The following is a 54081-nucleotide window of genomic DNA, read 5'->3' on the forward strand; positions in this document are numbered from 1 at the left end:
CCGGTGGAGCTGGCGGCCGGGGCGCACGGCGACTACACCGTCTCGCTGAAGTACGGCGGCAAGGTGCTCGCCGAGCAGCCCTGGGGCGTGGGCCGGCCGTGGGGCGTGACCCTGTTCTGGGTCCTGGTGTGCCTGGTCGTACCGGCCGCGGTGTTCCGCATCGGGATGGCCGTGGTGGACCGGGTCCGCCCACCCCGGCCGGGCGGCGCCCGCCACCGGGGCCTGCGACTGCCCGAACTCACCTTGCGCCTGCCGCGGTTGACCTCGCGCGAGCAGGCGCCCGCATCGACTTCGACCCTGCCGTGGTTCACCCCGGACGCCGATCCGGGCACGGCCGGTCGGCTCTCCGCACCGCACGACGACAGCCCGACGAGTCCTACGACTCCCTCCAGGAAGGGAACGACGTGAGCGAAAGAAGGAGAGTCACACCGATCGGCCGACGTGGTCGTCCTCGCGGAAGCAGAACGTCAGCGGCGGGCGTCGCCCTGATGCTGGGCGGCGCGGGTGTCCTGCTCGGCGTGGCCGCCGGGCCCGCGCAGGCCGCGGAGGTGTCGTACGCGACCGAGTGCATCCCGCCCTCGATCTCCGGGCTGCCGCCGGTCCAGGGGACGACGAAGGTGGAGATCACCGCCCCCGCGGAGGCGAAGGTCGGGGACGAGGTGGAGATCGTCTGGAAGTTCGTCCAAGCGGCGTCCAAGAACCCTGACATCCTCGACCTGGAGAAGGACACGGTCCAGCCGACCGGCACGCTGAAGGCGGCCGGGGCGCAGACGGCCGATGTCGCCATGGAGGGGCCCCGGCAGAATCCGCCGATCCCCAAGAACAGCGACATGAAGCTGTCCGACATGAAGGGCAAGCTGAAGCTGACGGCGCCGGGCGAGGTGACGCTGACCCCGGACGCGTACAACATCAACGTCAACAAACCGATCTCGACGGACACCAAGTGCACGCCCAAGGAGACGGTGAAGCCGGCGGCGACCATCAAGGTGACGGACGGGGGAGGGACTTCGGGCGGTACGACGGGAGGCCTGCCGACGGTCGTCCCGACGCTGCCGACGAGCGTGCCGACCGGTCTGCCGACGGGGTCTTCGAATCCGACTCCGACGCCGAGTGAGAGCGAGACGGACGGGGACGCGGGCGGCGGCGGTTCGTCGAGCACGGGCGGCGGAGACAGCGGCGGCCAGACGGACTTCACGGGCAAGGAGGTCCAGGTCCCGTACGAGTGCAAGACACCCATCGGCGACAAGAACGCGACCTCGCCGGTCCAGATCAACGCCAAGAAGAACGGCGGCAGCTTCGACCTGACGGTCCAGTTCAAGAAGTCCGTGATGGACAGCCCCGCCGACATCCCCAAAGACTCGGTCAAGCCGTCGATGGAGGTCGTCCTGGGCGGCGCAGACAAGGGCACGGTCCATGTCGAAGGCCCGACCAACTCCGAGGACATCAAGGCGGGCGACCCGATCGAGATCCCCGATCTCAAGGGCACGTACAAGCCGGGGGCGAGCGGCGAGTCGACACTCTCACCGGGCGTCCTGACGGTGAAGGCCCTGGGCACGACGACGACCTGCACGCCGACGAAGACAGAGGTGTCCCTGACGCTGGACACGACGGAGCAGGCGAGCGGGGCGTCGGGCGGCGGTTCGGCCGGCGGCTCTGTGGGCGGTTCGTCGACGGACGGCGGCCTGGCGGCGACGGGCGCGGATGACCACGGGTCGCTGAAGGCGCTGGGGCTGGTGGCAGGAACGGCACTCCTGCTGGGCGGAGCGGTCTTCACGTTCATGCCGGGACGCAGGCTGCGTTAGCCAACCTCCTGGGAGCGCGGGGAACTGCGCGACCAGCCACATACGACCTGTAGCCGCCGATGCACACTGGCCCTACGGCGAATAGGCGAACCGCAACGGCGGAGGCCGTTGCACCCACGTGGGTGCAACGGCCTCCGCCGGTTCGAGCAGCGCGCTAGCGCACGTCGCCCATCAGCGCGCGGATCTTGCGGCCCGCCATCATGAAGGCCAGTCCGGCCGCGACGGCGATGACGGCCCACATCGTGTAGTAGACCGCGTCGCCCAGCGGCGCGTTGAGCTTGGTGGTCCAGCCGTTGAGGGCGTTGCCCGTCGCGGTGGCCAGGAACCACAGACCCATGATCTGGCCCACGAACTGCTTCGGCGCCAGCTTCGTCGACAGGGACAGGCCCACCGGCGACAGGCACATCTCGCCGAGGGTCTGCACCAGGTAGACGCTCAGCAGCCAGAAGACGGTGACCTTGCCCGTGTCGCTGTTCGCGGCGGCGGCGCCGGCCAGGCCCATGATGCCGAACGAGCCACCGATGAGGAGCATCGCCAGGGCGAACTTCATGGGCGTGCTGGGCTCACGGTTGCGCCGGGCCAGCTTCACCCACAGCCCGGCGAAGACCGGAGCGAGCACGATGACCATGGCCGGGTTCACCGACTGGTACCAGGACGCCGGGAACTCCCAGCCGCCGATCATGCGGTCGGTCTTGCCGTCCGCGAAGATCGTCAGCAGCGAACCGGACTGGTCGTAGATCATCCAGAACAGCACGGCGGTGGCGAAGAACCAGGCGAAGGCCTGGATCTTGGGCTTGTCCTCGCGGGTCAGGGCCGGGTTCCGGTACATCGTCACGAAGTAGACGATCGGGATCACAATGCCGAGGACCGCGAGCACGTTGACAATGTGCTCGATGTCGTACGTACCCAGCGCGATGTCCAGGACCAGCGCGGCGACGGCGATGCCGCCCCACAGCGCGACCTTGCGCAGCACGGCGCGCTTCTCCTCCGGGGAGGCCGGGGTACCGGGCTGCTTGCCGATGTCGCCGAGGTGGCGGCCGCCCAGGACGTACTGGATGACGGCGAGGGTCATACCGACACCGGCGACACCGAAGCCGAGGTGCCAGTTGACGTTCTCGCCGAGGTAGCCGACGAGCAGCGGGGCGACCATGCCACCGATGTTGATCGCCATGTAGAAGAGCGTGAAGCCGGCGTCGCGGCGGGCGCCGGGCTGGCCCTCGTAGAGGCCACCGACCATCGCGGAGATGTTCGGCTTCAGCAGCCCGGTGCCGATCGCGATCAGGCCGAGACCGCAGAAGAAGGCGACGTCCGCGGGGATCGCCAGCGTGAAGTGGCCGGCGGCGATGACGATGCCGCCGACGAGCACGGCCTTGCGGGCACCCCAGAGGCGGTCCGCGACCCAGCCACCGGGCATGGCGGCCATGTACACGACCGCGTTGTACACGCCGTAGATCGAGGCGGCCAGGGCCTCCCGGCCCGCCATGGGGCCGTCGAGGACACCCGCGATCAAGTAGAGGACGAGGATGGCGCGCATTCCGTACCAGGAGAAGCGCTCCCACATCTCCGTCATGAAAAGCGTGGCCATACCGCGGGGGTGGCCGAAGAAGGTCTTCTCGGAGCCGGGGTTGCCCGGGGAGACCGAGTCCTTCGTCAGGCTGGACGCCATGGTCGATCCTTGCTGGTCGGGACGCGCTCGAAGAGCGATGCGCGCCCGGTGGGGGGCGGCCGGCACCGGCGGGGGCGCCCGTCCGCCCCACGCCCACGGGGAGTCCGCTCCGGATCACGGAGCGGTGGACGGCGCCCACCGGGATCCACGCCCCGCGCGTGGTGCGCGCAAGGGCCCGGCCGCAGGTCATTCCTCACACAAAACAGACCCTCAGCGTCACTTCGCCGAAGGTCCCGGGTGTTACAGGCGTTCCATCACCATACGTCATGACACTGCCGGACATGGAAGGACTTGAGGCGCGAATCACAGGTGTCGGCGGAACCGCAGGCACCATTCGAAGGTCCTTTCCAGGATCGCACCCTTCAGTCATAGGTTCGTACCAGTACGCCCGAAGGTAAGAATCCGGGCCCTGCGATCGGCCTCCGGCACTTGTCAGGCGCGGACTACCATCTCCTCATGACCCGAGTACTGCTCGCCGAGGACGACGCTGCCATCTCGGAACCGCTGGCTCGCGCGCTGCGCCGGGAGGGCTACGAGGTCGAGGTGCGTGAGGACGGACCCACCGCGCTCGACGCAGGGCTCCAGGGCGGCGTCGACCTGGTCGTGCTGGACCTCGGCCTGCCCGGCATGGACGGTCTCGAGGTGGCCCGCCGACTGCGTGCCGAAGGCCACACCGTGCCGATCCTGATCCTGACCGCACGCGCCGACGAGGTCGACACCGTCGTCGGGCTCGACGCGGGCGCCGACGACTACGTCACCAAGCCGTTCCGGCTCGCCGAGCTGCTCGCCCGGGTTCGGGCCCTGCTGCGGCGCGGTGCCGCCGAGCCCCAGCAGCCGCCCGCCACGCACGGCGTGCGCATCGACGTCGAGTCGCACCGCGCCTGGATGGGCGAGGAAGAGCTCCAGCTCACCGCCAAGGAGTTCGACCTGCTGCGGGTCCTGGTTCGGGACGCCGGGCGGGTGGTCACCCGCGACCAGCTGATGCGCGAGGTCTGGGACACCACCTGGTGGTCGTCCACCAAGACCCTCGACATGCACATCTCCTGGCTGCGCAAGAAGCTGGGCGACGACGCGGCCAACCCCCGGTACATCGCGACCGTGCGCGGTGTGGGCTTCCGTTTCGAGAAGAGCTGAGCCACGGCTTCCCCATGAGGCCGAGCTACAGCTTTCCCTACAAGTAAGTAAGAAAAATGCGCCGTCGACTGATCCAGTCCACGCTCGCCGTGGTCCTCGTGGTGATCGCCGTCTTCGGCGTCTCCCTCGTCGTGGTCGAGACCAGGACGATCAGCACCACTGCCCAGGAGCGCGTGGAGTCCGAGGCCGTGCAGCTGGCCAGCATCGTGGACAGCCGGATCCTCGGCGCCGAGCAGATCACCTCGGAGATACTCGCCGACCAGGTCGGCGACGAACGGTACGCGGTCGTCCGTATCCCCGGCCAGAAGCCGATCGAGGTCGGCGAGAAGCCCTCGGGCGACGTCATCGAGGCGACGCGCACCGGCGAGGAGGGCGAGACGGTCACCGTCCAGGAGCCGCGCTCGGCGGTGACCCGGGAGGTCGGCCGGACGCTGTTGATCATCGGGGCGGTGGCGCTGCTGGCCGTGATCGCCGCGGTACTGCTCGCCCTGCGCCAGGCCGACCGTCTCGCCTCACCGCTCACCGACCTCGCCGAAACCGCCGAACGCCTCGGCTCCGGCGACCCCCGGCCCCGCCGCAAGCGGTACGGCGTCCCCGAGCTGGACCGCGTCGCCGACGTTCTCGACGCCTCCGCCGAGCGCATCGCCCGCATGCTCACGGCGGAGCGCCGACTGGCCGCCGACGCCTCCCACCAGCTGCGCACCCCGCTCACCGCGCTGTCCATGCGGCTGGAGGAGATCACCCTCACCGACGACCCGGACACCGTGAAGGAGGAGGCGACCATCGCGCTCACGCAGGTGGAACGCCTCACGGACGTCGTCGAGCGGCTGCTGACCAACTCCCGCGACCCGCGCACCGGCTCCGCCGTCACCTTCGACCTCGACGAGGTCATCCAGCAGCAGCTCGCCGAGTGGCGCCCGGCCTACCGCAGCGCCGGCCGCGCGATCGTCAGCTCCGGCAAACGGCACCTGAAGGCCGTGGGCACGCCGGGCGCGGTCGCCCAGGTGCTGGCGGCGCTGATCGAGAACTCCCTCATGCACGGCGGCGGCACGGTGGCGCTGCGCACCCGTGTCACCGGGAACCAGGCGGTCATCGAAGTCACCGACGAGGGTCCCGGCGTCCCGGCCGACCTGGGCGCCCGGATCTTCGAGCGGACGATCAGCGGCCGCAACTCCACGGGCATCGGCCTGGCCGTGGCCCGCGACCTGGCGGAGGCGGACGGCGGCCGCCTGGAAATGCTGCAGGCCAAGCCTGCGGTGTTCGGACTGTTCCTGTCACGGACACCGGTGAAGAAGAAGGGCGAGGGGGACCGGACGGTTCGCTGAGTCCGTCAGACGCGGGCGCGTTGCGGGGGCCGCGTCCGTTCCGCCTCCAGGAACGATTCCGCGTCGACGATCGCCTCGCGGGCCGGGAGCGCGCGGAACACCCAGGTGCGGTAGGACCAGAAGCGGAACAGCGTCGCGATGCCGATGCCGAGGAACTTGAAGATGTTGCTCTGCAGCGGGCTGTCCCAGTCGAAGCCGTACGTCGCCGTGTACAGCACGCCGTTCTCGATCACCAGGCCGACCGCGCTGAACAGCCCGAACAGCGACATCTCCTTCGTACGGCCGCTCTTGTCGCGGTCGCGGTACGTGAAGTAGCGGAAGCCGACGTAGTTGAAGGCGATCGCCACGACCGTCGCGATCACGCTGGCGCGCACCACCTGGAGGTCGGTCACATGCCGTACCAGGTTGAACACGAGGAGATTGACGAGCAGTCCCGCCCCACCCACGGCGCCGAACTTGGCGACCTCACGCACGAGCCGTTCGAGGCGCTGCCGCAGCGCGCTGGGGGGCGTCGGTCGGAGCCCCGAGGAACCACGTCCCATGGTCGTGCAGGCCCCCACTCGTCGGTTTCGTCAACCCAGCCATGCTAACCACCGCCATTCTGTGATCGCTTGTGGATGAGCTCACCGTGACGAAAGAGGCCGGGAACCGGTGCGGAAAGAGGCGGAATCCGGCCGACCTGGCGCGGCCGATACCCTGGGGGCGTGACGTTCCCGGTAGTCGGCATGGTCGGCGGGGGTCAGCTCGCTCGTATGACACACGAGGCGGGCATCCCGTTGGGCATCAGGTTCAAGCTCCTCAGTGACACCCCTCAGGATTCCGCGGCGCAGGTCGTGAGCGATGTCGTCATCGGCGACTATCGCGACCTCGACACGCTGCGCGCCTTCGCACGCGGTTGTGACGTGATCACCTTCGATCACGAGCACGTACCCACCGAGCACCTACGGGCCCTGGAGGCGGACGGAATCCCCGTGCGCCCCGGCCCCGACGCGCTCCAGCACGCCCAGGACAAGGGTGTGATGCGCGCCAAGCTCGACGCGATCGGCGTGCCCTGCCCGCGGCACCGCATCGTGAGCGACCCGCAGGACGTCGCTTCGTTCGCGGCGGAGGGCGACGGCTTTCCCGTCGTCCTCAAGACCGTCCGCGGCGGCTACGACGGCAAGGGCGTGTGGGTGGTCGACTCCGTCGAGGAGGCCGAGGCCCCCTTCAAGGCGGGTGTGCCCGTGCTCGCCGAGGAGAAGGTCGACTTCGTGCGGGAACTCGCGGCGAACGTCGTCCGCTCCCCGCACGGCCAGGCGGTCGCGTACCCCGTGGTCGAGTCCCGCCAGGTGGACGGCGTCTGCGACACGGTCATCGCCCCGGCCCCCGACCTCGACGAGACCCTCGCCCTGCAGGCCGAGGAGCTCGCCCTGCGCATCGCCAAGGAACTGGACGTCGTCGGCCACCTCGCCGTCGAGCTGTTCCAGACCCGCGACGGCCGCATCCTCGTCAACGAACTGGCGATGCGCCCGCACAACTCGGGCCACTGGACCCAGGACGGCGCGATCACGTCCCAGTTCGCCAACCACGTCCGGGCCGTCCTGGACCTGCCGCTCGGCGACCCGCGCCCGCGCGCCAGGTGGACCGTCATGGTCAACGTCCTCGGCGGCGACTACCCCGACATGTACTCCGCGTACCTGCACTGCATGGCCCGCGACCCCAAACTGAAGATCCACATGTACGGCAAGGACGTGAAGCCCGGCCGCAAGGTCGGCCACGTCAACACCTACGGCGACGACCTCGACGACGTGCTGGAGCGCGCCCGTCACGCTGCCGGCTACCTGAGAGGCACGATCACCGAATGAGCCCAGTCGTTGGCATCGTCATGGGGTCGGACTCCGACTGGCCCGTCATGGAGGCCGCCGCCAAGGCCCTCGACGAGTTCGAGATCGACTACGAGGTCGACGTCGTCTCCGCGCACCGTATGCCGCGCGAGATGGTCGCGTACGGGGAGCAGGCCGCCGACCGCGGACTGAAGGTGATCATCGCGGGCGCGGGCGGCGCCGCCCATCTGCCCGGCATGCTCGCCTCCGTCACCCCGCTGCCGGTCATCGGCGTCCCCGTGCCGCTGAAGTACCTCGACGGCATGGACTCCCTGCTGTCGATCGTGCAGATGCCGGCCGGTGTCCCGGTCGCCACCGTCTCCATCGCCGGCGCCCGCAACGCCGGCCTGCTCGCGGCCCGTATCCTCGCCGCCCACGACGACGAACTCCTCACCCGTATGCGGGAGTTCCAGCAGGACCTGAACGACCAGGCCACCGAGAAGGGCAAGCGTCTGCGCGCCAAGGTCGAGGGCGCAGGCAACGGCTTCGGCTTCGGCAACTGACGGGGAGGGGTACGGCGATGACCGCGCTGGACGAAGCCCGGGAACTGCTGCGCGAGTTCCCGGTGGTCGACGGGCACAACGACCTGCCCTGGGCGCTGCGTGAGCAGGTCCGCTACGACCTCGACGCCCGGGACATCGCCGTCCCCCAGGGCGCCCACCTGCACACCGACATCCCGCGGCTGCGCGCGGGCGGGGTCGGCGCGCAGTACTGGTCGGTGTACGTCCGCTCGGACCTGCCCGACCCGGTGCCCGCGACGCTGGAACAGATCGACTGCGTACGGCAGTTGCTCGCCCGCTACCCGCGCGACCTGGCGCCCGCGCTGACGGCCGCGGACATGGAGGCGGCGCGCGCGGAAGGCCGTATCGCCTCGCTGATGGGCGCGGAGGGCGGCCACTCCATCGCCAACTCCCTCGGCACACTACGGCAGTTGTACGCACTCGGCGTCCGCTACCTGACCCTCACCCACAACGACAACGTGGCGTGGGCGGACTCGGCGACGGACAAGCCGGGCGTCGGCGGCCTGTCGGCCTTCGGCCGGGCAGTGGTGCGGGAGATGAACCGCGAGGGCATGCTCGTCGACCTCTCGCACGTGGCGGCGACGACCATGCGGGACGCGCTGGACGCCACCCTGGCGCCGGTCATCTTCTCCCACTCCTCCTCGCGCGCGGTGTGCGACCACCCGCGCAACATCCCCGACGACGTGCTGGAACGGCTGCCCGGCAACGGCGGCATGGCCATGGTGACCTTCGTACCGAAGTTCGTGCTCCAGGCCGCCGTCGACTGGACGGCCGCGGCGGACGACAACATGCGCGCGCACGGCTTCCACCACCTCGACACCACCGCCGAGGCGATGAAGGTCCACCGCGCCTTCGAGGAACGCCATCCGCGCCCGGTCGCCACGGTGGCGACCGTCGCCGACCACCTGGACCACATGCGCGAGGTCGCCGGCATCGACCACCTCGGCATCGGCGGCGACTACGACGGCACGGCCTTCACCCCCGACGGCCTGAACGACGTCTCCGGCTACCCGAACCTCATCGCCGAGCTCCTCGACCGCGGCTGGTCGAAGTCCGACCTGGCCAAGCTGACCTGGCAGAACGCGGTACGGGTGCTGGGCGCCGCGGAGGACGTGGCACGAGAGCTCAAGGCGAGGCGCTCCCCGTCGAACGCCACACTGGAGGACCTGGACGGATAGGACCAACGGCTCCTACGGGTGCTCGAGCCGGCAGAGGCAGAACGGATGCCCCGCCGGATCGGCGTACACCCGGAAGTCCTTGGTCTCGTAGTCCTCCGCGTCCAGGACGCGGGCGCCCAGCCCCAGCACCCGCTTCTCGACCAGGTCGACCTGCTCCCAGGTGGACCCGGCGTCGAGGTCGAGGTGGAACTGCTGCGCGTTCCGGTCGGCGCGCGGCCACTCCGGCGGGGTGTGGCCCTCCGACCGCTGGAAGGCGAGCCGCGGACCGCCGGAGACCTGGAGCACCACCCAGTCGTGCTCCTCGTCGTCGGGGGTGCCGCCGATGATCTCGGCGTAGAAGCGGGCGAGTGCGCGCGGGTCGGGGCAGTCGAGGACGACGTTACGCAGGCGTGCCACGGGCGCCATGGAACTCACCTCCGGGCTCGGCAGGCGCAGCGACAGAACGGGTGCCCCCGCCTGGCGGGCGTCAACCGTACCCGGGGGAAGCGGGCGTGCGGCTCCCGCGCGTGGTGCAGAATGCGGGAAGACGCCGGTTCGGCCGACTGAGCCTCGGCCGAACCGGCGTCGCCGTGCGCTACGCGGTCGGGCGACCCATCGCCCGGTACGTCCAGCCGGCCCGCCGCCACAGCTCCGGGTCGAGGGCGTTGCGTCCGTCCAGGATCACGCGGGCCTTGACGGCCTCGCCCAGCGCCGCCGGGTCCAGCTCGCGGAACTCCCGCCACTCCGTCAGGTGCAGTACGACGTCCGCGCCGCGCACCGCCTCCTGCGCGGAGTCGGCGTAGCCCAGCGTCGGGAAGATCCGGCGGGCGTTGTCCATGCCCTTCGGGTCGTACACCGTCACCTGCCCGCCCTGCAGATGGATCTGCCCGGCCACATTGAGCGCGGGCGAGTCCCGTACGTCGTCGGAGTCCGGCTTGAACGTCGCACCGAGCACCGCGACCCGCTTGCCCAGGAAAGGACCGCCGCCCAGCGCCTGCCGGGCCAGCTCCACCATCTGGCCACGCTGGCGCATGTTGATCGAGTCGATCTCGCGCAGGAACGTCAGCGCCTGGTCGGCACCCAGCTCACCGGCCCGCGCCATGAACGCCCGGATGTCCTTCGGCAGACAGCCGCCGCCGAAGCCGATCCCGGCCCGCAGGAACTTCTTCCCGATCCGGTCGTCGTACCCGATCGCCTCGGCCAGCTTGGCGACATCACCGCCGGCCGCCTCGCACACCTCCGCCATGGCGTTGATGAACGAGATCTTCGTGGCGAGGAACGAGTTCGCGGAGGTCTTCACCAGCTCGGCGGTCGGGAAATCGGTGACGACGAAGGGCGAACCCTCGGCGACCGGCGTGGCGTACACCTCCCGCAGCAGCTTCTCGGCCCGGTCACTGACCACGCCGACCACGATCCGGTCCGGGTGCAGCGTGTCCTGCACGGCGAAGCCCTCGCGCAGGAACTCCGGGTTCCAGGCCAGCTCGGCGTCCGCACCGGCCGGTGCGTGCTCGGCGAGGTAGGCGGCGAGGCGGTCGGCGGAGCCCACGGGCACGGTCGACTTGCCGACGACCAGGGCCGGACCGGTCAGGTGCGGGGCCAGGGAGGCGAACGCGGAGTCGACGTACGACATGTCGCAGGCGTACTCGCCGTGCTTCTGCGGAGTGTTCACACACACGAAGTGCACATCGCCGAACGCGGCGACCTCCGCGTAGTCCGTGGTGAACCGCAGCCGCCCGCTGGACCCCTCGATCCCGGCGACGTGCCTGCGCAGCAGCTCCTCAAGACCCGGCTCGTACATCGGGACCTCACCGCGCCGGAGCATCTCGATCTTCTCGGGCACGACGTCCAGGCCGAGCACCTCGAAGCCGAGTTCGGCCATGGCCGCGGCATGCGTGGCGCCGAGATAACCGGTACCGATCACGGTGATCTTGAGGGCCATGGGTGCTCCAGGGGTCAACGGCAGGGCAGTGCGCGCCCGAGCATAGCCGGGGCATGGGAACGCGCTTCACCGGGCAACTTTTCCGCTGTCGCCAAGCTCACGTATCACTCGAGTGGGCGACCCCATAAAATTTGGGTTACTTAACGGTAGTTAGCGCCACCATCGCAGCGTTTTGGAGCGTGAGAAACCTTGGCCGGATCGGCTGACTTCGACCTGTACCGCCCGTCCGAGGAGCACGACATGCTCCGTGACGCCGTCCGCTCGCTGGCCGAGGCGAAGATCGCGCCGTTCGCCGCCGCGGTGGACGAGGAGGCCCGCTTCCCGCAGGAGGCGCTGGACGCCCTGGTCGCGAACGACCTGCACGCCGTGCACGTACCCGAGGAGTACGGCGGCGCGGGCGCCGACGCGCTGGCCACGGTGATAGTCATCGAGGAGGTGGCCCGCGTCTGCGCGAGCTCCTCCCTCATCCCCGCCGTGAACAAGCTCGGCTCCATGCCCGTGATCCTCTCCGGCTCCGAGGAGCTGAAGAAGCAGTACATGACCCCGCTCGCCAAGGGCGACGCGATGTTCTCGTACTGCCTCTCGGAGCCGGACGCCGGCTCCGACGCCGCCGGCATGAAGACGAAGGCGGTCCGCGACGGCGACCACTACGTCCTCAACGGCGTGAAGCGCTGGATCACCAACGCGGGCGTGAGCGAGTACTACACCGTCATGGCGGTCACGGACCCGTCCAAGCGCTCCAAGGGCATCTCGGCGTTCGTCGTCGAGAAGTCCGACGAGGGCGTCTCCTTCGGCGCCCCCGAGAAGAAGCTCGGCATCAAGGGCTCCCCGACCCGCGAGGTCTACCTCGACAACGTCCGCATCCCCGCGGACCGCATGATCGGCGAGGAGGGCACCGGCTTCGCCACGGCGATGAAGACCCTCGACCACACCCGCATCACTATTGCCGCCCAGGCCCTCGGCATCGCCCAGGGCGCCCTCGACTACGCCAAGGGCTATGTCCAGGAGCGCAAGCAGTTCGGCAAGCCGATCGCGGACTTCCAGGGCATCCAGTTCATGCTCGCCGACATGGCGATGAAGGTCTCGGCCGCCCGCGCCCTGACCTACCAGGCCGCCGCCGCCTCCGAGCGCGGCGACGCCGACCTCACCTACCAGGGTGCCGCCGCCAAGTGCTTCGCCTCCGACGTGGCGATGGAGGTCACGACGGACGCGGTCCAGCTGCTCGGCGGCTACGGGTACACGCGTGACTATCCGGTGGAGCGCATGATGCGCGACGCGAAGATCACGCAGATATACGAGGGTACGAACCAGGTGCAGCGGATTGTGATGGCGCGGAACCTGCCGTAGCCATTCGGCATCTCGGCGTACGTCGACAAGCCCCCGGAGCGGATCCGGGGGCTTTTGCCGCTTTGGCGGCGTGGCATTCGTGGTGGATTGTGGGCGTCCGCCGGATGGCGCGGCGCGGCGGCAAGGCGTACCACGGAAGGGCGCGGGGTCCGACCCCGGACTCCACTCACCCCAGGAGGAGCCATGACCGGAACCATGCCCGCGATGAGTAAGCAGATGCAGGACTGCGTCGACGCGTGCATGTCCAGCCACAGCATCTGCGAGGAGACCATGAACTCCGTCATGCAGATGGGCGGCCAGGCTCAGATGCAGGTCATGCGGGCGCTCATGGACTGCGCCGAGACGACCCGTATGTGTGCGGACATGATGATGCGCCGCTCGCCGATGTCGGCCGACATGTGCGCCATGTGTGCCAAGGCGTGCGACATGTGTGCCGAGGCGTGTATGTCCATGCCGGACGACCCGCAGATGATGCGGTGCGCCGAGGCGTGTCGCCGCAGTGCCGAGACGTGCCGCGCGATGGCGGGCGCCACGATGTGAAACCCGGCCGCCGTCAAGGGTCCCGTGGCCCTTGGCGGCGGGCCTCAGAACAGCGGCGCGAGCGCCCGTTCCAGGTCGGCCGGTGCGCGGAAGTGGACCGTCTGCAGGCCCAGCGCTGCCGCGGCCGTCACGTTCTCCAGCGTGTCGTCCACGAAGAGGCACCGGTCGAGCGGGGCGCCCGCCCGCTCGGCCGCCAGCCGGTAGATGCGCGGGTCCGGTTTGGCGAGGCCGACGCGGGCACTGCTGACGATGTCGTCGGCGAGGCCGGACAGACCGAGGGAGGCGAGATCGGCCTCCAGGGTCACCGAGGCGTTGCTGAGCAGGACGAGCGGGACGTGCTCCCGCGCCCTGCGCAGCAGGGCCACCACCGTCTCGTCGGCGTGGAACGGCGCGTCCGCAAGGGCGTTGCCCAGCTCGTAGGCGACGGGCTCGGGCACCAGCCCGGCGAGGCCCGCGACGATCGAGTGGACCCACTCCTGCGGGGTGATCCGCCCCAGCATCAGCGGCAGATCGGTCTCGGGCGCGAACGCCACCTTCATCGTGGTGCCCTCGGCCAGCCCTGCCGCCCGCTCCAGAGCGGTCAGCCGGGAGGGGTCGTAGAACCGGATCACGTTGTCGACGTCACAGAGCACCACGTCGAAGGGCCGTCGGCCCCCGGCGTCAGTCACCCGACACCGTGACCTTCTCGTCGTTGTTCAGCTGCTCGACGAGCGTCTTGACCTTGGCCTCGTCCCAGACGAGGTTGCCGTTCGCGGAGCCGGAGATCGGCATGTTCATGGACGTGCCGTCGCCACCGCTGACGCCCTTCATCGCCCAGAACATGTCGGCCAGGTCGAACAGGCCCATGTCCTTGTCGACGATGAGGGAGTCCAGGCCCGCGCCCATGGTCGGGTAGAGCTTGAAGGGGTTGAGGACCGTGCCCGGGGTGGCCACCTGGTTGGCGAGGGCCGAGAGGAACTTCTGCTGGTTCTTCGTCCGGTCCAGGTCGGAACCGGCCAGCGCGTACCGGGTGCGGACGAAGGCGAGGGCCTGCTCGCCGTTGAGGGTCTGCTTGCCCGCCTCGAAGTCGGCACCGGACTTCGTGTCCTTCATGCCGCCCTTGGGGATCTCGATCTCCACGCCGCCGACCGCGTCCACGATGTTCGCGAAGCCGGCGAAGCCGATCTCGACGTAGTGGTCGATGTGCAGGCCGGTGTTGGCCTCGACGGTGCGGACCAGCAGTTCCGGCCCGTCCTCGGCATAGGCGGCGTTCAGCTTCACATGCCGGCCCGTGCCCTGGTACGTCTTGCCGGACTCGGAGCCCACGAACGTCGGTATCTCCACGTCCGAGTCGCGCGGCAGCGAGATCAGCGTCGGCCCGTTGTCACCGGTGTGCAGGATCATCATCGAGTCCGTGCGCTTGCCCTCCGAGGACCCGGTGTGCAGCCTCTTCTTGTCCTCGGCGGACATGCCCTCACGGCTGTCGGAGCCGACGATGAGGTAGTTGGTGCCCTCGCCCTTCTCCGGGCGGTCGATGACCTTCGACAGGTCGACGTCGCGGTTGAGCTTGGAGTCGGCCCAGAAGTACGTGCCGACGAGCGTCACGACGAGCACGGTCACCACGGTGATCGACGTCACCTTTATCCGGCGCCGCCAGTTCGGCGCGGGGCGCGGCTCGTACATTCCCGCGCCGTCGCCGGGCCCGCCGGGGCCGCGGCCGCCGGGGGTGCCGTAGACCTGGCCGGTGTTGTAACCGCTGTCGTACGCGTCGTATCCCTGTCCGTCGACGTACGACGGCTGCTGCGGGACGCCGCCGTACGGCGGTGCCGCCTGGCCCCCGCCGGGCGGTGCCGCCTGGCCGCGCCGCACCTGGCGCATCACACGGGCGCCTTCAGGCTGTGCGCCTGTGCTGCCGCGCCCGTACCGGGTGCCGCGGTTGTCGTCGGACCATCCCTGGGGCCAATCATTCATGCGCCCCAGTGTGCAGGTCGCGGCTGTGTGCGTTACAAGGGTCGGCAGAAAATCACAGCGCGGCTGTTGCGAAGCCGACACAAAATCACCGGAAGTCGCTTCGGCATAAGGTGGAGGCCATGACAGACCAGGCCAGCGCCCCGGAGCAGGAGACACCCAGCACTCCGGACATACCGGGTAAGCACACCTCCGCTTCCCGGACCACCCTCAGCCACATCATGACCCACAACGACACCAACCTTTTGGGCACGGTGCACGGCGGGGTGATCATGAAGCTGGTCGACGACGCGGCCGGAGCGGTGGCCGGCCGGCACAGCGGCGGTCCCGCCGTGACGGCCTCCATGGACGAGATGGCGTTTCTGGAGCCGGTCCGTGTGGGCGACCTGGTCCATGTGAAGGCGCAGGTCAACTGGACCGGCCGTACCTCGATGGAGGTGGGGGTACGGGTCCTGGCCGAACGCTGGAACGAGTCCGCCCCGCCCACCCAGGTCGGCTCGGCCTACCTCGTCTTCGCCGCCGTCGACGCCGACGGCAAGCCCCGCCCGGTCCCGCCGGTGATCCCGGAGACGGAAAAGGACAAGCGCCGCTACCAGGAGGCCCAGATCCGCCGCACCCACCGTCTGGCCCGGCGCCGGGCCATCATGGAGCTGCGCGAAAAGCGGGCGGCTGACGGCTTCGAGGACTGACGTACCCAGCTGCGGGCAGTCGTGCCGCTGGGGCGATGGGGGTCCCCCCGCTCGAGCGAAGCCGAGAGTGGGGGAGGGTGGGCGCAGCGGCACCCGGCAGTGCCGGCGAGCGACCCCGTTCGCCGGCACCGGCTCCGCTGCCGCCTCCCCCTACGAGCACCGCACCTCGTCGCCCCGCACCACGCCGACCTCACCCTGCCGCGCGTCGGCAGCCCGCACCTTCCGTACCTCCCGGAAGTCCCCCCCGACGATCACCTTGAGCGTCGCCCCCTGCCCCCTGACCGCCCGCAACTCGCTCCCGGGCAGTGCCGCCGCGAGCGACCGCGCGGAACGGTCCCACCGAGGGTCGTAGGAGATGACGGTTCGCACGACCGACTGATTCCTCGCGTTCTTCGGCTGCCGCGTCGTGAGGAAGCCGGCCCGCGCCAGCGCCGTGTCGACGCGTTGGCCCAGCCCGGCCGTCCTCGTGCCGTTCTCCACCTGGACGCGGATCTGCTGCGGGGCCACGTCCACCTGTACCCGCGTGTCCTTCGGGCGCCCGGCGGCCAGTGGCTTGTCGTCGCGCAGTGCCTGGAAGAGCCGCCGGGACTTGACCGGGTCCCACTTCAGCGTCGAACCGATGCCCTTCACGGCGTACCCCATCTGCCCGATCGGGACGGTCGTGAACTCGGACGACGAGGGGGAGAAGTTGTGCATCGCCCGTCCGAGGTCCAGCAGTTCGTGCGCGCCGAACTCCCTGTCCGCCCGCACCGAGCCCAGCACCGCCCGGGTCACGTCGCGGAACTTCATCGGGTTCAGCAGTACCCCGGAGGAGGTCGCCTGGTCGATCAGCGCGGCCAGGAAGCGCTGTTGCCGTTGCATCCGCCCGAGGTCGGACGCCCCGTCGACATACCGGGCGCGCACGTACTGCAGGGCCTGCCCGCCGGTCAGCGTGTGGTTCCCGGCCCGCAGGTTCAGGCCGGTGTGTGTGTCCTTCAGCGGCCGGGCGGTGCAGATCTTCACGCCGCCGAGCACGTCCACCGTCTTCATGAAGCTGGTGAAGTCGACCTCGAGGTAGTGGTCGATCTTCACCCGGGTCATGTGCTCGACCGTGCGCACGGTCAGCTGCGGCCCGCCCTCCGCGTACGCCGCGTTCAGCTTGACCGGATGCGCCTTGTGCCGCTCACCGGTGGTGCGGTCGGTGTGCGCGGGCACCTCGGCGTAGGAGTCCCGCGGCAGACTCACCACGCTGGCCCGCTCCCGGTCCTCCGAGATGTGCACGATCATGATCGTGTCGGTGCAGTGGCAGGGGGCTCCGCCGAGCCGGTACCGGCGCCGCTCGGCCTCGGAGATCTTGTCCCGGCCGTCGGTGCCGACCACCAGCACGTTCATGCCGTGACCGGCCCGCGGGCGGTTCTTCATGTCCTTGAAGGGATCGACCCGGGCGATGTCCGCGTCCAGGCTCGAGACCACCGCGTGCCCGATCCCGGCCGAGGCGAGGATCACCACGGACAGCGTGGTCACCGCCCGCATGGCCCAACGCGGCTTCCTCCGTCGTACGGGCGGCCGTACGGCGCGGCGCGACTCCGGCCGGCGCTGCGGCCGGACCGGGTACGGACGAGGCGGCGTTGCGGGCATGGGGGCACCTCCGCTGAAGCGGGAGCGGCGTAAATGGGATCATGAGCACCGTAGGCCCATACGATCTGTGGCCCGGTGCACCGACCCGGGCGGGGCGGCTCGCTGTCCCCCGTTCGCGGTAACGTGAGGCCCCTATGAACGCCAATCCCGACGTGCAGCTTCCCGCCGTGTCCGTCATCATGCCCGTCCTCAACGAGGAGCGGCATCTGCGCGGCGCCGTCCACGCGATCCTCGCCCAGGAGTACGCCGGCGAGATGGAGGTCGTGATCGCCCTCGGTCCGTCCACGGACCGCACGGACGAGATCGCCGCCGAGCTGGTCCGTGAGGACCCTCGCGTGCACACGGTCCCCAACCCGACGGGCCGTACGCCCGCGGCCCTCAACGCCGCGATCAAGGCATCCCGGCACCCGATCGTGGTCCGCGTCGACGGCCACGGCATGCTCTCGCCGAACTACATCGCGACCGCAGTACGGCTCCTGGAGGAGACCGGCGCGCAGAATGTCGGCGGCATCATGCACGCCGAGGGCGAGAACGACTGGGAGCACGCGGTCGCGGCGGCCATGACCTCACGGATCGGCGTCGGCAACGCGGCCTTCCACACGGGCGGGGAGGCCGGTCCGGCGGAGACGGTCTACCTCGGCGTCTTCCGGCGCGAGGCGCTGGAGCAGCAGGGGGGATACAACGAGGAGTTCATCCGCGCGCAGGACTGGGAGCTGAACTTCCGCATCCGTGAGGCGGGCGGCCTGATCTGGTTCTCGCCGGAGCTGAAGGTGTCGTACCGGCCGCGGCCGAGCGTGCGGGCGCTGGCCAAGCAGTACAAGGACTACGGCCGTTGGCGGCACGTCGTCGCCCGCTACCACTCCGGCTCCATCAACCTGCGTTACCTCGCCCCGCCGACCGCGGTGTGCGCGATAGCCGCGGGCCTGGTCGCCGGCGCCGCCCTGACCCCGTGGGCCCTGGTGATCCCCGGCAGCTATCTCGCGGCGATCGCCCTGGGCTCCGTCCCGGCCGGCAAGGGCCTGCCTCTGAAGGCCCGCCTCCAGATCCCCGTGGCCCTCGCCACCATGCACATGTCCTGGGGCTTCGGCTTCCTCACCAGCCCCAAGTCGCTGGCGAGGAAGGTCATCGCCTCCCGGCGTCCGGCGGTCCGGGACTCCGCGACGGCGTGACGGCCGAGGGGCGTACCGCCTGCGGCACGCCCCTCACCGGACAGGCCGCTACCAGCGGTACGGCTCGTACACGTCCATGCACTGGCCGCTGTCCGAGCCGTTGATCGCGTCGGCGGACTCGGGAATCTCCCCGGCCTGAGGGGCCGACTTCTTCGGGTAGCTGGTGCCGGTGCGCCAGTCGGCGCCCACGACGAGGGTGACCCCGGAGACGTCGGTCGACCTCTTCACCGAACTCAGCGGAATTCCCAGTGACTTGGCGATCCGCTGGGCGTCGCCCTCGAGTTCCGCACTCGGGTAGCGGATGACGGTCTTCTCCTCGGAGAGGCCGCCCGTCAAGTCCGCCGCCGCCCTTGTGAAGCCCTTCTCCACCAGCAGCCCGGCCAGCTCGCTCGCGCGTCCGTCGACCGCGCCCTCGGCGTCGGACCTGGTGGCGTTCTGGACGAGTACGCCGATCTCGGCGTCGTCCGCCGCGGGGTCGCTGGACGCCTTCTCCGTGCCCGACGTCTTCTTCGAGCCCGTCGCCTTGCCGTTCTTGTCGAAGGCCACGTCGTCGCGGAGCATCGCCCACACTTTCTCGGCGTCGGCGCCGGCCGGCACCACGTGGTTGGCGTCCAGCGGGTCCGGGACGTTCGGCATCGTCGTCATGGTGATGCGGTTCGTCGGCACCGTCTTGAGCTGCATGCCCAGGTCGTACAGCTTCTTGACCGAACCGATCTCCTCGGAGACCGTCAGCGAGTTCGTGGCCGCCTCGGCCAGGTCCATCAGCCGGCCCGTGTCAGTGAAGACGTTCTGATCCTTCAGCGTGCGGATCATCGAGTTCATGTACATGTGCTGGGCCCTGGCCCGCAGGAGGTCACTGCCCCAGGCATGGCGCGTGCGCAGCCACTGGAGCGCCTGCTTGCCCTTGACCTTCTTCGTGCCGGCCTTCATCTTCAGGCCGGAGCCGCCGCGGTCATACACGTTCTGGTTCACACAGACCTCGACCCCGCCGATGGCGTCCGCCATGCTCACGACGCCCGCGAAGTCGATCGTCATCCAGTGGTCGATGTAGACACCGGTGAGGTTCTGCCAGGTGGCCAGCGTGCAACCGGCTCCGCCGCGGGCCAGCGACGTGTTGATGATGTCGTTGGTCGCCGGATAGGTCTTGCCGGTCTCCGGGTCCGTGCACTTGGGGATGTCGACCCGGGTGTCGCGCGGGATGGTCACCACCGCGGCGCTCTTGCGGTCCGCGGACAGGTGGATGAGCATCTGCACGTCGCCCAGCGGGGGGTTGCCGCGGTTGTCCCTGCTGCCACCCAGCGCCACGTTCTCGTCGGAGTTACGGCTGTCGGAGCCGATCAGCAGGATGTTCAGCGGCGTCTGCCCGGCCGCGTTGGGCGCCGTCTTCTGCGCCTTCGAGTCGCCGCTGCTGCGCTGGCCTTTCTCGATGTTGCCGTTCAGGTGCCGGTAGTAGAGATAGCCCGCAGTCGCGGTGCCGAGTATCACCACCGCCAGGACCGTGGCCGACCAGCGCAGCACCCGCCGTCTGCGGGGCGGCCGTCCGGTGCCGCGACGCCTCCCGCCACCGTGCCTTCCGCCGGCCTCGGCCGCGTCCGTACTGCTCCCGGACCGCGGTGCGAGGGACATCGTGTCCTCCACCGCCGGCACGTCCCCGCGCACACCGCTTCGAGCCAACTGCCTGCCCTCCCACCCCTGCACACGAACACGGGTCCGCCCCGCGACAAGTCAGACGCACGACGGACCCGTTGGGTTACCCCCCAATTCACTACTCGGCGCACACGACCTTGTCCGCCGTGGACTTGTCGACGTCCGGCGCCTTCGTCGGAGCGGTGAGGGAGACGCCCGCACCCTTGAAGTCCTTGCCCAGCGTCAGCGTCATCGTGGGCAGGCCCTGGGAGTTGGTCACGCTCTCGCCGGGCTTCATCGCGGACCCCGAAAGACCCATGATGTCGGCCAGCCTGCGCGCCTGGTCCGCCTGGTCGGGCGCGTACTCCAGGGTGGTCTTGCTCAGTTCGGCGTCCGCGTTGCCGGCGTTCTCGGACTTGGTGACGCCCTCCTCGAGCTGCAGCCAGTTGAGGGTGTCCTGGGCGCTGCCGTCGGGGGCACCGGCGTTCAGGATCCGCACCCGCACCTCGGAGGGGTCGGCCTTGGTGCCCTTCAGCCGGGCGGCCACCGCGGCCTTCTCCTTGGCCTTCTGCTGCTTGACCTCGGTGAAGGAGACGTCGTTCTGGATCGCCTCGAAGACCTCGGAGGCCTGCGTCGGATGGGGCACGACCGTCGCCTTGACCGTTTCGGCCGGATTGTCCACCACCGGCACGGTCGTGAACGTCAGGTTCTTGGTGTCGAGCTTGCCCAGCTCCAGACCGAGGTCCTTCAGCTTGCCGATGCTGTCCAGCTGGGAGTCGACGGTCAGCGCCTCGGTGCCCGCCTCGGCCAGCTTCACCATCTTCGAGGGGTTGGTGAGCGTGTCGTTCGACTTCAGCTTGCGCATCAACGCGCTCAGGAACTGCTGCTGCAGGTTGATCCGGCTCAGGTCGCCGCCGGTGCCGACGGAGTGCCGGGTGCGGACGAAGGCGAGCGCCTCCTCGCCCTCGATCTCGTGTTCGCCGACCGGCAGGTTGAGCTTGGAGTCGGGGTCGTTGATGTCCTTGGCCAGGCACACCGTGACGCCGCCGACCGCCGTGGTCAGCGTCTTCACCGCGTTGAAGTCGGCGACCATGAAGTTGTCCGGCGTGATCCCGGTCAGCTCGGTCACCGTACGCATGGTGCAGCTGGGCGTACGGCCGCTCTGGCCGAGGCTGGTGTTGAAGCGGACGCCCTGCGAGCCCGGGATGACCTCCTTGGTGCCGTCCTCCTGCGTCGTCGGGCAGTCCGGAATGTCCACGATCAGGTCGCGGGGGATGCTGAGCGCGGTCGCGTTGGAGCGGTCCTTGGAGACGTGCAGCAGGATCGTGGTGTCCGCGTGTCCGGGGCTGCCCGCGTCGCCGTAGGACTCGTTGCCCGCGCCGGTGCGCTTGTCCGTGCCGATCAGCAGGATGTTGATGGCCTTGTCCTTCTGGAAGCCACCGGTGCTCGCCCCGTCGTCGGCGACGGACGTGATGTTGTCGTTGAGGTGCCGGATGTAGAGGTATCCGGCGCCTGCCGCGGCGACCAGCACGAACGCCATCGCGCCGCCGGTCCACAGCACGACCTTCTTCGCCTTGGACGCCTTCTGCGCCGGCCGCCGCCCGCGCCGTCCCGGCGGTGGCTCGGCGGGCGCGCTGCGGCGCCTGCGCTGCGCCGGGATCTCACGGCTCGGTGCGTCCTGCGGCTGGCGGCCGGGTGTCGCCGTACGGCCGCGCGGTGTGCCGCCGCGGGGGGCGGATCTGCGAGGTCCGGGAACCGTCGACTGCGGTGCGGAAGGGCCCAGTCGCAGTTCGTATTCGCCGGTGTTCGGATTGAGCACCCACTGGTCTGCGGGGTCGATGTTGTCCGCCCGCCCACGGCCTTGCGCGTCCACGGTTGTCTGAATCCTCCGTCGGGGCCACGCGGCGCCTTCCCCCTTCGAGGCGCTCGGTCTCGTACAAACCTCGTACACAGTGCGCGACCCCCCGGAAATGGACTTCGTGTCCGGGGGTCGGGTGCACCGAAGCGCTCACACTATCCGCCCAGTTCAGCGTCAAGCGACGGCGGTGACAAATTCCACGTCCCTACAACTGGGCAATCCGCCCATTTCCCGGAACGAAAGTTCTCCGGCTTGGTGAGTGCTTTACCGACAGTGGTCCTCGTCGGCCGTACCGCCGCTGAAGGTGGGGGCCGGAGAAACCTCGGAATCGGCGTACAGGGTGTAACCGTTCGACTCCGTATCGGCGTTGTCGGGCGTGTTCTCGCCGTAATCCCGCGCGAAGTTTTGGGCGACTTCGACCGGAGCGTCGGACCGCAGCCGCTCGAAGAGTCGCTCCGCAGCGGGCTCCATCAGTTGGTCGCGATTGGAGTTGTGCACATACGACTCCCGCGGAACCGTCAGGAACTGCACATTTTCGGTGGGGATGTCGCGCACTCCGCGCACGAGGTCGTACAGACCGCGCAGACTCGCCAGTCCCGGGTCCGTGGTGAGCGCGGACGTGGCCGCGTCCAGCACGGGATAGAGCTTCACCGGGTTGAGCAGTACGTCGTTGCTGCGCACCTTCTTCACCAGCGCCGCGAGGAATCGCTGCTGACGCTCCATCCGGTCGGTGTCGCTGCCGTCGCCGAGGGACTTGCGGGCGCGGACGTAGCCGAGTGCCTGTTCGCCGTTGAGCGTCACGCGGCCGGCGGGCAGCTGCAGCTTGGCGGCCTTGTCCCGGATCGGCTCGGCCAGGCAGATCTGCACACCGCCGACCGCGTCGACCATCTTCTTGAAGCCGCTGAAGTCGACGACGGCGTGGTGGTCGATCCGAATGTCCGTCAGTTTCTCGACCGTTCGGATCGTGCAGGCCGAACCGCCCCTTTCGAAGGCGTAGTTGAACATCGCGAACGCGGGTTCGGTGCGGCTGCCGTCCGACCGCCGGCAGCTGGGTATGTCGACCATCAGGTCGCGGGGGATCGAAACGGCGGTGGCGCTGCGCCGCCCGGCCGACAGATGCAGCAGGATCGTGGTGTCCGACCGCTCGGTCCCGGGGTCGCGCCCGTAACGCCGGTTGGCGCCCGCCCGGGAGTCCGACCCGATCAGCAGTATGTTCTGCGCGCCGTGCACCAGGGCGGTGGGCCGCTCCTTCTCGTACCGCTCGAGCTCCGCGGCGGCGGCCTCGTCGGGGGTGATGTTCCCGTTCAGCTTCGCGTAGAGGGCCCATCCGGCGGCCACGGCCCCGATGGCGAGGAGGGCGACCCCGACCGACCCGTACCGCGCCCACCTGTGCCGGCGCCTGCGTATGAGCCCGGTCCCGGATGCGGACGCCCCGGCCTCCGGCCCCCGGGCTCTGTCGCCGCCCGCCGCCGGCGTGTCGTCGTCCGGACCTCCGGATGGCGTGCCTGCGGTGTCCGTCACGTCTGGATCCACCCCTCATGGCGTACGAGCGTGTACGAGCGAGTCGTGCATGTCGTGCTGCTCTTACGACCATGGCGCGGACGGGAGGGAGGCGCGGGCGGGGGAGGGCCGAATGGGTGATGGGGGTGGGGGCGGCGCGGGCGGTGGCGATGCGCTTGCGGGCCTCCCGGTTTCTCCCCCACCGTGGGCGCGACCAGCCACGACGCACCCGCAGGAGGCGTACCGGACGTCCAGCGGAGCGCTCAGCGGGCCGTCGCCGTGACCCGTTCGCTTTCGATCCGCTTGGCCAGGGCCTCCTCGCCCAGCTCCGTCAGGTGACGGCAGAGCACCACGGAGCCGCCGGTCGCGAGCGGTGCGTAGAGCCCGGCGCTGAGGCCCTCCCAGGTGTCGTACGGCAGTGCGGACAGGATCCGCGAACCGGGCCCCGTCAGATCCAGCCCGGGCGCGTCGGTCAGCGCCCGCTCCACCACCTCTGCCCCCGTGTACTGCGCCCCGGCGACGATCAGCGCGGGCGCCTCCGGGTCGACCGGCGCGTACGGCGTGAAACGGTCACCGTGACTCGGCACGTCCACGGCGTAGTCGGCGTATCCCTCCGGCGGCACCGGGAAGCGGCGCCCCAGCGGTGCCAGCGACAGCGCGTACCGCTCCCCGCCGCACGCGAGCCCGTCCTGGAACCGCCCGGGCCCGGCCACCACGAAGTCGGCCCGCGCCGGATCGCCGTCCATGTCCGCGAGGACGCCCACCGACGAACACGCCAGCAGCCACACCGCCGTCTGCCAGTGCGCGGGCAGCAGCAGTGCGACCCGGTCACCGGGCTCGGCGGACATCCCGTCCTGGAGGAGGTTGGCGGTCTTGGCCACCCAATTGGCGAAGGTGGCCACGGACAATTCGACACGTTCGCCCGTGGCGTCGTCGTAGAAGGTCACCAGGGGGCGCGCGGGATCCGCGGCGAGCGCGGAACGCAGCAGGTCGGCAGGGGTGCGATCGGTGGCGTTCACCCGCGCAAGCGTACGCGGGCGGCCGCCCGCGCAGCGAGCGGCGGGGCTCACCGGTTCGGGCGAATGGGGCCCGACGGCACGTCAATTCCCCAATGGACAGATTCATATGGATATGTCCAAGATCGGGGGCATGCGCAAACTTCTCGCTTCCTCGATAGGCGTCACCTGCGCCGCCGCACTCGCCCTCCCGCTGACCCTGACCACCACGACGACGGCGACCGAGATATCAGGGTCGGCCGCTGCACCGGGCGCCGAGCCCGCGAGAGCCGCCGATCCCGGTATCCCCGGCAGCACCCAGTCGCTGCCCCTCGCCCCCCTCGCCGACGACCGCACCCTCGGCTCCGCACAGGGCCTGACCCCGCGGGACGTACGGCCCTTCTCGCTCCTCGGCGTCGTCTGGGACGACCCCGACACCGAACTGCACGGCAGCGTCCAGGTCCGCACCCGTGCCACAGCCACCGGCGCCTGGTCCGGCTGGCAGGACGTCGAGACCCACAACGCCGACCACGCCCCCGACCAGGGCTCGGAGGAACGCACTTCCGGCCGCGTGCGCGGCGCCACCGCACCGCTGTGGGTGGGCGAGTCGGACGGAGTGGAGGTCCGCGTGCGGTCGGCCGACGCGCCCGCCGGGACCGCCACGGCGCCGCTCCCCTCGGGCCTCCGCCTCGAACTCGTCGACCCGGGCTCCGAATCCACCGCCGAGGCCCCCGCCGGCGGCGCCCCCGCCGACCCTCCCGTGACCGAACCGCTGAGCCCGGACACGGCCGACGCCTCCGCCCCCAACTCCGACCTCGCCCCGCTCGGCGCCACCGAGATCCCGGCACTGGACCAGGCGCAGACACAGCACGAACTGCTCACCCTGCACGCCGCCGGGCTGACCGAAGAGCAGCGGGCCAATCCGTACATCGGCCCGCGCCCGCCCATCGTCACCCGCCGCGGCTGGGGCGCGGACGAGTCGCTGCGGGAGAAGGCGTTCCTCTACACGAAGCGGGTCAAGGCCGCGTTCGTGCACCACACGGCGACCGGCAACAACTACACCTGCGCGCAGACCCCGTCCGTCATCCGCGGTATCTACCGCTACCACGTCGTGAGCAACGGCTGGCGGGACATCGGCTACAACTTCCTCGTCGACAAGTGCGGAAACATCTACGAGGGACGCGCCGGCGGCGTGGCCAACCCGGTCATGGGCGCCCACACCCTCGGTTTCAACAGCGACAGCGCGGGGATCGCCGTCATCGGCTCGTTCAACACCACCAGGCCCTCCGCCACCACGGTGACGGCCGTCAGCCAGCTGGCCTCCTGGAAGCTGGGCCTGCACGGAGGCAATCCCAGTGGCAAGACATACCTGAAGTCCGCCGGTGGCAATCTCTACGCAAAGGGCAAGAACGTACGACTGAACGTGATCTCCGGTCACCGGGACGGTTTCCTCACGGACTGCCCAGGAGGACTCCTCTACGGCAAGCTCGGCTCGATCCGCTCACAGGCGGCGCGCTTCCAGGGGCGGCCCTGAGGCCGCACGACACCGACAGCCGTCGAAGGAGCCGGACAACGGTCTGCATACACTGGCCGGCCGAAACACAGTTCGGCCGGTCCCGGCAGGAAGCAGAGACGACAGGTGACAGAAGCGATCCTCCTGGTCGGCGGCAAGGGCACCCGGCTGCGCCCGCTCACGGTGCACACGCCCAAGCCGATGGTCAGGGCGGCGGGGGTGCCGTTCCTCACGCATCAGCTGGCGAGAGCGAGAGCGGCGGGCGTCGAGCACATAGTGCTCGCCACGTCCTATCTGGCCCAGGTCTTCGAGCCGTACTTCGGTGACGGCTCGGACCTGGGGCTGCACATCGAGTACGTCACGGAGGAGGAGCCACTCGGCACGGGCGGCGCGATCCGCAACGTGGCCTCGCGGCTGCACTCCGGGCCCGACGACCCGGTCCTGATCTTCAACGGCGACATTCTCACCGGCCTCGACATCCGTGCCCTGGTGCGCACGCACCGGACGACGGGCGCGGACGTCTCCCTGCACCTGACGAAGGTGACCGATCCGCGGGCCTACGGCCTGGTCCCGACGGACGAGTCCGGTCGCGTCACCGCCTTCCTGGAGAAGCCGCAGACGCCGGAGGAGATCGTCACCGACCAGATCAACGCGGGGGCCTACGTCTTCCGCCGCTCGGTCATCGACACGATCCCGGCGGGCCGACCGGTCTCGGTGGAACGCGAGACGTTCCCCGACCTCCTGGCGGCCGGCGCCCACCTCCAGGGCATGGTCGACTCCACCTACTGGCTCGACCTCGGCACCCCGGCGGCCTTCGTCCGCGGCTCGGCGGACCTGGTCCTGGGCCGCGCCCCGTCCCCGGCGGTCCCCGGCCGCTGCGGCGACCGCCTGGTCCTGCCGACGGCAAGGGTGGCACCCGACGCCAAGCTGTCGGGCGGCACGGTGGTCGGAGAGGGCGCGTTCGTCGCCGAGGGCGCGCGCATCTTCGGCAGCACGATCCTTCCCGGCGCCGTCATCGAACCCGGCGCCGTCATCACCGACTCCCTCATCGGCACCCGCGCCCGCATCGGCGAACGCTCCGTCCTCACCGACACGGTCATCGGCGACGGCGCGATCATAGGCCCCGACAACGAACTCCAATCCGGCGCCCGAGTCTGGTGCGACGCCCAAATCCCGGCGGGGGCACTGCGGTTCTCGTCGGATCAGTAACGGGTGGGGCGCGTGGGCCGCTCGCGACCCGCGGGCGGCACCCTGCCACCTCGTCAGTCCGTGGGCAGCCCCGTCGTCCCGCGGGCAGTCGTGCCTCCCCCAGAGGGGGGACCCCCAGGGCGGCACGGGTGGGCGCGGGCGGCACCCCTCAGCGCCGGGCTGCGCGACCCACCCCGCGCCAGCCACAACGCCGGTCGCGTTGAAGGAGGCGGCTCGTCACCCGACCCACCCCGCCCAGCCTCACCGCCGCACCCCCTACAACCGCCCGATATCCCCCCGCGGCATCCGCGGAGCCCTCCGCGGCGGCACCTTCCCACTCAGCAAAACGAACCGAGCCGCCCGATGCCTCTGCCCCGCATACGGCTCCAGCAGCTCAAGCATCACCGCATCGTCCGCATCCCGATCCCCGGCCAACGCCCACCCCACAATGCCCGGCAGATGCAGATCCCCCACCGTCACCGCATCCGCCGCCCCATGACTGCGCTGCACGGTCTCCGCCGACGTCCACGGCCCCACCCCCGGCACGACCTCCAACCGCGCCTGCGCAGCCCGGGCCTCCATACCCACCGCCTCCTCCAGCCGCGCAGCAACCCGCACAGCACGCAGGATCGTGGACGCCCGCTTGTTGTCGACCCCGGCCCGATGCCACTCCCATGACGGAATCAGCGCCCACGTCCGCGGTGCCGGCATCACACACATCCGCCCCGGCACGGGCCCCGGCGCCGGCTCCCCGAACTTCCGCACCAGCAACCGCCACGCCCGATACGCCTCATCGGTCGTGACCTTCTGCTCCAGAATCGACGGAATCAACGACTCCAGCACCAACCCGGTCCGGGTCAGCCGCAACCCCGGCCGCCGATGCCGCGCAAGCGCCACGATCCGATGCCGCGGCGCGAAGACGGACGGATCGTCCGACGCCCCGAGCAGGTCGGGCAACTGCTCGAGCAGCCACTCCGCCCCCGGCCCCCACGCCTCCCCGCGTACCTCCCCACCCTGCACGGACACCCGCAACGTCCCCGGCCCGACCGGCGTACGGCTGGCCCGCCACACCGACCCGTCCGGCATCGCGCGGAACGCCGGATCCCCGGGCCCGCGTCGCAACGGCCCGAGCACCAGCCCCAGATCCAGCGGCCCGTCCGGCACCAGGACCCGTACCCGCCCCGCCGCAGCCACCGCCTGCCGCGGCACCCCCGCGGGCACGGCGACATCCCCACCGCGCACAGGCATGGGGGCCCCTCCCACGCCCTTGAGGCTGTGGGGGAGCGTGGGCCGCGGAGCGAAACGTCCTGCCACGAATGAGATCCCGGAAGAAGGTAGGGAGCAAGGGGAGGAAGAGCGAGGAGTGACGAGGAACGGACCCTACGAGGGTAGGCGCCGCACCAGCTTGATCACCGCACCTCGATGAACGCCCCCGCATCCCGCTCCGCCCGCGGCCTCGGCTCCTCGGCGGGATGCCCGACCGCAACCGCCCCCATCGGATCCCACCCCTCCGGCAGCCCCAGCACCTCGCGCACGACATCCCGGCAGAACATCGTCGACGACACCCAGGCCGATCCGAGCCGCTCCCCGGCCAGCGCCACCAGGAAGTTCTGTACGCCGGCCCCCGCGGCGACCACGAACATCTCCCGCTCGGCCCCGTCCCGCCGTGCGTCCCCGTATGTGTGCGACCCGTCCATGACGAGGCACGGCACGACCAGATACGGGGCGTTGCGCAGCACATCCCCGCGCCGTACCCGCTTGGCGATCGACTCCTCGCTCTTGCCGTCCCGGCGCAGGTCCGCGATCCACGCGTCCCGCATCGCGTCCAGCAGCTCGGTCCGCGACCGGGCCGACTCCAGCAGCACAAAACGCCACGGCGTCGTGTGGTGCGGCGCCGGCGCCGTCACGGCCGCGGCCACCGCCCGTCGTACCGCCCCGGGGTCGACGGGCTCGTCCGTGAAGGCCCGGACCGTACGCCGCTGGGTCACCGCCTCCCGTACCGCCTCCGACGTACCGAGCCGGAACATGTCGTCGCGCGCATCCCGTACCAAGGCTCGCGCCCCCTCTCCGTCCTCCTCGGCCACCAGCTGCGGCAGGCCGCGCACCACGGCGACGGGCAGCCCGGCGGCCTTGCCCTTGACCAGGTCGCCCGCGGCGGCGAGTTCGTCGGCCGTGGCGACGACGGTGGCGCTGAGCGGATTGCCGTGCGCGTCCGCGCCCCCGCGCAGATCGTCGACGACGCGCACACCGGCGGCGCCGATCGCCACGTCCGTGAGCCCCGCGCGCCAGGGCCGCCCGAAGGTGTCGGTGACGACGACCCCGACGTCGACGCCGAGGGTGTCGCGCAGCCCGCTCCGGATCGCGCGCGCGGACGCGTCCGGGTCCTCGGGCAGCAACAGCACCGTCCCGGCGGCGGTGTTGGAGGCGTCGACGCCGGCGGCGGCCATGACGAGGCCCTGCCGGTTCTCGACGATGCGCAGTGCGCCACGCCGGGCCACCACCCGTACGGTCTCGGCGTCGATCGCGGCCTCCCGGTCGGTCGCCTCGACGATCCGGCCCTCCGCCTTGGACACGATCTTCGAGGTGACGAGCAGGACGTCCCCGTCGGCCAGCCCCGGTTCGGCGGCGGCGATCAGCTTGGCGAGGTCGTCACCGGGCGCCACCTCGGGGATGCCGGGCACGGCCCAGACCCGGTAGCCCTCCGTGGTCTTCCGACTCACGACGCCCGCACCTCCTCCGCCAGCGCCAGTGCCTCGCGAGCCATCTGCGCGGCCGCGTCCTCGTCGGTCATCAGCAGCGGTACGGCCCGGCAGCGGATGCCGGCCGCCTCGACCCGCTGCACCGATTCCGCGTCCACGGTGTCGACGAGCCAGCCGTCGAGCAGCCCCGAGCCGTAGTGCTCGGCGACCGCGGTGGCCGTCGACTCCACGCCGACCGCGGCGAGCACCTTGTCGGCCATGCCTCGCACGGGCGCGTTCCCGACGATGGGGGACAGGCCGACGACCGGCACGCCGGCGTCGGCGATCGCCTCCCGGATGCCGGGCACGGCCAGGATCGTGCCGACCGACACGACCGGGTTGGACGGCGGGAAGAGGATGACGTCCGCCGCGGCGATCGCCTCCAGCACACCCGGGGCGGGCTTGGCCTGCTCGGCGCCGACCGGTACCACCGCCTCGGCCGGGACGGAGGCCCGCAGCCGCACCCAGTACTCCTGGAAGTGGATCGCCTTGCGCCCGCCGTCCATCGAGACGGCGACATGGGTCTCGACGCGGTCGTCCGTCATGGGGATGAGCCGCACCCCTGGCTTCCACCGGTCGCAGAGGGCCTCCGTCACCGCACTCAGCGGATAGCCGGCGCCGATCATCTGCGTCCGCACGATGTGCGTGGCGAAGTCCCGGTCGCCCAGCCCGAACCACTCGGGCCCGACGCCGTACGCCGCGAGCTCCTCCTTCAGATGGAAGGTCTCGTCGGCCCGCCCCCAGCCCTGCTCCTCGTTGATGCCGTCGCCGAGCGTGTACATCACCGTGTCGAGGTCCGGGCAGACCTTCAGCCCGAAGAGGTGGATGTCGTCCCCGGTGTTGCCGATGACGGTGATGTCCGCGTCCGGCACGGCCCGCTTCAGACCACGCAGGAACCGGGCACCGCCGATGCCGCCTGCCAAGACCACAATGCGCATGGGAGCAAGTGTTGCAGGCGCGTACGACAATGTGGCGGCCGGTTACGGGACCTGGCCGACGGCCGTGCACTGAGGGGTGTGCATCGGCATCTCCGTGAGCCCCGGGTAGTAGACGTGCAGACTGACGGCGGCCTCCAGCGCGTCGTTGACCACCTCGTGCACATACCCCGGCGCGAACACCCGCTGTGCCCCCGCCCCCAACGCGCGCGTGCCGCGCTCCGTCCGTTCGGTCAGCGTGCCCTCCAGGACGGTCAGGACGCCGGAGGAAGGGCCGTGGTCGTGCAGGCCGCTGCCCTGACCGGGCACCCAGGACAGCAGCCACACCTCGTAGCCGGGGCCGGTGCGCAGCCGGTGGTACCAGCGGCTGGTCGCGTCGTACTGGACGAGGTGCTCCCACTGGGAGCGGTCGGCGGCGATGGCGCGGGCCAGGCCGACGAACTCGGCAACCGTGGCCGGGTGCTCGCGCGGGGCCTGGAGCAGGTGCGGGACTTCGAGGATGTCGCCGGCGATCTGGAGGTCGCTGTCGCTGTTCATGGGGTGCGGTGTTCCTCGGCGGAAGAGAGAGGGGGCTGGGGGGTGTCGCGTACCGTCCGCCCGGGTCACGGGCGAGGTGGGCGTGCCCTGGTGGGGCTTCACGGGGAAACAGCGGTCGGGTCGCGGTGGACTCGACGGCAGCTGGAGCGATGGGGGAGGCTCAACAGCTGGAACAGCAACAACAGCTACAGCGAGCGTGGGCAGCACCGAGGGACCCGGCGGAGCGGGTCGAGGTGAGCGCCAAGTTCGCGAGCATGCCCACAAGGACAGCGGTTCACACCTCCACTGTCAACCCGACGCCCGGTATGTGGGACATGGTTCACCTCATCCGGTTCATCTCTCAGGTGAAAGGTTTGTTCACGGGCCCACCGGGACACATGGCGCACAACCGGGCGCACAAGCCTCGTTGCGATCCCGTGATCCGACTGTGATCCGGTTCTCTTCGTCGCGCGTGCCGGAACGAGATCGAACCTGTGAGCGTCCTTCCCCGTACAGGTCCCGTGCGGAGCGGGAGGCCTCGGGGGCCCGATCTGCGTGTCAAGGTTTATGGCGATTTGAACACTTTCCGCACGGCCTTGGTTCCGCAGAGTGAATAAGGGGCTCAATAGCAGATCTCGGCTTGACTCGCCCGGAGCAGCACACTTGTAATTTCACTCGTGTCGTTCAGCCGAAATCGGTAACGGCTACATCACGGGGACGCGAAAGACAGACGAGGGGCGCACATGACCGAGCTGGTGCAGCAACTGCTGGTCGACGACGCGGACGAGGAACTCGGCTGGCAGGAGCGCGCGCTGTGCGCCCAGACCGACCCCGAGTCCTTCTTCCCCGAGAAGGGCGGCTCGACCCGCGAGGCCAAGAAGGTCTGTCTCGCCTGCGAGGTCCGCTCCGAGTGCCTCGAGTACGCCCTCGCCAACGACGAGCGCTTCGGCATCTGGGGCGGTCTGTCCGAGCGTGAGCGCCGTCGGCTGAAGAAGGCGGCCATCTGACCGAACGGCATGCATCTACTGCGTACATACGGGACGAACGGTCCGTCGCGGGTGGGTTGTCCACAGGCGGCGGGCCGTCGTCATGGCCAGCCGATAGTGTGGTCGCTCGTCCGAGACACCCCGCTGCCCCCAGTGGGCACAGGTGTCCACCGCAGTCCACCGAACCGGGGCCCGTACCTCGATGTCCGTGCACAGCCACACGGCAGCCAGTCAAGATGTCGCTGCCACGGCGGGATTCGACCCGACCCGCCCGCCAGAGTTTCCGCGTCACGTGGTGACGGCGGTGCTCGTCTCCCATGACGGCGCCCGCTGGCTGCCCGACGCGCTCGCCGGGCTGCTCGGCCAGGAGCGGCCTGTTCAGTACGCCATGGCGGCCGACACCGGCAGCGCCGACGACTCCGCCCAGCTGGTCACCGACGCCCTCGGCCCCGACCGCGTGCTCCACCTCGCCCGGCGTACCGGCTTCGGCCAGGCCGTCGAGGAAGCCAACCGCACCGCCCCCGTCCTCACCCCGGAGGAACTGCCGTACCTGAAGCGGCCGAGCGGCTGGGACCCCGTCACGCGCAGATGGCGCGACGACGCGTACGACATGCCCGAGCTCCCGCACGGGGAGCCGGTGCAGTGGCTGTGGCTGCTGCACGACGACTGCGCCCCCGAGCCCGACGCGCTCGCACAGCTGCTGCGGGTCGTGGAGAACGAACTCGAACTGGGCCGCGACGACGTGGCCGTCGTCGGCCCCAAGCTCCGCGGCTGGTACGACCGCCGGCAGCTCCTCGAGGTCGGCGTCACCATCGCCAACTCCGGCCGCCGCTGGACCGGCCTGGACCGCCGTGAGCAGGACCAGGGCCAGCACGACCACGTACGGCCCGTGCTGTCCGTGTCCACCGCCGGCATGCTGATCCGGCGTGATGTCTTCGACCGACTCGGCGGGTTCGACCGTCGACTGCCCCTCATGCGCGACGACGTCGACCTGTGCTGGCGCGCACACGCCGCCGGTCACCGTGTCCTCGTCGCCCCCGAGGCGGTCGTACGACACGCCGAGGCGGCCTCCCGTGAGCGCCGGACCGTCGACTGCGTGGGCCGGACGTCGGCGTCCCCGCACAAGGTCGACAAGGCCGGCGCCGTCTACACCCTCCTGGTCAACACCCGTACGGCCACGCTGCCCTGGGTACTGCTGCGCCTCGTCCTGGGCACCCTGCTGCGGACCGTCGCCTACCTCGTCGGCAAGGTCCCCGGGCAGGCGGTCGACGAGATCCGCGGTCTGCTGGGTGTGCTGCTGCGGCCCGAGCGGATCATCGCAGGCCGCCGCAGACGCGGCCGTCCGGAGATCGACAAGGGCGAACTGCGGCCGCTGTTCCCGCCGCCCGGCGCGACCGTGCGGGCCACCGTCGAACAGGTGGCGAGCAGTGTCGTCGGCCGCTCCGACCCGGAGGTCGCCGGCGGTGCCGGACGGCACGGCGGCGCGGTCGAGTCCGGGCCCGGCGGCGACGACGCCGACTTCCTGGAGATCGAGCAGTTCGCACGCCTGAAGCGCATCGCCCGCAATCCCGGCCCGATGCTCTTCCTGGTGCTGCTGTTCGTCTCGCTGGCCGCCTGCCGCGAACTCCTCGGCGGCGGCGCCCTCGCGGGCGGCGCCCTGCTGCCCGCCCCCGCGGACTCGAGCGAGCTGTGGTCGCGTTACCTCGACTCCTGGCATCCCGTCGGCGCCGGCGGTGACGCGTCCGCACCGCCGTACCTCGCGCTCGTGGCGATGCTGGCCTCCACGCTGTTCGGCTCCACCGGGCTCGCGGTCACCGTCCTGCTCGTCGGCTCGGTGCCACTGGCCGGCTTCACCGCGTACTTCGCCTCCCGCCCGCTCGTCGAGTCCCGGCTGCTGCGCGCCTGGGCTGCCGTCGTGTACGCCTTCCTGCCCGCCACCACCGGCGCCCTCGCCGGCGGCCGCATCGGCACCGCCGTCCTCGCCGTGCTGCTGCCGCTCGTCGCGCGCGCGGGCGTCGCGGCGAGCGGTCTGGTGAACACCTCGGGCATGCGCGGCAGTTGGCGCGCCACCTGGGCCTACGCGCTGCTGCTGACGATCACCACCGCGTTCACGCCGATCGTGTGGCCGGTCGCGCTCATCCTCGGCATCGGACTGCTGGCCGTGCGCCGGGGCGACATCACCGCCTACGGCCTGCGCTTCCTCGCCCAGCTGGGCACACCCCTGCTGGTCCTCGCGCCCTGGTCGCTGTCGCTGCTGCCGTTCGGCTTCTTCCAGGAGGCCGGCCTGGAGTACGGCGACTCGGCCGCCTCCGCCCTCGATCTGCTCGGCGCCAGTCCCGGTGGGCCCGGGACGGTCAGCGGACTGATGCTCATCGGCATCGTGCTGGCCGCGCTGGCCGCCCTGATGCGCACCGAACGTCAGTCGGGGATCTGGACGGCCTGGGCGGTCGCCCTGGTGGCTCTGGTCCTCGCGGTCCTGTCGAACGGCTCCGCCTGGGCCGGCCCAGCCACGCTCGTCTACGGCATCGCCCTCCTCGCGGCCGCCGTGATCGGCGCCGAAGGTGCACGCGCGCGGGTCGCCGAGCAGAGCTTCGGCTGGCGCCAGCCGGTCGCCGCGCTGATCGCCTTCGCCTCGGCCGCGGGCCCGCTGCTCGTCGCCGCCGGCTGGATGATCCGCGGCGCCGATGGGCCGCTGGAGCGCCGCGACCCGGTGCAGGTGCCCGCGTTCGTCGCCGAGGAGAGCAACACCCGCGACCAGGCCCGCACCCTCGTCCTCGACAGCGACTCCACCGCGCACGTCGGCTACACCCTGGTCCGCGGCTCCGGCGCCCGCCTCGGCGACGCCGAACTCGCCGCGGCCGACGGGAACAACGCCGCGCTCGACAAGGTCGTCGCCAACCTCGTCGCCGGCTCCGGCGCCGACCAGGCCGACCAGCTCGGTGACTTCGCGGTCCGCTACGTCCTCGTCCACAAGGGCGCACCCCGCGAGGTCAGCCGCGTCCTGGACGCCACGCCCGGCCTGAGCCGGCTCAGCCAGCAGGACGGCAGCGCCCTGTGGCGCGTCGACCGCCAGGTCGCCCGCGCGGCCATCGTCCCGGCCTCCGGCTCGGGCGACCCGCAGCCCGTCGCCGCCGGTCCGGTCGAGATCCACACGACCGTCCCGGACGGCTCCGAGGGCCGGACCCTGCGCCTCGCGGACACCGCGGCCGCCGGCTGGACCGCCACCCTCGACGGCAAGCCGCTCACCCGCACCACGGTCGACGGCTGGGCCCAGGGCTTCGAACTCCCTGCCACCGGCGGCACGCTGGACGTCACCTACGAGGACCCGGTCGGCCACACCGCCTGGCTGTGGGCGCAGGGCCTCCTCGCCGTCGTCCTCGTCGTGCTCGCCCTGCCCGGCCGGCGCCGCGACATCGACGACGACCTCCCCGAGGAGCCGGCGATCCCCGCACAGGCCGTCGCCGGCGAGGGCCGCCGCGCCCGCCGCCTGCGCGCCCAGGCCGAGGCCGAAGAGGCGGGCCAGGCCGAGGATTCCCCGTCCCCCGAACAGGAGGGGACACCGGCGGCCGTTCCGCAGCAGCAGCCCTACGGCGAGTGGGACACGGCGAGCTACGCGGGCGCCGAGTACGGCACCTACGGCGGCGAGCAGCACCAGGGCGCCGGTCAGCAGTACGCGCCAGGCGGGTACGGGCAGTCGTACCCGACGGACCAGTACCAGGCGGACCCGTACCAGGGCGGCCAGTACGACCCGTACGCGTACGACGGCTCGTCGCAGACCAGCGGATACGACCAGACGTACGGCCAGTCCTACGACGAGACGTACCCGCAGGGCTACGACCCGACGTACGACCAGACGCAAGCGCACCGCGGGCACGACAACGGCAGTGAGCGCCCCGACGGGAGTCAGCAGTGAACCGCACCACCCTGTCCCTGATCGCCGGCGTGACCGCGCTCGCCGCCATCACCGGATTCGCCGCGCTGTCCGCCCCGGACCCCACCGGCACGGACACCGCCAAGGCGGCCGCCGAGCTGCCCGTGGAGCGCACCAGCCTGCTGTGCCCGGCACCCAGCACCTCCGACCTCGCCGAGACGACGTACACGTCCTTCACGCCCGTGACCAAGGGCGCGGCGAGTAAGGGCAGGGCCGAACTCCGGTCAGCGACACGGGGGTCCGACGAGGGCGGCAAGAAGGGCCAGGACGACAAGCCCGTACTGGAGCCGAAGGAGCCCGGCAAGCCCGTCTCCGGTGACACCTCGGGAGGCGACTCGCCCGCGCTGATCGGTACCGCGGAGGGGAAGTTCGCGCCCGGCTGGACCGTGCAGGAGACCACGGAGGTCGCCGCAGGCGCGGGCCGGGGGCTGCAGGGCATGAACTGCTCTGCGCCGGACACCGAGTTCTGGTTCCCGGGCGCGAGCACCGCCGACGGCCGCACGGACTACGTCCATCTGACCAACCCGGACGACTCCGCCGCCGTCGTCGACATCGAGCTGTACGGCAAGGACGGGGCGCTGGAGTCCACGGTGGGTGAGGGGATCACGGTCGCGCCGCAGGCCGACGAGCCGATCCTGCTGTCGACGCTGACCGACGCCGAGGAGACCGATCTCACCGTGCACGTCAACGTCCGCAGCGGACGGGTCGGCGCCGCCGTCCAGGCGTTGGACGACGAGCTAGGCGGCGACTGGCTGGCCGCGGCGACGGACCCGGCCGGCAGCCTGGTGCTGCCGGGCATCCCGAAGGACGCCACGTCCGTCCGCCTGATCGCCTTCACGCCCGACGACGCCGACGCCGACCTGAAGGTGCGGCTCGCCTCGCCGTCGGGCCTGATCACGCCCGCCGGGCACGAGACGCTGCACGTGAAGTCGGGCATGACAACGGCGGTCGACCTCGCCGACGTCACGCGCGGCGAACCCGGATCGCTGGTCCTGACGCCGACGGACCGGGCGGTGCCGGTGGTGGCGGCGGTTCAGGTGGTGCGCGGCAAGGAGGGCTCCCAGGAAACGGCGTTCATCCCGGCCACGCGTCCGGTGGGCACGCGCGCGACGTCCGTCGGCAACACCGGGAAGGGCGCCACGCTGTCCCTGACCGCGCCGGGGGAGACGGCCCAGGTCAAGGTCACCGCGTCGGCCGGCGCGGAGGGCGGTACGGCTGCTTCCGAGACGTACACGATCAAGTCCGGCACCACCCAGGACGTCGACCTGCCGGTGCCGAGCGGCCTGAAGGGCACGTACGCGCTGACGGTCGAGCCCGTCTCGGGCGGCCCGGTGTACGCATCCCGGACGCTTGCGGAGACGCAGGGCGGTGTGCCGGCGTTCACGGTGCAGACCCTCCCGGACGACCGGGGGACGGTGGAGGTGCCGGAGGCGGAGCAGGATCTGTCGGTGCTGCAGAAGTAGCGCGCCGACGGCGTTCAGTCCTCGCCGTACCGTGGGTCCACGGTCTCCGGCGTCAGCCCGAGCAGCTCGGCGACCTGCTCGACGACGATCTCGTGCACGAGTGCGGCCCGCTCGTCCCGCCCCTTGGTGCGGATCTCGACGGGCCGCCGGTAGACGACCACGCGCGCGGGATGCCCCTCGCGCGCGGGAATCGTGCCGCCGAGCGGAACCGCCTCGTCGTTCCAGGCCTGCCCGGGCCCGTCCAGCCTCGGTACTTCGAGGACGAGGAAATCGATGTCGGCAAGCTGCGGCCACCGCCGCTCCAGGCGCTCCACGGAGTCCTGCACCAGGTCCGCGAACGCCTCGGCGCGGCTCGCCGCGAGGGGCACCTGCGGCGGGGCGATCGGCCCGCGCATGCCCCGGCCGTGGCGATCACGACGGCGCGGCCCGGGGCCGGTGGCACGGGGTGGTACTCGGTTGTCCATCACTGGTGAAGGGTAGTCCTCGCGGGCAGTGCGCGCCCGGCCCCCTCGCGGCGTCCGGGACCCCCGTCGTCCCCCGGGACGGCATGTCGACAGATGACCATTCCAGCCAAGGTTGGGCTCGATTCCGTATCCCTCCAGGACCGGCGATCGCGAGGCAATTGATGGCGTTTGTGTGGAGTGTTGACCGTTTCCGGGATCGTTCGACATCCCGGAAAGCGGTGTCCGCGCAGGTCAGCCCGGCGGGTCGGAAGGGGTGTGTGGGGCGTTTCACAACACGACACGGTGGAGTGACCTGGTGGAGAGTCGTCGCGGCCCGCTCAAGAGTGCGGTACCGTCCAACGTCGTGAGCCCTGTACGTCGCTGTTCGCGAACCGCTTGCGGCCGTCCCGCCGTAGCGACGCTGACGTACGTCTACGCCGACTCGACCGCGGTCCTCGGCCCGCTCGCCACCTACGCCGAACCCCACTGCTACGACCTGTGCGCCGAGCACTCCGAGCGCCTCACCGCCCCCCGCGGCTGGGAGGTCGTCCGGCTCCTCGACGGTTCGGCTCCCGCCCGGCCCAGCGGCGACGACCTGGAAGCGCTCGCCAACGCGGTGCGCGAGGCGGCTCGCCCCCAGGAGCGCGCGGCCCAGGCCGGTGGCGGCGGACGCGCGGCGGATCCGATGGAGGTCGCGCGCCGCGGCCACCTGCGGGTTCTGCGCTCACCCGACAACTGACCGACCGGTTCGGTCGCTCCTCCCGTTGTGCACGAGTGATGCACGCCCATTGACGCGGCGTTGTCGCGGACACGACCATTCCGTCACCCGTGAGAAATCGCTTTCCGCATGGCGGAATCCGGGGAGGCGCTCGTGTACGTGCAGGAACTGGAACCCGTCGCCGGCTCGCTCGGCCTGTCCGCCCTGGTGGCGGCCCTGCCCCTAGTGATCGTCCTGGTCCTGCTCGGCGGTGTCCGCATGAAGGCGCACCTGGCCGGCGTCACGGGCCTGCTGGCGGCCACCCTCGTCGCCTGCTCGCGTACGGCATGCCGCTGGACCAGACGGTGTCCAGCGCCGCCCAGGGAGCCGCCTTCGGCCTCTTCCCCATCCTGTGGATCGTCGTCAACGCCCTGTGGGTGTACCGGATGACCGTCCGCACACGGCACTTCGACATCCTGCGCCGGTCCTTCGGGCGGCTCTCCGACGATCCACGCATCCAGGCGCTCGTCGTCGCCTTCTGCTTCGGCGCCCTGCTGGAGGCCCTGGCCGGATTCGGGGCGCCCGTCGCCATCTGCTCGGTCGTGCTCGTCGCCCTCGGCTTCGAGCCGGTGCGCGCCGCGGTCGTCGCGCTGGTCGCCAACACCGCGCCCGTGGCGTTCGGCGCCCTGGGCACGCCGGTGGTGACGCTCGCTCAGGTCACGGGGCTGCCGCTGGAGGACGTGGCGTCCGTGGTGGGGCGTCAGACTCCGCTGCTGGCCCTCGTGGTGCCGCTCGTGCTGGTCGGGATCGTGGACGGGCGGCGCGGCCTGCGGGAGACCTGGGTGTCGGCCGTGGTGTGCGGAATCGCCTTCGCCGTCGCGCAGTTCGCCGCCTCGAACTACGTTTCCGCGCAACTGGCCGACATCGGCGCCGCCTTGGCGGGCGCGGCCGCGCTGGTGGCCGTACCCCAGGCCCGCAGGCCCGCTGCCGAACCCGTACGCGCGTCCGTGCTGACCGGGCGCGGAGCGAGGAACTGGAGGACAAGGAGGGCCTGTGCTGCTCATCACCCCTGACGGGAGGGCGAGCGGCACAGGCCCCGGTACTACGACTGGCCCTTCGTCAACCACCCGCTCACGGTGGAGCGGGCTTGCTGCTCGGGTCACCGATGGCTTCGATGGGGCCCGGCTGCGTCCAACTGCCCGGGCGAGCAGTAGGGGCGATTGACTGCGCCCCGCACCTAGCGTGGTCGACGCCCCGTACAACCGGGTCCACCGGACATCTCCGGAGTTGTGCCTTCAGGGGGCTCGCACGCTGGGGCAACCAACGTGGCATCGGCGCTCCGGAGCTGAGCCAGCTCCAACTCGATCGAGTGAACGGCGCCGACACGGCTCGCCTTTCTGCCGCCGGTGCTCGGCTGGTCGGCGTCGCCGTCTCCGGATCGGACACCTCGGCCAACGCGCTCTTCGGCGCCCTCCAGGTGACCGCCGCCCGCGAGTCGGGGCTGTCGCCGGAACTGCTCGCCGCCGCCAACAGCTCGGGCGGCGTGCTGGGCAAGATGATCTCGCCGCAGAACCTCACCATCGCCTGCGCCGCCGTCGGGCTCGCCGGCCGCGAGGGGGACCTGCTGCGCAAGGTGCTGCCCTGGAGTGTGGCGCTGCTGCTGGTGATGTGCCTGATCGTGGTCGGCCGGAGTTCGCCGGTGCTGGACTGGATGCTGCCCTGACCTGAGGTTACGGCTGTGCTACCGCTCACGGCCCGCACGGAGCTCTGTCCGAGGCTGCGGGTACTTTGTGGGGCACCGATAGGACTTTTCAGGAGGGGTGGCCGTGGAGGCTGATCTGTCACAGGTCGTGAAGGCGTACGACGTACGGGGGGTCGTCCCGGACCAGTGGGACGAGTCGTCGGCCGAGCTCTTCGGCGCGGCCTTCGTCCGGGTGACCGCCGCGGACGCGATCGTGACCGGGCACGACATGCGGCCCTCGTCCCCCGGTCTGTCGGCCGCCTTCGCGCGCGGGGCGGCGGCGCAGGGCGTGGACGTGACCGAGATCGGCCTCTGCTCGACCGACCAGCTGTACTACGCCTCGGGCGCGCTGAACCTGCCCGGCGCGATGTTCACCGCCTCGCACAACCCGGCCCAGTACAACGGCATCAAGATGTGCCGCGCAGGCGCCGCCCCCGTCGGCCAGGACACCGGCCTGGCGGAGATCCGCGAACTGGTCGAGCGATGGATCGGGTCGGGTGCCCCGGAGCCTGCCGCCGCGCCGGGAACGATCACCCGGCGGGACACGTTGGAGGACTACGCGGCCCACCTGCGCTCCCTCGTCGACCTGACGTCCATCCGCCCCCTGAAGGTCGTCGTGGACGCGGGCAACGGCATGGGCGGCCACACCGTTCCCACGGTCTTCGCCGGCCTGCCCCTGGACCTCGTCCCGATGTACTTCGAACTCGACGGCACGTTCCCGAACCACGAGGCCAACCCCCTCGACCCGGCCAACCTCGTCGATCTGCAGAAGCGGGTCCGCGAGGAGGGCGCCGACCTCGGCATCGCCTTCGACGGCGACGCCGACCGCTGCTTCGTCGTCGACGAGAACGGCGACCCGGTCTCCCCGTCGGCCATCACCGCCCTGGTCGCCTCCCGCGAGCTGGCCAGAAACGGCGGCAAGGGCACGATCATCCACAACCTGATCACGTCCTGGTCGGTCCCGGAGGTCGTCGAGGAGAACGGCGGCACGCCGGTACGCACGCGCGTGGGCCACTCCTTCATCAAGGCCGAGATGGCCAGGACCGGCGCGATCTTCGGCGGCGAGCACTCCGCCCACTACTACTTCCGCGACTTCTGGAACGCCGACACGGGCATGCTGGCCGCGCTCCACGTCCTCGCGGCCCTCGGCGGCCAGGACGGCCCGTTGTCGGCCCTGGTCGCCCAGTACGACCGCTACGTCGGCTCCGGCGAGATCAACTCCACGGTCGACGACCAGACGGCCCGCCTCGCCGCGATCAGGGCGGCGTACGAGGGGATCGAGGGCATCACCCTCGACGAACTCGACGGCCTCACGGTCACCGCCGCCGACTGGTGGTTCAACGTCCGCCCCTCCAACACGGAACCGCTACTGCGCCTGAACACGGAGGCACGCGACGAGGCAACGATGACCAAGGTGCGGGACGAGGCGCTGGCGATCATCCGGGAGTGACGGAAAGCCAGCCCGTCCGGCGTTTGAGGACGAGGCCGTCCAGGCCGAAGCGGGGTCTGGGGCGCAGCCCTCAGGAAGGGACGGGTAGGGGCGGAGGGCGCGAAACCAGCGACGGTCACACCAACATCAGTCACCCACCAGCCCCGACCCGTCCAACCCCCGCACCCCGCCCCCCACGGCGGTACCCTGACCAGGCACATCCGCACAACAAGACGTGCACGCACCCGCCCGAACAAGACCCACCCGATCCGCCCCCGAAGGGACGCCCCCATGCCGCTCGAAGCCGGCCTCCTGGAGATCCTCGCCTGCCCGGCCTGCCACGCCCCCCTCAAGGAGCAGGACGCGGAGCTGATCTGCACCGGCCAGGACTGCGGCCTGGCCTACCCCGTCCGCGACGGCATCCCCGTCCTCCTCGTGGACGAGGCCCGCCGCCCCGCGTGAACGAGGCCCGCCGCCCGCGCAGAACCAGGCCCGCCGCCCACGTGGACGAGGCCCCGGCCCGTACCGGCGAGGGCCCGCCCGCGTAACCGACGACCCGGCGTTCGGAGGCTCCCACCCATGCTCGACGAATCGCTGCTCGACTCCCCGGAGGGCCTCGCCGAGGCCGACCACCGAGGCCTGCTCCGCGGCGCCGCGGAAGCCGGCGCCCGCGTCCGCACCGCAGCCCGGCACGCCGCCGAGGCCGGTGTCCAGAACCTCAAGCCCGACGGCCGCCCCCGCGCCGTCCTCATCGGCGGCCCCGGGGCCGCCGCCACCCACGCCGCCGACCTCCTCGGCACGCTCGCCGGCCCCGGCAGCCCCGTGACCCGGCTGGCCCCCACCGGCGTAGCGCCGGCCGCGGGTGCCCTGCGCTGGGAGCTGCCCGGCTGGGTCGGCTCGGTCGACCTGCTTCTGATCGCCACCCCCGACGGCACCGAGCCGGGCCTGTCCCTGCTCGCCGAGCAGGCCTACCGTCGCGGCTGCACGGTCGCCGCCGTGGCGCCGGCCCGCACGCCGCTCGCCGAGGCAGTCGAGGGCGCCCACGGCCTGTTCGTACCGCTGGCGACCGCCCCGTACGAGCACGACGAACCCCTCGCCGCGTCCGCCCCCGGCGTCCTGTGGGCCCTGCTCACCCCGCTCCTCGCGCTCCTGGACCGCATAGGTCTGCTCGCCGCCCCGGCCGACGGGCTGGAGAAGGTCGCCGACCGGCTCGACCACATCGCCGAGCGCTGCGGGCCCGCCATCGCGACGTACAGCAATCCCGCCAAGACCCTCGCCGCCGAACTCGCCGACGCCCTCCCGGTGATCTGGACCGAGGGCACCTCGGCCGGCCCGGCAGGCCGCCGTTTCGCCGCCGCGCTGGCCGAACTCTCCGGCACCCCGGCCGTGGTGTCGGAACTGCCCGAGGCGCTCGCCGCGCACAGCGCCCTGCTCGCCGGCCCGCTCGCCGCCGGCGCCGACCCCGAGGACTTCTTCCGCGACCGCGTCGAGGAGCCACCCGCCCTGCACGCGCGCGTGGTGCTGCTCCGCGACCGCCCGATCGGCAGCCTCACCGCCGCCCCCGCCGCCCGTGACCTGGCCCTCAGCCACGACACGCCGATCAGCGAACTCGAACCGGACCCCGGCGGCGAACTGGAGACCCTCGCGGAACTGATCGCCATCACGGATTTCGCCGCCGTTTACCTGGCGCTCGCATCGAGGGCCTGATCTGGCCCAGGACGAGCTGACCTTCGTACGCGGACGAGAACCCGCGTCGTACGCAGAGAGAACGGGCAGAGAGAACCGATGGACCGCCTCGACAACACCATCCGCCCCTACGCCTGGGGTTCCACCACCGCGATCCCGCAGCTGCTCGGCGTCGAGCCGACCGGCGAGCCGCAGGCCGAGATGTGGATGGGCGCGCATCCGGGCGCACCCTCGCGTACCGACCGCGGCACGCTCGTCGACGTCATCGCGGCCGACCCGGAGCGCGAACTCGGCGCCGCGGCCGTGGCCAAGTTCGGCTCCACGCTGCCCTTCCTCCTCAAGATCCTCGCCGCGGGCGCTCCCCTCTCCCTCCAGGTGCACCCCAACCTGGACCAGGCGAGGGAGGGTTACGCGGACGAGGAGCGCCGGGGCATCCCCGTGGACGCACCGCACCGCAACTACAAGGACGCCAACCACAAGCCGGAACTCATCTGCGCGCTCACCGAGTTCGACGGCCTGTGCGGCTTCCGCGACCCGAACGAGGCCGCCGACCTGCTCGACGGCCTCGGCGTCGACTCCCTCAAGCCGTACGTCGACCTGCTGCACGCCCATCCCGAGGACGCGGCCCTGCGCGAGGTCCTCACCGCCGTCCTCACCGCCGACCGCGAGGAGATGGCCCGCACGGTCGCCGAGGCCACCGCCGCCTGCTCCCGCCTCGGCGGCGCCTACGCACCGTACGCCGACCTCGCCCACCACTACCCCGGCGACCCGGGCGTCATCGCCGCGATGCTGCTCAACCACGTCCGTCTCCAGCCGGGTGAGGCCCTCTACCTCGGCGCGGGCATCCCGCACGCCTACCTCGACGGCCTCGGCGTCGAGATCATGGCCAACTCCGACAACGTCCTGCGCTGCGGCCTGACCCCCAAGCACGTCGACGTCCCCGAACTCCTGCGCATCGTCCGCTTCGAGCCGAGTGACCCCGGCGTACTGCGCCCGGAGGCGTCCCCCGACGGCGAGGAGGTCTACGAGACCCCCATCGACGAGTTCCGCCTGTCCCGGTTCGTCCTCCCCGAGGGCGGCGCCAGCCATGACCTCACCCGCCCGACCCCGCAGATCCTGCTGTGCACGGCGGGTTCCGTGCGGGCCGGCGAGCACGAGCTGAAGCCCGGCCAGTCGGTCTTCGTACCGGCGGGCGAAAGGGCCGAAGTAGCCGGAACCGGCACGCTCTTCCGGGCGACGGTGGTGGCCTGACCGACGGCATCGGTGGCCTGGCGCGCCGTTGTCGGAGCGGGCTGCAACAATGGCCCACCGGCAAAGGACGGGCAAAGACCACCAGCGGCGCAGCCCTGGACGGCGTACGAAGGGACAACGCGAACACATGAGCGCGTCAGGCGGCACCAAGGCGATCGTGGCGGCACTGCTCGCCAATCTCTCGATCGCGGTAGCGAAGTTCGTGGCGTTCCTCTTCAGCGGCTCGTCGTCGATGCTCGCCGAGTCGGTGCACTCGGTCGCCGACTCCGGCAACCAGGGCCTGCTGCTCCTCGGCGGCAAGAAGGCCCAGCGCGAGGCGACGCCGCAGCACCCCTTCGGCTACGGCCGCGAGCGCTACATCTACGCCTTCCTCGTCTCGATCGTCCTGTTCTCCGTCGGTGGCATGTTCGCCATCTACGAGGGCTACGAGAAGATCAAGCACCCGCACGACATCGAGCACTGGTACTGGCCGGTGGGCGTCCTCGTCTTCGCGATCATCGCCGAGACCTTCTCCTTCCGGACGGCCATCAAGGAGTCCAACGCCCTGCGCGGCCGGAAGTCCTGGAAGGAGTTCGTCCGCCACGCCAAGGCCCCCGAGCTGCCGGTCGTCCTCCTGGAGGACCTCGGCGCGCTTGTCGGTCTGATCCTCGCCCTGGGCGGCGTCGGTCTGGCACTCATCACCGGTGACAGCGTCTGGGACGGCATCGGCACCCTCTGCATCGGCGTCCTGCTCATCCTGATCGCGCTCGTCCTGGCCGCCGAGACCAAGTCGCTGCTGCTCGGCGAGGCCGCGGGCGTCGAGGAGGTCCAGAAGATCGAGGCCGCGATCGTCGACGGCGACACGGTCACCCGCGTCATCCACATGCGCACGCTCCACCTCGGTCCCGAGGAACTGCTGGTCGCTGCCAAGATCGCCGTACAGCACGAGGACACGGCCGGCGAGATCGCCGCCGCCATCGACGCCGCCGAGGCCCGCATCCGCGAGGCCGTCCCGATCGCCCGCGTCATCTACCTGGAGCCGGACATCTACAGCGAGGCCGAAGCGGCCAAGGGCCCCGACCGCGCGGCGTCCCCGGGCGGCCCGGCCCCGCACGCGACCGGCCACTGACCCATTTCCATGTCCACGGCCACGGGGCCCGCCGAACATTCGGCGGGCCCCGTCCGCTGCCGTCGGACTGGAGGCCGGGCCGGCGCCGGAGCGTCGAGCCCCCACGGCCAACCTCACAGCAGGGCGGGTTACCCGACCTCGCTCAGGACGCCCAGGATCCCCCGCTCGTCCGGCGCGGCCAGCAGCCGCTCGCGGAACCCGGCGTCCATCAGCTTCCGGGACAGCAGCGCGAGGATCCGCAGATGCTCATCACCCGCCGCTGCCTCCGGTACGGCGATCATGAACACGAGCCTCGCCTTCGTACCGTCCAGCGAGCCCCACTCGACGCCCTCGGCGGACCGTGCGAAGCCGACGACCGGCGCGGTCACCGCATCCGTCTTGGCATGCGGAATCGCGATCTCCTCACCGAGCCCGGTCGTGCCCTCCTCCTCGCGCCGCAGCGCCGTCCGCACCAACTCGTCCAAGTCCGCGACCTTGCCTGCCCGCGCCAGCAGGTCCGCCATCTCGCGGATGGCGTCCTCCTTGTCCTGTGCGTCCAGCCGGACCTTCACGGTCGCCCTGGTCAGGTGCCCGGAGAGCACCTCGGGCGCACGATCCCCTGGCCGGTCCAAGGCTGAATCGACGACACCAACGGCCTCGCCTGTCTCGGCCTCCTCCACACCGTCCCGGGCAGCCTGGACGCTCCCGGCCCCCGCATCGGGCTCGGAGACCGTGCTCGCGGCATCAGTGGTCCCGGGCACAGCCTGTGCCTCCGCCGAGGCAGCCTTCGCCCCGGTCCCGGTCGGCGTCGGCGCCGCGGCAGCCGTAGCCCCGGAACCGTCCTGCGTGGATACGACGGCACCCGCGCCGGGCGCCCCCGCCCCGACCAGCGCGGCCTCGGGTCCCGCGGCGAACTCGCCACCGGCCGGCGCACCTCGCTCCCGCTTCCGCTCGGCGATGTCCACCAGGGCGACCGTCGTCAGCGCGGTCACCACCGTCCCGATCACCACGGCCACGAAGAACATCGGCACCCCGCTCACCGCACCGAGCACCGCAACGATCGGCCCGCCGTGCGGCACGGCGTCCTCCACACCGGCCTGCCCCGCTATCGCGCCGGCCACCGCACCACCGAGCATGTTGGCCGGGATGACCTGCGCGGGCCGCGCGGCAGCGAACGGGATCGCACCTTCGGAGATGCCGAAGCACCCCATGAACAGTGAGGCCAGCCCGGTCTCCCGCTCCTGCTCGGTGTAGAGCCGCTTGCGTATCAGCGTGGCGAGCCCCTGCCCCAGCGGCATGACCGGAATCGCGGCCGCGCACATGCCCATGACGGTCTGGTTGCCGGTCGCGATGAGCCCCGCGCCGAACAGGAACGCCGTCTTGTTGACCGGCCCGCCCATGTCGAACGCGATCATCAGGCCGAGCAGCGCCCCCAGCAGGATCGCGCTGGCGCCGGTCATCCCGCCCAGCCAGCTGGTCAGATGCTCGAAGACCCAGGAGATGGGCCGGCCGATGACGTAGATGAAGAACATGCCGAGCGCGGTGGTCGCCACGATCGGTATCACGATGATCGGCATGATCGGCTGCACAAACCTCGGCACCCGGACCTTCTTGATCCACAACACCAGATACCCGGCGAGGAACCCGGTCACGATCGCCCCGATGAAACCCGCCCCCGCCTCCGAGTCGTACAGCTCACCGGTGTTGGCGATCCACCCGCCGATCATGCCCGGAACCAGCGCGGGCCGATCGCCGATCGCGTAGGCGATGTAGCCGGAGAGGATCGGCACCATCAGCGTGAAGCCGATGACGCCGATGTTGTTCACGTCCATCCAGAAGGAGTCCTCCGGGATGACCAGGCCGCCGGACGGGTCCGTGTGCCCGCCCAGCGAGAGGGAGATCGCGATCAGCAGCCCGCCGACCACGACGAACGGGATCATGTAACTGACCCCGTTCATCAGCGCCTTGTATGCGACGCTCCGCTCCTTGCCGCCCTCCGCCGGCGCCACCGTGGACGCATCGCCCCCCGTGTGCACCGGTGCTGACAGCACCTGCTCGATCAGCCGCTCGGGGTGCCGAATCCCTTCCGCGACCCCGACGGTGAGGACCCGCTTCCCAGTGAACCTGCTGAGGTCCACGTCCTTGTCCGCGGCGATGATGACGCCGTCAGCGGATCTGACATCGTTGTCATCGAGGACGTTTTCAGCCCCGATGGAACCTTGGGTCTCCACCTTCATCCCGATACCGCGGCTCTCGGCAGCCTGCGCGAGCTTCTCCGCCGCCATGTACGTGTGCGCGATGCCGGTCGGGCACGCGGTCACGGCAAGCAGCTTCACCTGCCTGCGCTCGTCACCGCCGCCCGTGGGGGGAGGGCCGGCCGGACTCGTCACGTCGTTCTCCTAACGCCTTTGTCGCACCGGAACGCCGTCCCGGACGTCCCGCTGGGTCGACCGGATGTTCCGATCTCCCCGCATCCTGCAACACCCACCGGCCTGCTCCAAGACGCGGACCGACCGGCCTGCCCCAGAACGCGAACGTGCACGGTCAACCGACGCCGATACCGATCACTTGCCGTGAACGGCCTGAAATGTTCGAGGGCGGACTGGGGAAGGCCGGGGCGCCCGGTGTAGCTTGGGACGGAGTCAGACGTCGCTGCTGATGGCGGTCGGGCGGTCCCCCAGCGGACCGGCCGAGGGAGAGAGGGCCTCCGACGGACTGCGCTGCGCGCACGCGGCCATGCCTGCGTGCTTTCGGGCACGCATGTGTCCGCCGCCGCGCAGATCAGCCGTACCCACCCTCGACCCAACCCGAGGAGCAGCCCGCAATGACGACTGTCGACAGCCGACAGGACTTCAAGGTCGCCGACCTCTCCCTGGCCGAGTTCGGCCGCAAGGAGATCACCCTCGCCGAGCACGAGATGCCGGGCCTCATGGCAATCCGCAAGGAGTACGCCGAGGCGCAGCCCCTCGCAGGCGCCCGCATCACCGGCTCCCTGCACATGACCGTGCAGACCGCCGTCCTCATCGAGACCCTGGTCGCCCTGGGCGCGCAGGTCCGCTGGGCCTCCTGCAACATCTTCTCCACCCAGGACCACGCGGCCGCCGCCATCGCCGTCGGCCCGAACGGCACGCCCGACAACCCGCAGGGCGTCCCGGTCTTCGCCTGGAAGGGCGAGACCCTTCAGGAGTACTGGTGGTGCACCGAGCAGGCACTGACCTGGCCGGACAGCCCCACCGGCGGCCCGAACATGATCCTGGACGACGGCGGTGACGCCACCCTCCTCGTCCACAAGGGCGTCGAGTACGAGAAGGACGGCAAGGTCCCCTCGCCCGACACGGCCGAGTCCGACGAGCACCGCATCATCCTCGAACTGCTCACCCGCACCGTGAGCGAGACCCCGCAGAAGTGGACTCAGCTGGCGTCCGAAATCCGCGGTGTCACCGAGGAGACCACGACCGGTGTCCACCGTCTGTATGAAATGCAGCGCGAGGGCACCCTCCTGTTCCCGGCGATCAACGTCAACGACGCCGTCACCAAGTCGAAGTTCGACAACAAGTACGGCTGCCGCCACTCCCTGGTCGACGGCATCAACCGCGCCACCGACACACTGATCGGCGGCAAGACCGCGGTGATCTGCGGCTACGGCGACGTGGGCAAGGGCTGCGCGGAGTCCCTGCGCGGACAGGGCGCCCGCGTCATCGTCACCGAGATCGACCCGATCTGCGCCCTCCAGGCCGCGATGGACGGCTACCAGGTCACCACCCTGGACGAGGTCGTCGACAAGGCCGACATCTTCATCACCACGACCGGCAACAAGGACATCATCATGGCCTCGGACATGGCCAAGATGAAGCACCAGGCCATCGTCGGCAACATCGGCCACTTCGACAACGAGATCGACATGGCCGGCCTCGCCCAGATCCCCGGCATCGTCAAGGACGAGATCAAGCCGCAGGTCCACACCTGGACCTTCCCCGACGGCAAGAAGATCATCGTCCTCTCCGAGGGCCGCCTGCTGAACCTCGGCAACGCCACCGGTCACCCGTCGTTCGTGATGTCCAACTCCTTCGCGGACCAGACGCTGGCCCAGATCGAGCTGTTCACCAAGCCCGACGAGTACCCGACCGACGTCTACGTGCTGCCCAAGCACCTCGACGAGAAGGTCGCCCGCCTGCACCTCGACGCGCTCGGCGTGAAGCTGACCACGCTCCGCCCCGAGCAGGCCGACTACATCGGCGTCAAGGTCGAGGGCCCCTACAAGCCGGACCACTACCGCTACTGAGTCCGCAGCCGGCCCGCTGAGCAGCGCGTCCGTGCACTGACGCGATGCTCAGCAGCAGGTCCTCCAAGGCAGGCCCCCGCACCCCCGTGCCGGGGGCCTGCCCCTTTGGCCCCGCCGGACCAGCCAGTCACACCCCAGGACCCCCATGCCCCGCGGCCGCTATTCGCTCCACGATCCGCACGATCACACCCCCTTCGCAGAAGAGCACTTCCACTGCGCCCCCGGCCCTTCCGGCTGGCGCTACGTCTCCCAGCTGACCACCCCCACCGGCGATCACCGCGGTTCCGTCGATCTCGCCCTCGACGAACTCGGCCGCCCCATCCGCCTGGAACTTCACGCGGCGAGCTGGCAGGTGCGTGGCGCCGCCCTCGACGGCGTCACCTGGGTTCGTACGGACCCCACCGGCGCCCATGCCACAGAAGGCAATGTCCGCGCCCACGCCTTCACCGGCACATCCCCCGCGTTCCTCATCGCCATCACCCGTCTGCTGCGCCTCACCCCTTCCGACTCCGCAACCCGCGTACGCCTCGTCGCCTTCACTGATCCCGTCCTCGCCCCACGCACCGTGGACCAGTCCTGGACTCTGCTGAAAAGAGAAACACACGGCACTGACAACGGCTCCCTGACCGTGGACGAATACCAGGTCACAGCCCTGGACACGGGAGAGCAGCACCTCGTCCACATCGCCGGGGACGTCGTGCTCGCGGCGCCCGGCATCGAGCTGGAGGACCTCGAGTCGCCGCCGTCCGTCTTCCCCTGAGCGCGGGCCGACTGCGGAGCCAGGAACCCCCGAGATCACCGAGAGGGCGGGCATGCCCTTTCTGTCCCTCTGTCTCTGTCGCGCCGTTGGCCGTTGGGCGCCGAACCAACGGGTCTGACGTCGGCTGCCGCGCGGGCCGACAGCGTTACGCGGGCGGCACGAACCCCGTGGCGGGCCGGTGCGGATCGACCGATGGCCCTTCCGGCGGCAGGGTGGGCGGAGGCTCCTCCGAATGATCCGGGGGGCGGCTCTCGGGCCCTGCGGCACCAGCGAGCGGGTGTACAGGCGGCGCGGCCGCACTGTGCGGGTCCGGCACGGCGGGGGAGTGCGGTGCGGAAGGGGCTGGGGGACGCACGTTCACCGAGCCGTACGAGCCTGGTGCCGCACCAGCCACGGACTGCGGTCCACCGGCGACGGGCGCGCCCGAAGCCATCCCGTTCCTGAAGGCCCGCCGAACCTCCCGGGCCTGCCGCTCCTGCACCACCGCGGCCAGATACGCCGTCGGAGGCACACCCTCCGGCACCGGAGTCCCGGTCCGCCCCGCGAGGTCGGCCGCCAAGCGCTCCGCCATGGCCCCGCCGACCTGCGGGTCAAGCTGCTGCATCCGCGTCAGGTACTGGCGCACGGCCAGCCACAGCCCATCGGGGACCGCGGAAAGGTCAGTTCCCGAGAACCGCCCGGCCAGCCACGGCGGTGGCGGAGGCATGTAACCCGCCCGAGCGACGGGCACCCGTTCCCGTACGACCAAGGTCCCCGCGAACACATCCCCGAGCCGGCGCCCCCGCTCCGAGACGAGCGAGGCGATACAGGCCACAACCCCGAACGTCATCAGAATCTCGACTGTACCGATGGCCCCCCGCACCAGCGCATGCCGGAAGCGGATCGGTCCACCGTCGTCGCGCACCACCCGCAGCCCGAACGCCGCCTTCCCCAGCGAGCGCCCATGACTGAGCGTCTCCACAGCGATCGGCCCGCCCACCAGAACCAGCAGAAACGTCGCGATGGACAGCGCAATCTGTGCAGCCTGGTCCAACGACGCCGTGGACATCACCAGAACCATCGTCACGATGAGGTACGCGGCAACGGCCACCACCAGATCGAGCAGCACGGCCAGCGCCCTGCTGGGCAGCTTCGCAGGGCGCAACTCCAGCGCCACCGCCTCGCCCGTCACCAGCTCACTCACGCCCGCCGTCCTTCCCCTGGCCTGCCCCGAGGACTGCCAGTCTGCCAAGCTGAAGGCGCATCGCGCCGCAGGTGCGACAAGCTGACATTCACGACGAGCCCGCCGACGAACAGCCGAGGAGCAGGCAGAACGATGGACCTCGACGTCTTCGTCTCCGCGCACCGAGCGGAATGGGACCGCCTGGAGAACCTGCTCCGGCGCCAGCGCCGTCTCACCGGCGCCGAGGCCGACGAGCTTGTCGCCCTCTACCAGCGCACTGCCACCCATCTTTCCCTGATCCAGTCCAGCGCACCCGACCCACAGCTGACCGGCCGGCTGAGCCAACTCGTGGCACGCGCGCGTAGTGCGGTCACGGGCACCCGCCGTGCCTCTTGGCGCGATGTCACGCGCTTCCTTGCGTACGGCTTCCCCGCCGCCGTCTATCGATCGCGCCACTGGTGGGTGCCCACCGCACTCCTTTCCATACTCGTCGCGGCGCTCCTCGGCTGGTGGATCGGCGCGCACCCGGAAGTCCAGGCCTCCATAGCGGCACCGAGCGAACTGCGCGAGCTCACCCGCCCCGGCGGCCAGTACGAGACCTACTACTCCAGCCACCCCGCAGCCTCCTTCGCGGCCCGCGTATGGACGAACAACGCACAGGCCGCAGCAATGTGCCTGGTCCTCGGAGTCTTCCTCGGCCTCCCGGTGCTCTGGATCCTCTTCCAGAACATGCTCAACCTCGGCATCGGATTCGGCCTGATGTCCTCGGCCGGCCGGCTCGACATCTTCCTCGGCCTCGTCCTCCCGCACGGTCTGCTCGAGCTGACGGCGGTGTTCGTCGCGGCCGGCACGGGACTGCGCCTGGGCTGGACCGTGATCGACCCAGGCCCACGCACCCGCCGCAAGGCCCTGGCCGAGGAGGGCAGAGCCGCTGTGGGCATGGCGATAGGCCTCGCGCTGGTCCTCTTCATCGCCAGCGCCATCGAAAGCTTCGTCACCCCATCGGGCCTGCCGACCTGGGCCCGCATCAGCATCGGCGTCGTCGCCGAGGTGGCCTTTCTCGCGTACGTCTACGTGCTCGGACGTCGCGCGGCTCGGGCGGGGGACACGGGCGACGTAGACGTCGCCGAACGCAGTCAGACAGTGCCGACTGCCGCCTGATGTGCGGACACAGCAGGTGAACTGCTAGTGTCCTCTTCGCCTCGCAGGAGCCGTTGACACGGAGCATGTGGGGAGGTAGATTCAAACAGTTGCCTGGACTGGACCCCGTAGGGCGTGGTCGGTGACCTTGAGAATCTACTTGCTTCACGAAACCAAGTTTCGGTGAAGCCGCTCCCGACGAATCGGAAATGGATGGCCGGTCAGCCCGGCCGGAAACCTCTGATAAAGTCGGAACCGCCGGAAAGGGAAACGCGAAAGCGGGAACCTGGAAAGCGCCGAGGAAATCGGATCGGAAAAAGATCTGATAGAGTCGGAAACGCAAGACCGAAGGGAAGCGCCCGGAGGAAAGCCCGAGAGGGTGAGTACGAAGGAAGCGTCCGTTCCTTGAGAACTCAACAGCGTGCCAAAAATCAACGCC

43 protein-coding genes and 1 pseudogene (1 of these 44 cut by a window edge) are annotated in these 54081 nt (G+C 70.7%); 26 read left to right on the forward strand and 18 right to left on the reverse strand.

Features of this window, described 5'->3' with window-relative positions:
- Both ACFVJQ_RS19905 and ACFVJQ_RS19910 read left to right on the forward strand, forming a co-directional pair.
- Positions 1-408: the 3' portion of a hypothetical protein gene (locus tag ACFVJQ_RS19905; protein WP_385513560.1), read on the forward strand. It extends 660 nt beyond the left edge of the window; the window shows 408 of its 1068 coding nt (coding positions 661-1068); the start codon falls outside the window, past its left edge; the stop codon is at positions 406-408.
- An 80-nt stretch (positions 409-488) separates the two neighbouring features.
- Entirely contained in the window at positions 489-1802 is a 1314-nt protein-coding gene (locus ACFVJQ_RS19910; RefSeq protein WP_385785465.1) for a hypothetical protein, read from the forward strand.
- 154 nt (positions 1803-1956) lie between these two features.
- On the opposite strand, the gene ACFVJQ_RS19915 is transcribed toward ACFVJQ_RS19910, so the two are convergent.
- Entirely contained in the window at positions 1957-3468 is a 1512-nt protein-coding gene (locus tag ACFVJQ_RS19915; protein WP_385513558.1) for a peptide MFS transporter, read from the reverse strand.
- Positions 3469-3924: 456 nt separating this feature from the next.
- Here ACFVJQ_RS19915 and ACFVJQ_RS19920 point away from each other — a divergent pair, with 456 nt between their 5' ends.
- Together ACFVJQ_RS19920 and ACFVJQ_RS19925 are read left to right on the forward strand one after the other, a co-directional pair.
- Positions 3925-4602: a response regulator transcription factor gene (locus ACFVJQ_RS19920; RefSeq protein WP_224734552.1), complete on the forward strand. Its 678-nt coding sequence runs from the start codon at positions 3925-3927 to the stop codon at positions 4600-4602.
- 56 nt (positions 4603-4658) lie between these two features.
- The gene (locus ACFVJQ_RS19925) at positions 4659-5927 is read left to right on the forward strand and encodes an ATP-binding protein (protein WP_385513557.1); all 1269 of its coding nucleotides are present in this window, start codon (positions 4659-4661) and stop codon (positions 5925-5927) included.
- A gap of 5 nt (positions 5928-5932) precedes the next feature.
- Here ACFVJQ_RS19925 and ACFVJQ_RS19930 read toward each other — a convergent pair whose 3' ends face one another.
- On the reverse strand, positions 5933-6469 hold the full coding sequence (locus ACFVJQ_RS19930) for a GtrA family protein (protein WP_385513556.1): 537 nt from the start codon (positions 6467-6469) through the stop codon (positions 5933-5935).
- Positions 6470-6631: 162 nt separating this feature from the next.
- On the opposite strand from ACFVJQ_RS19930, the gene ACFVJQ_RS19935 reads away from it, so the two are divergent.
- Genes ACFVJQ_RS19935 through ACFVJQ_RS19945 form a run of 3 tightly spaced genes read left to right on the forward strand, consistent with a single transcriptional unit; the run spans position 6632 to position 9488 of the window.
- Positions 6632-7771, forward strand: coding sequence for a 5-(carboxyamino)imidazole ribonucleotide synthase (locus tag ACFVJQ_RS19935; RefSeq protein WP_385513555.1), 1140 nt, complete (start codon positions 6632-6634; stop codon positions 7769-7771).
- A complete protein-coding gene (gene purE / locus ACFVJQ_RS19940; RefSeq protein WP_385513554.1) occupies positions 7768-8292 on the forward strand; it encodes a 5-(carboxyamino)imidazole ribonucleotide mutase in 525 nt (174 codons plus the stop codon). The genes ACFVJQ_RS19935 and purE overlap by 4 nt, the downstream gene beginning before the upstream one ends.
- Positions 8293-8309: 17 nt before the next feature.
- Entirely contained in the window at positions 8310-9488 is a 1179-nt protein-coding gene (locus ACFVJQ_RS19945) for a dipeptidase (RefSeq protein WP_385513553.1), read from the forward strand.
- Between the two features lie 12 nt (positions 9489-9500).
- On the opposite strand, the gene ACFVJQ_RS19950 is transcribed toward ACFVJQ_RS19945, so the two are convergent.
- Positions 9501-9893 carry a VOC family protein gene (locus ACFVJQ_RS19950; RefSeq protein ID WP_385785472.1) on the reverse strand — a complete coding sequence of 131 codons (393 nt, stop codon included), beginning with the start codon at positions 9891-9893 and terminating at the stop codon, positions 9501-9503.
- Positions 9894-10062: 169 nt separating this feature from the next.
- Positions 10063-11406 carry a UDP-glucose dehydrogenase family protein gene (locus ACFVJQ_RS19955; RefSeq protein ID WP_385513551.1) on the reverse strand — a complete coding sequence of 448 codons (1344 nt, stop codon included), beginning with the start codon at positions 11404-11406 and terminating at the stop codon, positions 10063-10065.
- A 189-nt stretch (positions 11407-11595) separates the two neighbouring features.
- On the opposite strand from ACFVJQ_RS19955, the gene ACFVJQ_RS19960 reads away from it, so the two are divergent.
- Together ACFVJQ_RS19960 and ACFVJQ_RS19965 are read left to right on the forward strand one after the other, a co-directional pair.
- Positions 11596-12753 (forward strand): acyl-CoA dehydrogenase, encoded by a 1158-nt coding sequence (locus tag ACFVJQ_RS19960; protein WP_385785475.1) that lies wholly within the window; start codon positions 11596-11598, stop codon positions 12751-12753.
- Between the two features lie 183 nt (positions 12754-12936).
- Entirely contained in the window at positions 12937-13293 is a 357-nt protein-coding gene (locus ACFVJQ_RS19965; protein ID WP_385513549.1) for a four-helix bundle copper-binding protein, read from the forward strand.
- A gap of 44 nt (positions 13294-13337) precedes the next feature.
- Here ACFVJQ_RS19965 and ACFVJQ_RS19970 read toward each other — a convergent pair whose 3' ends face one another.
- Both ACFVJQ_RS19970 and ACFVJQ_RS19975 read right to left on the reverse strand, forming a co-directional pair.
- Entirely contained in the window at positions 13338-13961 is a 624-nt protein-coding gene (locus ACFVJQ_RS19970) for an HAD family hydrolase (protein WP_385785478.1), read from the reverse strand.
- Complete coding sequence (locus ACFVJQ_RS19975; protein WP_385785481.1) at positions 13954-15243, reverse strand: LCP family protein; 1290 nt, start codon at positions 15241-15243, stop codon at positions 13954-13956. Before ACFVJQ_RS19975 ends, ACFVJQ_RS19970 begins: the two co-directional genes overlap by 8 nt.
- A gap of 119 nt (positions 15244-15362) precedes the next feature.
- Between ACFVJQ_RS19975 and ACFVJQ_RS19980 the strand changes: the two genes are divergently transcribed.
- Positions 15363-15929 carry an acyl-CoA thioesterase gene (locus tag ACFVJQ_RS19980; protein ID WP_385513546.1) on the forward strand — a complete coding sequence of 189 codons (567 nt, stop codon included), beginning with the start codon at positions 15363-15365 and terminating at the stop codon, positions 15927-15929.
- 150 nt (positions 15930-16079) lie between these two features.
- Here the strand turns inward: ACFVJQ_RS19980 and ACFVJQ_RS19985 are convergent, their stop codons facing one another.
- Positions 16080-17546, reverse strand: a complete 1467-nt coding sequence (locus ACFVJQ_RS19985; protein WP_385513545.1) for an LCP family protein — start codon at positions 17544-17546, stop codon at positions 16080-16082.
- A gap of 134 nt (positions 17547-17680) precedes the next feature.
- On the opposite strand from ACFVJQ_RS19985, the gene ACFVJQ_RS19990 reads away from it, so the two are divergent.
- On the forward strand, positions 17681-18715 hold the full coding sequence (locus ACFVJQ_RS19990; protein WP_385513544.1) for a glycosyltransferase family 2 protein: 1035 nt from the start codon (positions 17681-17683) through the stop codon (positions 18713-18715).
- Between the two features lie 48 nt (positions 18716-18763).
- Here the strand turns inward: ACFVJQ_RS19990 and ACFVJQ_RS19995 are convergent, their stop codons facing one another.
- From ACFVJQ_RS19995 to ACFVJQ_RS20010, 4 genes are all read right to left on the reverse strand, one after another.
- Complete coding sequence (locus tag ACFVJQ_RS19995; RefSeq protein WP_385513543.1) at positions 18764-20341, reverse strand: LCP family protein; 1578 nt, start codon at positions 20339-20341, stop codon at positions 18764-18766.
- Positions 20342-20480: 139 nt separating this feature from the next.
- The gene (locus ACFVJQ_RS20000; protein ID WP_385513542.1) at positions 20481-22214 is read right to left on the reverse strand and encodes an LCP family protein; all 1734 of its coding nucleotides are present in this window, start codon (positions 22212-22214) and stop codon (positions 20481-20483) included.
- Between the two features lie 249 nt (positions 22215-22463).
- The gene (locus ACFVJQ_RS20005; protein WP_385785491.1) at positions 22464-23720 is read right to left on the reverse strand and encodes an LCP family protein; all 1257 of its coding nucleotides are present in this window, start codon (positions 23718-23720) and stop codon (positions 22464-22466) included.
- Positions 23721-23962: 242 nt separating this feature from the next.
- Entirely contained in the window at positions 23963-24718 is a 756-nt protein-coding gene (locus ACFVJQ_RS20010) for a TIGR03089 family protein (RefSeq protein WP_385513540.1), read from the reverse strand.
- 130 nt (positions 24719-24848) lie between these two features.
- On the opposite strand from ACFVJQ_RS20010, the gene ACFVJQ_RS20015 reads away from it, so the two are divergent.
- Positions 24849-26228, forward strand: a complete 1380-nt coding sequence (locus ACFVJQ_RS20015; protein WP_385785495.1) for a peptidoglycan recognition protein — start codon at positions 24849-24851, stop codon at positions 26226-26228.
- Between the two features lie 105 nt (positions 26229-26333).
- Positions 26334-27416, forward strand: a complete 1083-nt coding sequence (locus ACFVJQ_RS20020) for an NDP-sugar synthase (RefSeq protein ID WP_224738759.1) — start codon at positions 26334-26336, stop codon at positions 27414-27416.
- A 255-nt stretch (positions 27417-27671) separates the two neighbouring features.
- Here ACFVJQ_RS20020 and ACFVJQ_RS20025 read toward each other — a convergent pair whose 3' ends face one another.
- The 4 genes from ACFVJQ_RS20025 to ACFVJQ_RS20040 all read right to left on the reverse strand — a co-directional run bounded on the left by ACFVJQ_RS20025 (position 27672) and on the right by ACFVJQ_RS20040 (position 31605).
- The gene (locus ACFVJQ_RS20025) at positions 27672-28709 is read right to left on the reverse strand and encodes a DNA-3-methyladenine glycosylase family protein (RefSeq protein WP_385513538.1); all 1038 of its coding nucleotides are present in this window, start codon (positions 28707-28709) and stop codon (positions 27672-27674) included.
- Between the two features lie 95 nt (positions 28710-28804).
- Positions 28805-30115: a coenzyme F420-0:L-glutamate ligase gene (locus tag ACFVJQ_RS20030; protein WP_385785499.1), complete on the reverse strand. Its 1311-nt coding sequence runs from the start codon at positions 30113-30115 to the stop codon at positions 28805-28807.
- Positions 30112-31071, reverse strand: a complete 960-nt coding sequence (gene cofD / locus ACFVJQ_RS20035; protein ID WP_385513536.1) for a 2-phospho-L-lactate transferase — start codon at positions 31069-31071, stop codon at positions 30112-30114. The genes ACFVJQ_RS20030 and cofD overlap by 4 nt, the downstream gene beginning before the upstream one ends.
- A gap of 42 nt (positions 31072-31113) precedes the next feature.
- Positions 31114-31605, reverse strand: coding sequence for a cysteine dioxygenase (locus ACFVJQ_RS20040; RefSeq protein WP_385513535.1), 492 nt, complete (start codon positions 31603-31605; stop codon positions 31114-31116).
- Between the two features lie 722 nt (positions 31606-32327).
- On the opposite strand from ACFVJQ_RS20040, the gene ACFVJQ_RS20045 reads away from it, so the two are divergent.
- From ACFVJQ_RS20045 to ACFVJQ_RS20055, 3 genes are all read left to right on the forward strand, one after another.
- A complete protein-coding gene (locus ACFVJQ_RS20045; protein WP_010986447.1) occupies positions 32328-32591 on the forward strand; it encodes a WhiB family transcriptional regulator in 264 nt (87 codons plus the stop codon).
- Between the two features lie 181 nt (positions 32592-32772).
- A complete protein-coding gene (locus tag ACFVJQ_RS20050; RefSeq protein WP_385785504.1) occupies positions 32773-36483 on the forward strand; it encodes a glycosyltransferase in 3711 nt (1236 codons plus the stop codon).
- Positions 36480-37964, forward strand: a complete 1485-nt coding sequence (locus ACFVJQ_RS20055) for a DUF5719 family protein (RefSeq protein WP_385785507.1) — start codon at positions 36480-36482, stop codon at positions 37962-37964. Before ACFVJQ_RS20050 ends, ACFVJQ_RS20055 begins: the two co-directional genes overlap by 4 nt.
- A gap of 14 nt (positions 37965-37978) precedes the next feature.
- On the opposite strand, the gene ACFVJQ_RS20060 is transcribed toward ACFVJQ_RS20055, so the two are convergent.
- Positions 37979-38428, reverse strand: coding sequence for a metallopeptidase family protein (locus ACFVJQ_RS20060; protein WP_224734834.1), 450 nt, complete (start codon positions 38426-38428; stop codon positions 37979-37981).
- Positions 38429-38723: 295 nt separating this feature from the next.
- Here ACFVJQ_RS20060 and ACFVJQ_RS20065 point away from each other — a divergent pair, with 295 nt between their 5' ends.
- From ACFVJQ_RS20065 to ACFVJQ_RS20095, 7 genes and pseudogenes are all read left to right on the forward strand, one after another.
- A complete protein-coding gene (locus ACFVJQ_RS20065) occupies positions 38724-39146 on the forward strand; it encodes a DUF3499 domain-containing protein (RefSeq protein WP_053760356.1) in 423 nt (140 codons plus the stop codon).
- Positions 39147-39278: 132 nt separating this feature from the next.
- Positions 39279-40827, forward strand: a pseudogene (locus ACFVJQ_RS20070) (L-lactate permease).
- Between the two features lie 103 nt (positions 40828-40930).
- Positions 40931-42295, forward strand: coding sequence for a phosphomannomutase/phosphoglucomutase (locus tag ACFVJQ_RS20075; protein WP_385513532.1), 1365 nt, complete (start codon positions 40931-40933; stop codon positions 42293-42295).
- Positions 42296-42565: 270 nt separating this feature from the next.
- A complete protein-coding gene (locus ACFVJQ_RS20080) occupies positions 42566-42736 on the forward strand; it encodes a Trm112 family protein (RefSeq protein ID WP_020940431.1) in 171 nt (56 codons plus the stop codon).
- A 117-nt stretch (positions 42737-42853) separates the two neighbouring features.
- Positions 42854-43981: an SIS domain-containing protein gene (locus ACFVJQ_RS20085; protein WP_385785512.1), complete on the forward strand. Its 1128-nt coding sequence runs from the start codon at positions 42854-42856 to the stop codon at positions 43979-43981.
- A 78-nt stretch (positions 43982-44059) separates the two neighbouring features.
- Positions 44060-45211, forward strand: a complete 1152-nt coding sequence (gene manA / locus ACFVJQ_RS20090; protein WP_385513530.1) for a mannose-6-phosphate isomerase, class I — start codon at positions 44060-44062, stop codon at positions 45209-45211.
- Between the two features lie 127 nt (positions 45212-45338).
- Positions 45339-46319, forward strand: a complete 981-nt coding sequence (locus ACFVJQ_RS20095; RefSeq protein WP_385513529.1) for a cation diffusion facilitator family transporter — start codon at positions 45339-45341, stop codon at positions 46317-46319.
- Between the two features lie 128 nt (positions 46320-46447).
- Here ACFVJQ_RS20095 and ACFVJQ_RS20100 read toward each other — a convergent pair whose 3' ends face one another.
- Complete coding sequence (locus ACFVJQ_RS20100) at positions 46448-48688, reverse strand: fructose-specific PTS transporter subunit EIIC (protein WP_385513528.1); 2241 nt, start codon at positions 48686-48688, stop codon at positions 46448-46450.
- A gap of 434 nt (positions 48689-49122) precedes the next feature.
- Here ACFVJQ_RS20100 and ahcY point away from each other — a divergent pair, with 434 nt between their 5' ends.
- Both ahcY and ACFVJQ_RS20110 read left to right on the forward strand, forming a co-directional pair.
- Positions 49123-50580 (forward strand): adenosylhomocysteinase, encoded by a 1458-nt coding sequence (gene ahcY, locus ACFVJQ_RS20105; RefSeq protein WP_385785516.1) that lies wholly within the window; start codon positions 49123-49125, stop codon positions 50578-50580.
- Positions 50581-50725: 145 nt separating this feature from the next.
- Complete coding sequence (locus ACFVJQ_RS20110) at positions 50726-51340, forward strand: hypothetical protein (RefSeq protein WP_385785519.1); 615 nt, start codon at positions 50726-50728, stop codon at positions 51338-51340.
- A 145-nt stretch (positions 51341-51485) separates the two neighbouring features.
- On the opposite strand, the gene ACFVJQ_RS20115 is transcribed toward ACFVJQ_RS20110, so the two are convergent.
- Positions 51486-52523 carry an RDD family protein gene (locus ACFVJQ_RS20115; RefSeq protein ID WP_385785522.1) on the reverse strand — a complete coding sequence of 346 codons (1038 nt, stop codon included), beginning with the start codon at positions 52521-52523 and terminating at the stop codon, positions 51486-51488.
- Between the two features lie 132 nt (positions 52524-52655).
- On the opposite strand from ACFVJQ_RS20115, the gene ACFVJQ_RS20120 reads away from it, so the two are divergent.
- On the forward strand, positions 52656-53663 hold the full coding sequence (locus tag ACFVJQ_RS20120) for a stage II sporulation protein M (protein WP_385785525.1): 1008 nt from the start codon (positions 52656-52658) through the stop codon (positions 53661-53663).
- Positions 53664-54081 lie beyond the last annotated feature (418 nt).

The organism is Streptomyces sp. NPDC127197 (assembly GCF_042672405.1).
In the GTDB taxonomy this organism is placed as follows: Bacteria; Actinomycetota; Actinomycetes; order Streptomycetales; family Streptomycetaceae; genus Streptomyces; species Streptomyces flavusporus.

Bases quoted from the DNA above. Each gene is read 5' to 3' on its own strand.
- ACFVJQ_RS19910 (WP_385785465.1), top strand. From the start codon at position 489: ATGCTGGGCGGCGCGGGTGTCCTGCTCGGCGTGGCCGCCGGGCCCGCG.
- ACFVJQ_RS19915 (WP_385513558.1), bottom strand. From the start codon at position 3,468: ATGGCGTCCAGCCTGACGAAGGACTCGGTCTCCCCGGGCAACCCCGGC.
- ACFVJQ_RS19920 (WP_224734552.1), top strand. From the start codon at position 3,925: ATGACCCGAGTACTGCTCGCCGAGGACGACGCTGCCATCTCGGAACCG.
- ACFVJQ_RS19925 (WP_385513557.1), top strand. From the start codon at position 4,659: ATGCGCCGTCGACTGATCCAGTCCACGCTCGCCGTGGTCCTCGTGGTG.
- ACFVJQ_RS19930 (WP_385513556.1), bottom strand. From the start codon at position 6,469: ATGGGACGTGGTTCCTCGGGGCTCCGACCGACGCCCCCCAGCGCGCTG.
- purE (WP_385513554.1), top strand. From the start codon at position 7,768: ATGAGCCCAGTCGTTGGCATCGTCATGGGGTCGGACTCCGACTGGCCC.
- ACFVJQ_RS19945 (WP_385513553.1), top strand. From the start codon at position 8,310: ATGACCGCGCTGGACGAAGCCCGGGAACTGCTGCGCGAGTTCCCGGTG.
- ACFVJQ_RS19950 (WP_385785472.1), bottom strand. From the start codon at position 9,893: ATGGCGCCCGTGGCACGCCTGCGTAACGTCGTCCTCGACTGCCCCGAC.
- ACFVJQ_RS19955 (WP_385513551.1), bottom strand. From the start codon at position 11,406: ATGGCCCTCAAGATCACCGTGATCGGTACCGGTTATCTCGGCGCCACG.
- ACFVJQ_RS19965 (WP_385513549.1), top strand. From the start codon at position 12,937: ATGACCGGAACCATGCCCGCGATGAGTAAGCAGATGCAGGACTGCGTC.
- ACFVJQ_RS19975 (WP_385785481.1), bottom strand. From the start codon at position 15,243: ATGAATGATTGGCCCCAGGGATGGTCCGACGACAACCGCGGCACCCGG.
- ACFVJQ_RS19980 (WP_385513546.1), top strand. From the start codon at position 15,363: ATGACAGACCAGGCCAGCGCCCCGGAGCAGGAGACACCCAGCACTCCG.
- ACFVJQ_RS19985 (WP_385513545.1), bottom strand. From the start codon at position 17,546: ATGCCCGCAACGCCGCCTCGTCCGTACCCGGTCCGGCCGCAGCGCCGG.
- ACFVJQ_RS19990 (WP_385513544.1), top strand. From the start codon at position 17,681: ATGAACGCCAATCCCGACGTGCAGCTTCCCGCCGTGTCCGTCATCATG.
- ACFVJQ_RS19995 (WP_385513543.1), bottom strand. From the start codon at position 20,341: ATGTCCCTCGCACCGCGGTCCGGGAGCAGTACGGACGCGGCCGAGGCC.
- ACFVJQ_RS20015 (WP_385785495.1), top strand. From the start codon at position 24,849: ATGCGCAAACTTCTCGCTTCCTCGATAGGCGTCACCTGCGCCGCCGCA.
- cofD (WP_385513536.1), bottom strand. From the start codon at position 31,071: ATGCGCATTGTGGTCTTGGCAGGCGGCATCGGCGGTGCCCGGTTCCTG.
- ACFVJQ_RS20040 (WP_385513535.1), bottom strand. From the start codon at position 31,605: ATGAACAGCGACAGCGACCTCCAGATCGCCGGCGACATCCTCGAAGTC.
- ACFVJQ_RS20045 (WP_010986447.1), top strand. From the start codon at position 32,328: ATGACCGAGCTGGTGCAGCAACTGCTGGTCGACGACGCGGACGAGGAA.
- ACFVJQ_RS20050 (WP_385785504.1), top strand. From the start codon at position 32,773: ATGTCCGTGCACAGCCACACGGCAGCCAGTCAAGATGTCGCTGCCACG.
- ACFVJQ_RS20060 (WP_224734834.1), bottom strand. From the start codon at position 38,428: ATGGACAACCGAGTACCACCCCGTGCCACCGGCCCCGGGCCGCGCCGT.
- ACFVJQ_RS20080 (WP_020940431.1), top strand. From the start codon at position 42,566: ATGCCGCTCGAAGCCGGCCTCCTGGAGATCCTCGCCTGCCCGGCCTGC.
- ACFVJQ_RS20085 (WP_385785512.1), top strand. From the start codon at position 42,854: ATGCTCGACGAATCGCTGCTCGACTCCCCGGAGGGCCTCGCCGAGGCC.
- manA (WP_385513530.1), top strand. From the start codon at position 44,060: ATGGACCGCCTCGACAACACCATCCGCCCCTACGCCTGGGGTTCCACC.
- ACFVJQ_RS20095 (WP_385513529.1), top strand. From the start codon at position 45,339: ATGAGCGCGTCAGGCGGCACCAAGGCGATCGTGGCGGCACTGCTCGCC.
- ahcY (WP_385785516.1), top strand. From the start codon at position 49,123: ATGACGACTGTCGACAGCCGACAGGACTTCAAGGTCGCCGACCTCTCC.
- ACFVJQ_RS20110 (WP_385785519.1), top strand. From the start codon at position 50,726: ATGCCCCGCGGCCGCTATTCGCTCCACGATCCGCACGATCACACCCCC.
- ACFVJQ_RS20120 (WP_385785525.1), top strand. From the start codon at position 52,656: ATGGACCTCGACGTCTTCGTCTCCGCGCACCGAGCGGAATGGGACCGC.